Origin of the sequence: Corynebacterium sp. 045007, assembly GCF_040743205.1 — a bacterium.
Taxonomy (GTDB): Bacteria; Actinomycetota; Actinomycetes; order Mycobacteriales; family Mycobacteriaceae; genus Corynebacterium; species Corynebacterium jeikeium_D.
Window position 1 is genome coordinate 1 of sequence record NZ_JBFLKW010000006.1, and the last position, 57,671, is coordinate 57,671.

Genomic DNA, 57,671 nt, shown 5'->3' on the forward strand with positions numbered 1-57,671 from the left:
GACACCAGCTACCAACACAACCTCGGCATCCAAAAAGGCTGGATCAAATAACCGCAACACGCCCGGAAAAGACACACTTTTCTTTACTTAACCCAAAAAGGCCCACCCCGGCGACGCGCCGGGCGGAAACACAAAAACCCTCGGCCCGGAAAAACCTGGCCGAGGGTTCTACTTGGGGTGACTGACGGGACTCGAACCCGCGACACCCAGGATCACAACCTGGTGCTCTACCAACTGAACTACAGTCACCATTACCGCATTAAAGGAGCTGTATTCTCAGCTCATCTCTGCAGCGAACTATATGGTAGCCCACAGTGGGCTGGAAACAAAAACAGCAGGTCAACCCGGATAAATTTGGGAAAGGGTGGGGTTTGGGTCGTCGTAAAGCGAGCTAGCCGCGAATCTCACCGTACTTTTCCGTCGATTCCTTGCTTGCGGCAGAAATAGCGTCGCCTTCGGGGCCGGGGTGGGGCAGAAGCATGGCGCGGCGGTAGTAGTCCAGCTCGCGGATCGACTCCTTGATATCTGCAAGAGCTCGGTGAGCGAGACCCTTTTCTGGAGCGCCCTTGAGGACCTGGGGGTACCAGCGGCGGGCAAGTTCCTTGAAGGAAGAGACATCAATCATGCGGTAGTGCAGGTGCTGGTCGAGCTCTGGCATGTAGCGGTGGATGAACTTGCGGTCGGAGGCAATCGAGTTGCCTGCCAGTGGGGCGGTGCGCGGCTCGGGAACCCACTGACGGATGTAGTCCAAAACAGCCTGTTCGGCGTCGGCGACATTAGTCTTGCTGTCGCGAATTTCCTGATCCAGGCCGGACTTCGCATGCATCTTGGTGACGAAATCATCCATCTGCGCCAATTCGGTCTCGGACGCGTGCACGACGATGTCCACGCCTTCCCCGAGGACGTTGAGGTTGGCATCGGTGACGAGAGCCGCGATTTCGACAATGACGTGGCGCTCGGGTTCGAGGCCCGTCATCTCACAGTCAATCCACACGATGCGGTCGAGCTCAGGGGAGAGCTGGAGGTCGGGATCGGGCTGAGCCATGATTTCACCTTTCGCTGAGATTCGGCATGATTCTGCAGTGCGCCTTATTTTGTGCCCGGACTGGGCTGTGGGGCACACGCTGACTACGCCCAGCTTAGCGATGTGGATTGTGCTGTGGTCGGGCGTGTGGATTGCCGTGTGGTTTGTGGAGCGAATTGTGGGGGAAACGAAATTAACTGGAAAGTAAGATCTTAGAATTGGACAACGGGGCATGAACTAAATCGACCTATTTGCCTGATAAAATTACTTCTGAGTTCGGATTCCAACGGGAGAAATAGTTACATGGATGAGACGAGGCGTGTTGGCGACGCTGCTCAAAGCACCACCGCGGCACAGAAACCATCCGTCGATGATGTCATCATTGCCGCTGCGCGCGAAAGCGTAATGACTGTGGGCTTGCGTAGGACTTCGATTGCAGAAATTGCTCGCAAGGCAGGAGTTTCGCGTCCGACCGTATATCGTCGATACGCTGACATTGGTGAGCTTCTGGGGGAAGTGACCAACCGCGAAATCCTGCACATGCTTGAGGGGCTCCGCTATGTCCCTGGCGATTCGCGCGCTCGCATGTTGCTGCGTATTCGAATCGTCGTTCAACGCATCATCGAAAGTGACTTTTTCCCTGGCCTGGTCAAGACAGATCCCGACCGTGTCTTAGAAGCGCTCACTGGAGAGATGAGCGATACACAGCTGGAAATTGTGGAGAAATTCATTCTCCCCGGTGTCCGTCACGGGCAGGAAGACGGCACTATTCGCGAGCACGATCCATATCTGCTGGCGCGCAACATTTACCGTCTGATTCAGACGATGGTGCTGGTGTGGCGCCCGGATGGCAAGGATGCGACGCTAGACAAGGAATCTGTCGAAGAGGTCGTCGACATGGTTGACCGCTACTTGCGCCCGGATCCTGCGGATAACAAGAAGAACTAAGAAGTAAAAACCCGCCTGACACTGGTATAGAACCAGGCCAGGCGGGTTAATTTTGCGCCCCCAGAAGGATTCGAACCCTCGACCAATCGGGTAGAAGCCGACTGCTCTGTCCACTGAGCTATGGAGGCTAGCTAAGAAAAGCATTGTAGCGTCTCTAATGTAGCCAATCACAACCGGTTCTGTTCTAGGGACTTTGGTCGCTAAGCTTAGGGCTATGACTGCCACGACCAAGGCCGAGACCTCTCCGCCTGTTAGCAAGGATAAGAAAGTCCGTAAATCTGCTAGTTGGTACGTTGTTTTTGTGCTTATCGGCGGCGTTCTAGCTGGTTTGCTCTCGATGGCGTTCAACATGGATTCGCGCGCCACGTTGGGTATTCCCGATCCCGGCACAATTACCACCTTCGGGTTCCCGTTCGCGAAGGCGGCCGGTGAGCTGCTCGCTTGCCTCGGTGTCGGTTCGTTTATGCTCGCCGCTTTCGGTACGAAGCAGCGTGCCGACGGCACTTTGGGCCTCGACGGCTACACGGCATCCCGCACGGGTATGTGGGCCATGCTCGGCTGGGGCCTCATGGCGCTGATGGAGATTCCGCTGGTGCTCTCCGATGTGTCGGGCCAGCCGCTGTCGACGACGATTCAGCTGAGCAACTGGGCTGTGTCCTTGGAGCAGACCAAGGAGGGCTTGGCGTGGCTGTGGGTAGCTATTTTTGCGGGCATTGTGGCGCTTGGTTCATCACTGACTCGTAAGTGGATTTGGCAGCCGGTGTTCTTCGCCATCAGCTTGGTGTCGATGATGCCGCTGGCTGTTGTAAGCCACAACGCCTCCGGTGGTGCCCATGACTACGGCACTAACTCCTACATCTGGCACTTGACCTTCACTGTGTTTTGGGTCGGCGGTTTGATGGCGCTGGTTGGCCACGCGCGTCGTCGTGGTGAATGGATGCCAGAAGTAGTGAAGCGCTATTCTTTCGTGGCGTTGGTGGCTTTCATCGCCATGTCTGCCTCCGGCTTCATTAACGCAGCCATCAACATTGACTGGTCTGACCTGGTCAGCAACAACTACGGCATCATGGTGCTGGTCAAGGCTGTGCTTACCATCTTCCTGGGGCTATGTGGCTATGTGCACCGCAAGATCACCATTCCGGAGATTGAGCGCGCTCAGTCGAATCGTCCATTCTGGCGTCTGGCCATTGTCGAGGTCATCATCATGGCGCTGACGATCGGCGTTGCCGTGGCTCTGGGCCGTACTCCGCCGCCACCGAATTTCTCTGAGCAGGCCGGTGGTGAGGGTCTGCCGTCGATTACGCAGATGCAGGTCAAGCTCGGTTACAACCTGGAAATCCCATTCGGTTGGGAGGCCATGTTCACGCAGTGGCGCTTTGACATCTTCTTCGGCTCTGCCGCCATCATTGCCGCGTGGATTTACCTGTACTGGCTCTACCTGCTGAAGAAGCGCGGCGGTACCTGGCCACTGTCCAACACCCTGTGGTGGCTCGCCGGCTGTGCCACGTTGCTGTTTACTTCGTGCAGCGCGCTGGGCGTGTACATGCCGGCTCTGTTCTCGGTTCACATGATCGCCCACATGCTTTACTCCATGGGCATTCCGGTCATGCTGGTGCTGGGTGGTCCGGTCACGCTTGCGTTGCGTGCGCTGAAGCCGGCCGGCCGCGATGGTCTGCCTGGTATTCGTGAGTGGCTGGTGGTCTTCATCAATAACCCGGTGTCGCGTTTCCTCACGCACCCGGTTGTGGCAACGGTGCAGTTCGTCGCAGGTTTCTACCTGCTCTACATGACACCGATTTACGACTTCCTGGCTGATGAGCACGCGGGCCACGTGTTCATGAACATCCACTTCTTGATTTCCGGTTACATCTTCTACTGGGTCATTATCGGTGTCGATGCTGCACCACAGCAGATTGAGCCGTCGGTCAAGCTGGTCACGCTGATGGGTTCGTTGCCGTTCCACGCTTGGTTCGGTATTTCGCTGATGCAGTCGCAGCAGGTGCTTGCCGAGGCCTATTACGCCAGCCTGGATCTCCCTTGGGCAGTGAATCTCCTGGAAGATCAGAACGTTGGTGGTGCCGTCGCGTGGGCTGCCGGTGAGGTTCCGCTCTACATCGTCACCGTTGCGCTGTTTGTACAGTGGCGGCGTTCCGATGAAAAGGATGCAGCCCGCTACGACCGCGTCGCAGACCGCAACAATGATGAGGAGTTGGCCGCTTACAACGAAATGCTCGCTCGCATGAGCCAGCAGGTCGGTGTTGGTGGCGAGGATGAGCGCGATTACTACACCTCGGAGGTTGACGCGCAGCATCCGGTGCACATGGATAATCCGATCGATGCCTCGAAGAGGCGCGGAAGGTAGCGTCGTTAAGCTGATTTTGCATGCTTGACGACGAGGATTGCCGCGACTTCGCCCCTCAACTTCATACGTAGCCTGTGGATAGTTGTCTTTTCGACAAACTTATCCACAGGCTTTTTATGTACCTCTTTCATTTGTTTCTCGAAGCCGGAAAAGTAAATGGCACGGCACGAATGAGACACCTTCGAATTATTCGGCCGCAGTAGGTAAACGCTTTCTTTGGGGGAGGAGCCCGATGTCTGAGGCAGTTATTACCGTGGTGGGCAATGTGGTCCATCATGTGGAAAATCGAAATACCAATTCTGGGGCAAAGGTCTGCAAGTTTTCTGTGGCATCCAGCAAGTCATGGAAGGGGGAGAATGGTTGGGAGCAGTCGGAGACGTCATATTTTGATGTTGAATGCTGGGGCAAGCTCGCCGAGAACGTGAATAACACGGTGTGGAAGGGCCAAGCCGTCATTGTCCACGGTCACGTCCGCACGGACCGTTGGGAGGGCGATGATGGTACGAAGCATCAGCGCCAGAAGATCATTGCCAAGGCGGTGGGGCCGAATCTGCGCCGTCACCTGGCAACGGTGAAGACTATGACTGAGAAGCCGCATGAGTCGCCGACTGGTCTTGGTGAGGCATCGACTGGGGATTCGGAAGCTTCGGTTACTGAGACAGTTGCGTCTCAGGCCGGGGCCGTGCGCACCTTCGCTGCTGGTGCGGGCGGAGCTGGTGAGGCTGGGGACACCGGTGCAGCCAATTCTGAACAGCAAGAAATGGCTGGTGCAGGAGTCAGCGCGCCGTTCTAACCCAGCAGCCAGTACATCGTTGCAGAGCGGAATGAGGGGGGAGCCGCTGAAAGAGCGGAAAGAGGGGAGGGGTAATTACTGCACGTGAGGTGACGCTGCTGAGAAAGGGGAGGGATCGCATACGATTCGGCAGCGTTATCTCGCAGCTAGTTTTGCTAGCAGCCTGGCAGAGATTTTGGTGGGAAAGGATTGCGGGTACGCCCATGTAGATTGTGCCTTTTGGTTCCTATGCGTAACCTCTACAGGGATTGCTTATTTCCTTTCTACGAGGGGACGAAATTCCACCATGGGTGAGTTCATCTACCAGATGAAAAACGTGCGCAAGGCGCACGGCGATAAGGTTATTCTCGACAACGTCACCATGGCGTTTTACCCGGGCGCAAAGATCGGCGTGGTCGGTCCGAACGGCGCAGGTAAGTCGTCGATTCTGAAGATTATGGCTGGCCTGGATCAGCCGAGTAACGGTGAAGCTTTCCTGGAGCCGGGCGCCACTGTCGGCATCCTCCTGCAGGAGCCTCCGCTGAATGAGGAGAAGACCGTTCGCGGCAACGTCGAGGAGGGCCTTGGCGACATCTTCGAGAAGAAGGCTCGTTTTGAAGCCATCGCCGAGGAGATGGCCACCAATTACACCGACGAGCTCATGGAAGAAATGGGCAAGCTCCAGGAGGAGCTCGATGCCGCTGATGCTTGGGAGCTGGATTCCAAGATTGAGCAGGCAATGGATGCGCTTCGCTGCCCGCCGGCGGACGAGCCGGTGACTCACCTCTCCGGTGGTGAGCGTCGTCGTGTAGCACTGGCGAAGCTGCTGCTCTCCGAGCCGGACCTGCTGCTTCTCGACGAGCCGACTAACCACCTGGACGCCGAGTCCGTGCTGTGGCTCGAGCAGCACCTGGCTAAGTACCCGGGTGCCGTCCTGGCCGTGACCCACGACCGTTACTTCCTGGATCACGTCGCTGGCTGGATCTGTGAGGTCGACCGCGGCAAGCTCTACCCGTACGAGGGCAATTACTCGACTTACCTGGAGAAGAAGGCTGAGCGCCTCGAGGTTGCAGGTAAGAAGGACGCCAAGCTGCAGAAGCGCCTGAAGGACGAGCTGGCGTGGGTCCGCTCGGGTCAGAAGGCTCGCCAGGCCAAGAACAAGGCTCGCCTCGAGCGCTACGAGCAGATGGTGGAAGAAGCCGAGCAGTACAAGAAGCTCGACTTCGAAGAAATCCAGATTCCTACCCCGCCGCGCCTGGGTAACCAGGTTGTCGAGGTCAAGGACCTGGAGAAGGGCTTCGATGGCCGCGTCCTGATTAAGGACCTGTCGTTCACCCTGCCGCGTAACGGCATCGTCGGTGTGATTGGCCCGAACGGTGTGGGTAAGTCCACCCTGTTCAAGACAATCGTGGGTCTGGAGCAGCCGGATTCCGGTGAGGTCAAGGTCGGTCAGACTGTTCAGCTCAGCTACGTTGACCAGGGTCGTGAAAACATCGATCCGGAAAAGACCGTCTGGGAGGTCGTCTCTGATGGTCTCGACTACATCGTGGTCGGCCAGAACGAGATGCCGTCTCGTGCGTACCTGTCTGCATTCGGTTTCAAGGGTGCGGACCAGCAGAAGCCGTCGAAGGTTCTTTCCGGTGGTGAGCGCAACCGTCTGAACCTCGCGCTGACCCTGAAGCAGGGCGGTAACCTGATCCTCCTGGATGAGCCGACTAACGACCTTGACGTCGAAACCCTGTCTTCGCTGGAAAACGCACTGCAGAACTTCCCGGGCTGTGCCGTGGTCATTTCCCACGACCGTTGGTTCCTGGACCGCACCTGTACCCACATCCTCGCATGGGAAGGCAACTTCGAAGAGGGCAAGTGGTTCTGGTTCGAGGGCAACTTCGAGGGCTACGAGAAGAACAAGATTGAGCGTTACGGCGAGGAGGCTGCACGCCCGTCGCGCGTCACTCACCGTCGCCTGACTCGCTAATCTGTTTCTCGCGAATCTGATTTTTGCCAACGGCAAAGTCCGGAACCTTGTGGACTGGCTCGCACCAGTGCACAGGTTCCGGGCTTTCGCGTTTTTCGCAGGATCGTAGCTCCAGAAAACGCCTATAGTTCTGGGTATGACTGAATCAGCACCATTTCGTACCAACGTCGCTATCCGCTGGTCTGATTTCGATCAGTATGGCCACGCCAACAACACCGCTTTCCTGGAATACGCCCAGCAGGCTCGTCTGGACTTTGTGATGCGCGGTCTCGGCGGCGGGGCAGGGATGCCTGCGGCAGTGGTGCGTCGCCTGGAGATTGACTACGTCCGCGCTATTTTGCCGGACACCCAGGAAGTTGTGGTTGAGACCGAGATTATCAACTTCGGTCGCACCTCTTTCACACTTCGCCAGACAATCTCCGACCAGCATGATCACATCGTTGCTGTGCTCGAAACCGTGATGGTGATGTTTGATCTCAAGACTGCGAAGGCAGTCGAGCTCTCCCCGTCTGCCCGCCGTGAACTGGAGCGTTTTGCAGCTCCCGCAATCGAAGACAACAAGGAAGACCAGGACAAGTAATTCGCCGTGACCACTTTTCATCCCGCTGCCGAGCTGACCTTCGGCACTCCCGATGCCCTGAAGAACCTGGGCGTCCTGGCCCATAAGGCCTACGCCCTCGACGAGAGCACGTTGCTACGCATCCGAGCACGTAAGACCGCCGCCGCTGGTATCAGTTCCTCGTCGGCACCTAACGCTGCGCCCGCAATGTCGCAGGTATGGGTGAAGACCCCAATCGGCCCGCTCGCCATGCGCACGATTGCGCTGCACGCGCTTCCCGACGACATCATCGTCACCGCCGCGGAGATTAAAGACATCGCAGTGCGTGCCTTTGCGCAGGCAAAAACTGCTGAGGACGAAGAGGAGAAAGAAGCTTCGCTCACCGCGATGCCATACCGCGTGCATGCGCAGTCGGCGTCCTCCTGGCCGGGATTCCTGCCAGTGCCGGAAGGATGGCAGGTTGTCGACTATGTTCCAGCGACTGCTTTCCGGACTCTCGAGAAGCAGGGGCGCGCGGTCGCCGTCGAATCTTCCGGCCCGATGGGCATGCCACCGTCTCTGCTGGACCAAAAGGTTCTCACTGTCAGCGGCGGTACCGGTGAAGCCACTGTTGATACAGGGGAGGGGCAGTCGCAGGCGACGTCGAAAAGCGTCGTGGACGTGACCATGCGGGACGTGTTTGCGCTGTGCACGATGGGCTTCATCCCCGAGCAACCGGATGAAAAAGAGCCGGTGCGCGTGTCCACAAAGGGACGGTGGCACCGGCTGGATGGGCGGTTTGGCTCGATCTTTACGCTCGAGTCCTTTGGCGTGCTGCCGCTGCTGAACTAGCGGCGCAGGGCCTAATTCCTACTGCGCGTCGAAGCGGTTGATGAGCATGTCAGCAACCTGCACCATGTGGTTCCACATGGCTTCGCGCTGGGGGCGGGGGAGCTCGTCATCGGAAATATCTGCGAGTGAGGCGCTCATGATTTCCAGCCAGCGGTCGCGTTCGGCCTCGCCGATGGAAAACGGCATGTGGCGCATGCGCAGGCGCGGATGACCACGCTGTTCGCTGTAGGTGTGCGGCCCGCCCCAGTACTGGACGAGAAACATACGTAGTCGATCCTCGGCGCCCTCCCAGTCATCGCTGGGGTACATCGGGCCGATGAGGTCATCGGAACGCATGCGCGTGTAAAAACCATGGACGATGCGATTGAAGACATCCTCGCCGCCGACGGAGTCAAAGAGCGTCTGAGAAGTTGTCATGGCACCAAGTCTATCGACTTGATGCCACGAAAACGATAACGGCCAAAGTGCCGGCCGAAATCACTTGTTACTTCGCGTCGAACTCGCGGGCGCGGAGAGCGAGCTTCACCAGGAACTGCTGCTCAGAAATGATGCGCTTGACCGGCGACGCAGTCTCCTCGCTGTCGAGCAGGCGCTGAGCGGCCGCGATTGCCGACTCGCTGATCTCCCAAGTGGGGTAGAAGCCCTCGAGGAGAGTCTGGGCCGTCTCGGAGGAGAACTGCTTCCACCAGCTGTTGGCAACAGCGAAGAAGTGCTCCGACAGCGAGGTTGCCGACTGCACCGCGTTGATGGTGACACGGGAGTCGTCGTCAAGCGCCTGCGCGAGCACCGCACCCGAGCCCGGCGCGTTGAAGCCGGCCAGCAGGTGGCGAATGACAAGGTTCGACGGGGCGTCGTCGCCGGAGACAGTCGCCTCAGCCCAGACGCGGGCCTTGTTGGCGAGCGTCGGCACGGAGGCGCGGCAGGCGATGGCGGCCTGCGCGCCGAGTGCTGAATTGTCGGTCTTTTCAAGCTCTGCGATGGCCTCCTCGCCTTCGAGACCAGCGGAAACCAGAGCCTTCAAGGCGCGCCACTGCATGTCGGTGTCGACAGTGACAGCGGGGAAGCCAGCCTTGTCGGCGTCGCCGGCGTAGATGGCGCGCAGTGCGTCGGCGACGTCGCTATTCGACGAGCCCACGGTAGCCAGAGCGTTAACGAAAACCAGGGCGCGGTCGGCGTCGGTTTCCTTCTTCGCGTAGTCCAACAGACCCTGAGCCAGCAGATCGCGGCCGGTGGACTCGGCCCACTGAGGATCGGCGTAGACGTTGACGGCGCTGACCGCCTGAGCGATGACGCGCTCCAAGACGGAGAGCTTATCCTCGCCCGGGATGCCGCGAAGCACCAGGTTGACGAAGTCGCGAGCGCGCATCTGGCCTGCGCGAACCATCTGCCAGGTGGCGGACCAGCACAGTGTGCGCGCCATCGAATCGGTGAAAGCGCCGATGTTGTCGATGACGGTGGCAAGCGAGCCTTCGTCCAGGCGAATCATGCTGTAGGTGAGGTCGTCGTCGTTAACCAGCACGACGTCGCCAACTGGTGTGTCGACCAGATCTGGGACATCGGTGCGGGCACCGCGGACGTCGATTTCCACGCGCTTGGTGCGCTCAAGTACAGCGTCCGCGCCGGTGCCGCGCAGGTTGTAGATGCCCACTGCGATTCGGTGATCACGGAGTTCACCGGCACCCGGCTCGGCGCCTTCCTGCGTGACTGCGAAGGAGGTGTACTTGCCGTCCTCTTGATGGAACTCTGGCGCCAGGGTGGTGATGCCGGTGGTGGTCAGCCACTGATCGGCCCAGCCAGACAGATCGCGACCGGAGGCCTCGGAGAGCGCCTCCAACAGATCCGCGAAGGTGGCGTTGCCAAAGCGGTGGCGGGAAAAGTGAAGACGAGCACCGGCGAGGAAGGCGTCCTGACCAACGTAGGCGGCCAGCTGCTTGAGGGTGGACGCGCCCTTGGCGTAGGTGATGCCGTCGAAGTTCTGCTCGACGGTGTCAATGTCGCTGGCATCGGCGGCAATCGGGTGCGTCGACGGCAGCTGATCCTGCTTGTAGGCCCAGGCCTTCTCTACGTTGGCGAAGGTGGTCCAGGCGTGGCTGTAATCGGAAACCTCAACCTGTGCGGCGGCAGCCGACCAGGTAGCGAAGGACTCGTTGAGCCAGAGATCATCCCACCACTGCATGGTGACCAAATCGCCGAACCACATGTGAGCCATCTCGTGCAGGATGGTGTCGTTGCGGCGCTCGTAGAGGTAATGGGTGGGCTTGGAACGAAAGACGTACTCGTCGCGGATGGTCACGCAGCCGGCGTTTTCCATCGCACCCATGTTGTATTCCGGGCAGAAGATCTGGTCGTACTTGCCGAACGGGTAGGGCTCGCCGAAGTGCTTGGCGTAGAAGTCGAAGCCTTCCTTGGTCTCCTTGAACAGAGTGTCGGCATCGAGGTACTCGGCGATGGACTGGCGGCAGTAGATTCCTAGCGGAATGGTCAGCTCGCCGTCCGGCTGGTGCTCGGCAGGGGTTTCCGGGTGCGGTGCGACAGTGCCGGTCAACGAGTCAGTGACCTCGTGCCACGGGCCCGCACAGACTGCGACGAGATACGTCGACAGCGGAACATCCACCGAGAAGTCGAAGGTATCGGCCTCATTGCCGTGGACATCGGTGGTGGCGCCGGTCTTGGCCACCGAGTTGGAAACAACCTTCCAACCCTTCGGTGCCACGACGTGGATTGAGTACGTCGCCTTCAAATCCGGCTGGTCAAAGCAGGCGAACACGCGCTTGGCATCGGCAGTTTCAAACTGCGAGTACAGGTATGTTTCGCCGTCGGCAGGATCCTGGAACCGGTGAATGCCCTGGCCGTTGTTGGTGTAACGGCAGTCCGCGTCGATAACGACGGTGTGGTCACCTTCGGTCAGGTCCACGTTAATGCCGGTCTCGCTGGCATAACGAGCGGCCTCCGTGGCATCGACGCCGTCGATGGTCACACTCTTAACAACCGCATCACGCAGGTCAATAAAGGTGGAACCAGCGCGCTTCGCCGTCAGAGAAATTGTGGTCTTGGAAGCGAATGTTGGTGCGCTGTGCGGCCCGCCGACTGGTGCGGTCGTGAGGTCAAGAGAGATGTCGTAGTGGGACACCTTGAGCATGGCCGCACGGTCGGCGGCCTCGGTCCTGGTTAGGTTCGTGGAAGTCATGCGACAAGTGTAACCACGACCCCGGATTGGGAATCGGGCGGTAGCGGGGTGAGCGGGGCGACCTCGGCTTCCTCGCTCATTCCGCGTCGATTGGGGGGCGGTCGCATTGGCGATCGATTGGCGGTCGAAGGGACGAGATTTTGGCTTCTTCGGCATGCGAGCAAAACCGATTGTGAATACACTTCGTTTCATGTACGAACTCAGTGATGATGCAAGCAAGGTTGAACGGGTCAACGCGGCGTGGGATCGCATTGAGGCGAAGCTTGGCGACGATGCCCTGGAGGCTCCGGCGACAGAAGCGGAACTGGATCAGCTTGAGGCTGACCTCGGAGTAAAACTGCCAGACTACGTGCGAGCTTCGTGGCTGCGGCACGCGTCTGTAGACGGTGAGCCGTGGGACGGTGGCTGGATTGCGCCGCCGAAGTCGATTCTGAACGACTACAAGCTGTGGACTCAGCTGCAGGCAGACGGCGACTTTGATGATTTTGAAGCCGAAAGCATGGACAGCGCCGACTCGGATGGCAAGTGGTATCACGAGGCATGGATTCCACTGGTCATGGACTTCGGCGGAAACAACTACTGTCTGGACATGCGCTCGGGGAAGATGGTCTCCATGGACCACGAGGTGGGCTCGGAGTTCCTGGACTACGCCGACTGGCCTGCCTACCTGGAGGCTGCTGCTGATTCCCTGGAGGCTACGGGCTTGCCCTGGAACGGCTAGGTAAGCAATCTGGACGGCGTCCGATGGGGGGGGGGGAGCCAGTTAACGCCGGGGCCGGTAGAACTTCGGACCCATCCGAATTCATGAATGCGAACCGAAAAATTCCGCCCTATAGTCGTTGATAAGTCAATCAATGCTTTAGGAGGACTTTCACATGAGCAATCGAGACAAGGTCACTTTTTACTTCGACGTTTCCTGCCCGTTTTGCTGGGTGACATCCCGCTGGATTAAGGAAGTCGAAAAGGTCCGCGACATCGAGGTCGAGTGGAAGCCGATGAGCCTGTCAGTACTCAATGAAGGCCGCGACGAGCTGCCGGAAGAGTACAAGTTCATGATGCAGTGCAACTGGACCCCGGCACGCCTGTTTAATGCAGTGTTCTCCCAGGATGGTCAGGAGGCCGTCGACAAGCTTTATACCGCGCTGGGCACGAAGATTCACAACGAAAACCGCATCGATCGCCATGCGCATGTCGACGAGCCGGAGCACGCATTCGACGAGCTGATTAAGGAAGCCCTCGCAGAGGTTGGACTGCCGGAAGAGCGCCTGGCACAGGCCCTGACTACCGAGTTCGATGAGCTCATGCGTGAAAACCACGCAGAGGCCATGAAGGAGGTCGGCAACGACGTCGGCACTCCGGTGGTCAAGCTCAACGACGTTGCCTTCTTCGGTCCGGTGCTTACCCGTATCCCACGCGGCGAAGAAGCCGGCAAGATTTTCGACGGCTCGGTTGCCGTCGCCAGCTACCCGTACTTCTTCGAAATTAAGCGCTCCCGGACTGAGGACCCGCGCTTCGACTAAGAAAGCAGTAGCAGCTGGGGCGCGCAGTTAGGAGAGCTGACCCGCTCCGGCTCCAGCATTCTGCCCGGTAGAGGCCTGCCGTTCTTCTTCGCTCATGGCAGCCCACCGTGGCGGGATGTAGATGCAGGTCGGGTCGGATGCGGTGTAATCCCCGGTCAACGCGTACGCTGTCGACCGGGACCCACCGCATACGCTGTGGTATTCACAGACGCTGCACTTTCCATGCCAATTGTCCGGATCGCGAAGGGCCTTGAACGCCGGCGAGTTCGAATAGATTTCCTGGAATGGCGTGGCCTTCACATTTCCGCAGTGAAGCGGCAGGAAGCCATTGGGGTAGACGTCGCCGATGTGGTCAATGAAGGCAAAACCTGACCCGGAATTGACGGCCATGGGGGAGCGCGGGCGACGTGGCTTTTCCGGCACAGCACCGAGCAGCTTTGTCGTTTCCTCGGTCAAGTAACGGTAGAGCTCGCCGCCCTCATAGGGTGGCAGCCCCTTTTCCTTCGCTTCCTCCTGCTGCATGACGACGCGCCGATACTGCGGCGCCTCCGTCGTCTTAATGGCAATTCGGTTGGACACATCAGACAACCAGTGCAGAACATCCTCGCGTTCCTCCGGTGACAATGCGCCCAAATCCGCACCGCGACCAGTGGGAACGAGGAAAAAGACGTACCACATCTTGGCCTGCATCTCCATGACGGTCTTCAGCAGCGCTGGCGCCTCATGAATATTTCCCTTGGTCAGGGTCGAGTTAATCTGCAGCCGGTAACCGGCCTCGTTGATGTGCGGAGCCATTTCGAGCGTCTTTTCAAAAGTGCCCGAAAATCCACGGAACTTGTCATGGGTCTGGGCAGTCGCGCCATCGAGCGACATGGACATCGCCTTGCCACCGGCCTCACGCAGTGACTGAATCCGCTCTGGCGTGAGCCGCGGCGTCACCGATGGAGATAGCGACATATTCAGGCCCTGCTCCGTGCCGAATCGCACCAATTCTTCCAGGTCATCACGCTCAAAAGGATCACCGCCGGTGAGCACTACAAGCGGCTTCGGCTTGCTATACGACGCCAAGGTCTCCAGCAGCATCTTGCCCTCGGTGGTCGAAAGCTGGTGAGGATGCGGCTCGTGCTGCGCATCTGCACGGCAGTGCTTGCAGACTAAGCCACAAGCCCGCGTGACCTCCCAAATGACAATAAATGGTTTCTTGTTGATATCATGCCGAACCGTTCGCACCACCGGTGCGTGATGATTCCCATGGGAGCCATGGGCTTCAGGATCGACTTGGAAGTGAGCTTGCGGCGCAGGAGACACGGTAAAAGCACCCAATTTCCGGTTTCGAAGGCGTGCTGAAACGCAAATACAGTCACTTTTCACCCTATTCGGCTGCGCAGGAGACGTCGTCAAGCAATACCTAAAACGGGTGCAGGCGCCGTGGAATCCGTGGGAACCGCTAAACTTGCTGCCATGCGTATTTACCTTGGTGCAGACCACGCCGGTTTTGAGATGAAGAACCTGATTAAGGCCCACCTGGAGAAGGCTGGCCACGACGTCGTTGATTGCGGCGCTCACACCTACGACCCTGCAGATGATTACCCAGCATTCTGCATTGAGGCGGCTTCCCGTACCGTCGCTGATCCGGGCAGCCTGGGCATCGTGCTCGGCGGTTCCGGCAACGGCGAGCAGATTGCTGCTAACAAGGTCAAGGGCGCTCGTTGTGCGCTGGCTTGGTCGGTGGAGACCGCAAAGCTCGCCCGCGAGCACAACAATGCTCAGCTGATCGGCCTCGGCGGTCGTATGCACTCTGAGGAAGAGGCCCTGGCTATCGTCGATGCTTTCGTCTCCCAGCCGTGGAGCGAGGAGGAGCGTCACCAGCGCCGCATCGACATTCTGGCAGAGTACGAAAAGACTGGCGTTGCCCCGGAGCTGCCAGAAGCTTAAAGGGATTGCTGTTCGCTATCTGTTGATAGGAATAAAAAAGGGGTCTGGTTCCAGAAAACTCTGGGACCAGACCTTTTTTCATGTGTAGACGGAGTAGGAATTGTCGTATGACAAATCAAGAAGCGCATCGCCGAGTAACTGTTGTGCTATTCCCCGGGTTCGAGCTCTTGGACGTATTTGGACCGGTTGGCCTTTTTGGCCATGTCCCAGAGATTGAGGTCGAATATGTCGCCAACATTGCTGGTCCGATAACCAGCGCTCAGGGGGCGCAGGTTATCGCCACACGTTGTGCCACTGACCTCGAAACGGTCGATATTCTTCTAGTTCCTGGTGGAGCCGGGAGTAGAACACTAGTTGACGATGCAGAGTTTTTGGACTGGCTCAACAACCTCGGATCCCGGGCGCGGTTAGTGGCATCGGTTTGCACAGGTTCCGCACTGCTTGCTGCGGCTGGGCTTCTTGAAGGAAAGCGGGCAACTAGTAATAAGTTGGCTTTTGATTGGGCTACCTCGTTCGGAAACGAAGTGACGTGGGTGAAAGCGGCTCGATGGGTTGAAGACGGAGATCGCTGGAGCTCATCAGGAGTCGCAGCAGGTATGGATATGGCTGTTGCTTTAATTAGCAGCATCCTTGGCAAGGAAGCTGGTCGATTCGCCGCCAGAAAAATTGAGTATCGGCCTCAGACAGACGGCACTGTCGATCCTTTTGCGGATTTAGCGAAATAGCGGCGCCGGGCTTTTTCTAAATATCGAAACCGTCGAATCCGCCGTCGAAAAATCCGCCGCCGTCGCCGCCGCCGTCGCCGCCACCGAAGAGGCCGTCGAAGAAGCCTCCGCCGTCGCCTGCGTCACCGGCATCTGCACCGCCGCCACCGAAGTCGCCGCCAAGGTCATCTCCACCGAAATCGTCGCCACCGAAGTCTTCGGCTCCAAAGTCCTCGGTGCCGCCGAAGTCGTCAGCGCCGGTGCCCATGCCGCTGGCGAACTCATCAGCGCCGTAGGCAACACCGGCCATACCGTGGAAGAGGGTAGAGAACAGCAGCATCGAGCCTGCGGTCCAGACACCGGTGCGGAGCGCGGACTTCCACCATGGCTCGGAGTACCAACCGGCCGGAACCGGACGGCCAGCGACACGACCACCGGGGTAGTAGTTCGGAGTTTCCGGGGTGGCGTATGGAGAGGCGGTAACCGAGTGGCCTTCGTGCTCAATGGTGCGAGTTTCGGTCACAGAACCAGCGGCCTTCTGCCCCTCCAGCGGTGGCAGTGTCGGCCCCGCCGGCAGGCCCATAATTTCGCGAGCCGCATTGATGTAGTGCAGGCCCTCCAGCGCCGATTCGCGGGCCATTCGCGCCTGTGCCGGGGTGCGCGCAGTAGAAATCTGCGAGGAAGCGGCATTGTAGCGCTCGGATGCGTCAGCAAGAGCCTGCGTGGAAGCCGAATCGGTGCCAGCCAGGTTCAATACCTGTGAGCCCAGTCGCTCAATCCAGCGGCGGGCGTCTGCGACGGCGTCTTCCAATTGATTGTTCTGGCGAGCATCAAAGGCCCTGTTAGAGCGGTTTTGAGCCATCGACGCGATGATAATTGCGCCGCCGACGGTGATCGCGATCAGGATTAAAGCCCCCATGGGCTAGGCCTCCAAAAAGGAAATTGCGGGTACTGCTTGTAATTACTTGAGATAACGCATGTAGAGCGAAAAAAGTTCCCGAGCTTACATATCTGTCCGACAGATGTAGCTCGGGAACCAGGAAATGATTGGGTATGGGTAGGTATCTATGATTCGGCGGAGTCGGTGCTCTTGGTGCGGCTCTTCCGATTGGCGTGCCATGCGCGAACTTCTTCGGAATCCCACAGGGTCAACCCATGAAGCTTCGCGACGGGTTCAGGAGCCTTCTTGCGGCCAGCGTAGCTGGTGAAAGTGCCACGTGCGGTGTCGGAAAAAGCAGCGCATTCGACCGCGGTCCATAGTTCGTGTCCAGTATCGGCATCGATAATGGTGGGCTTCATGGTGCCCAGAGTACCCGTAGCACTGGATCCTGAACAGAGGTCAGAAGAATTTCTGGTCCCCGGACGTCGGCTCAGAAAGTAAAAACCGGGAGCAATGCGCCCGGTTGCGTGGAGGGGATGACGGGAATCGAACCCGCGTCTTCAGCTTAGAAGGCTGACAAGTGGGGTTCCTAACGTGATTTTTGATTTTTTTTGGGGGGGGGACATCGTCAACAACGGGCCGGGGCTCCGATTCGTTCCAGGGGGAGCGGATTTTTCGCGAACGATCCGGTTGCTCTACTCGGTTGCTTTACGACGACCCCGTCGACGCGCGAAACCCATAACATTTTGTTTGAAAACCAAAAACTAGGCGTGATGTGTGACATAGGATGTCGGCATGTCAACCAATGTGCCTGCCAATGACCGAACTCTCCATCCTCAGCCGCGCACGTCGCCGCTCGCGAAGCCGTTGCATCACGACGTCGATCTGCGGGGTCTGCTGATCGGCACGGCGTCGGCCGCCGGGCAGATCGAGGGCGGTGACGAGAACAACGACTGGTTCGATTGGGCCCGCGAGCCCGGCAACATCGCCGATGGTTCGACCCCGCTGCGCGCCACCGACCACTGGAACCGGTGGCGGGAGGACAACGAGCTCATGGCGTCGCTGGGTCTGCCCATCGCTCGCATCGGCGTGGAGTGGGCGCGTATCGAACCGCGGCCGGGGGAGTTCGACCATGCGGTGCTGGATCGCTACCGTGAGGAGATTGCCGACCTGCGGGACAAGGGGATTCGTCCGCTGGTGACGCTCCATCACTTCGTCAATCCGCTCTGGTTCGCTCGGCGCGGCGGCTTCACCTCCGATGAATCGCCGGCGGCTTTCCTGCGCTATGCGGAGACGACCGTGCGGGCGCTCGACGACCTCGTCGACGAGTGGATCACCGTCAACGAGCCGAACGTGTACGCCACCCAGGCGCACATGTTCCGCTCGGGCCCGCCGGGCAACCGCTCGTGGGGCGACACGATGGCCGTGCTGCGCAACATGGCGGTGTCCCACATCCGCGGTTACGAGGTCATCCACGGCATCCAGGGGGATCGGGCGAAGGTCGGCATCGCCCACCACGCACGGGCGTTCGCGCCGCGCAATCCGCGCAACCCCATCCACCGCGGCCTGGCGCGGATCAATCGGCATCTGTTCCAGGACATCGTCGCCGACGCGCATCTGGCGGGGAAGTTCCATCCGCTGCTGGGCGGGGCGAAGGTCGGCCGCGGGTTGCCGTCGGGCCGCCACCACGACTTCCTGGGCCTGAACTACTACTCGCGCACGGCCGTCGACAAGTTCGACGACGGCACCTTCGTCGGGGCTCCGGTCAACGACCTCGGGTGGGAAATCCACCCCGAGGGCCTGGTCGAATGCGCCCGCGACCTGAACGAGCGTTTCGGCGGACCGGTCTGGATCACCGAAAACGGCACCTGCGATCTCGGCGATCTGGAGCTGTCGGTCGGTGGCGTGGACGCGGGCGTCGAAAAGACGAATCCGGCCGGGGACTACGCCAACCCGGACGCCGGGGCTGCCGACCGCAGGCTGGAGTCGTTCCGGCCGCGGTTCATCCTGGAGCACCTGCGGGCCATCGCCGAGTCGGACGTGCCCATCGAGCGCTGGTACCACTGGTGCTTCGTGGACAACTGGGAATGGGCCGACGGCGAAGAGCCGCGATTCGGTATCGTCCACCTGGACTACGAGACGCAGGAACGGACGATGAAGCCGTCGGGCCGCCTGCTGGCCGAGCTGGCCCGCACCGGGCGGATCACCCCGGAGCTGCACCGGCGCTACACCGCAGGCCGTCGTTACCCCGTCGCGGACGAACACACCGACCCCAACGTGCGGGCGCAGCCGCCGGAGCCGGATGGGGTGCAGGGATGAGCTCCTCCGAACACGCCGGCTCCTCCGAACGCGCCATCTCCGACGTCGGGCGTTTCACCGCCGACCCCGCCCAGCGCACGCCGGTGACCACCGGCTGGATCGTGCGGTACGGCCTGCTGTACCTGGGGCAGAACATCTCGTGGGCAGCGCCGACGCAGCTGTTGTTGGCGCAGCAGATCCTCATCTGGCATCCGGGGGAGAAGGAGGAGAAGTTCGCGCTCCTCATGGCGGTCGGCGGGTTCTTCTCCATCATCGGGCATCCGCTGGCCGGGTGGTTGTCGGACCGCACGGACACGCGCTGGGGCCGCCGCGCCCCGTGGATCCTCTTCGGCGGGCTGGCGGCGGCCGGGTCGCTGGTGTTCCTGGGCGCCGCGCCGGGCTTCATGGCGTTGACCATCGGGTGGGCGGTGTTCCAGCTGGCCATCGCGGCGTCAATCAACGCGGCCCAGGCGGTGGCGCCGGATACGGTGCCGGACAATCAGTACGGCGTGGTCTCGGGTGTGCTGGGGCTGACGTACACCCTCGGCGTGGTGCTGGGCACCGTCGTGGCCACGGTGTTCGACCTGGGGCTGGCGTACATCGTCACCGCGGCGCTGCTGCTGGTGCTCATCGGCCAGTTCCTGCCGGGCTTCCGCGACGTGTCCCGGGTGCGGTCGCAGGCGGCCGCATCTCCGGTGCTTGACGACGCCGGCGGGGACGCTGACGCCGTGGTGCCCGCCGTCGCCGAGGTGCCCGGAGGGCTCTACCGCGACTTCACGTGGGTGTTCATCGCCCGGTTCCTGGTGACCACGGGCAACTCGGTCGCGTTGTTCTACCTGTTCTATTACCTGCGCGATCACATCGGCCACCCCGATCCGGATGCCGGCGTGCTCGTCCTCACCGGCGCGTATGCCCTGTGCGTCATCGTCACCGCGATCCTGTCGGGCAAAGTGTCCGACAAGATGGGCAAGCGCCGGGTGTTCGTGGCGTTGTCGTCGATGGGCGTCGCCGGGGCCTGCGCGATCATGGCGTTCGCCGGGAGCTTCGCCATGGTCGTCGGCGCGGCGGTGCTGTTGGGTCTGTCGTGGGGCGTGTTCATGGCCGTCGATCAGGCCCTGATCAACCAGGTGCTGCCCAAGGCCGATGAGCGCGGGCGTGACGTGGGCGTCATGAACCTCGCCGTCGCCGGCCCGAACATGGCCGCCCCGGTGCTCGCCGCCTTCGCGTTGGCGAACCTCGGCGGGTACCCCGGCCTGTACGTTTTCGCGGGCGCGCTCACCGCCGTCGGTGCGGTGCTGGTGTACCGGGTGCGGTCCGTGCCCTGATCTCCGTGCGTTGAACAGCGTGCCTCCGGTGCCCTAATCTTCGTGCCTTGAACGGCGTGCGGTCGGCGTTACGGTTTGATACCGTTCGTTGCAGTCGATGAAAGGTGTTTATCCCCGTGCGCCCCACGAAGAAGTTGTCCCCCGCCGCATTCGGCGCAGCGTCCCCCGCCGTCTCCTCTGTGGAGACCGGTGCCGAGGCCCGGTCCGCGAGCCGAGTCTCAGCGGCCCCGTCGTCCCGGACGTCCTTCGTCCGCAGGGCGTTGGCCCCGGTCACGGCGCTCGCGCTGGCGGGAACGTTGCTGTCGGTGCCGCAGGCGTCGGCCGGCGGCTCCGCCGGTCCGGCCGATCTCGGCGGGTTGGACTGGGGCGCGTGCCCGACCGCGGCGATGACCGCGCCGGGCACCGTGTGCGCGGACATCGACGTGCCACGTGATTATTCCGACCCGGAGGGCGCGACGATTTCCCTCACTGTCAGCCGGGTTCCGGCGACGGGGGAGCGCCGTGGCGTCATCGCAGGCAATCCGGGCGGCCCCGGCGGCGACGCGTTGGGAATGTTCTCCGACGAGGCCGTGAGGATGCCGACCGCCGTCCGGGAGCACTTCGACCTCATCGCCGTCGAGCCGCGCGGCCTGGCCTGGGGCACCCCGCTGAACTGCAACGTGGCGGACATCCCGATGACGGGTCTGCTCTCCGGGCAGGTCGGCGCGATGTACGCCTCCTGCGAAGCCAACGAAACGGGATACGCGGCGACCATCACCACGGAGAACACCGCTCGCGATCTCAACCATGTCCGCGACGTGCTCGGCCAGGACGTCATGCACCTCTACGGCCTGTCCTACGGCACGGATCTGATGAGCACGTACGCGACCCTGTTCCCGGACAAGACGGGCCGGATGGTGCTGGATTCCTCGGTCGATCCTGCCGACCGTTACTTTCGGCTCGGAGACTCGCGCGAACCGTGGCGCCGCGAGGCTCTCAACGCGATGTTCCAGTGGATCGCCGACCGTGACGACGAGTACGGCCTGGGCACCACCGCCCTGCAGGTGTACGCGCGCTGGTCGCAGCGCATCAACGAGGAGGTTGGCGCGCCGGGTCAGGTCTACCCGCCGCCGACGCAGGTGGGCGACGTGCCCGCCGCCTTCGCCGACGACCCGGAGGCGTTCATGCAGCTGGCCGACGGCGTTCTGCCCGTCGCGTGGCGCAGCCATTCCTTCGCGGCGAACCTGATGCGCCCCGGCGCCGGCAATCAGTCGGTGCTGCTGCAGCAGACCTTCGTGGCGACGTACTCGGAGAGCATGTGGCCCGACATCGCCGACGCCGTGGTCACCGGCGAGGTGGAGACCCCCGAACTACCCGAGGGCGTGACCCCGGAAGACATGATGGCGCAGACCGAGGCGATGGGAACCATCGAGCGGGCGATCATCTGCAACGACAACGTCACCGCCGCCGACCCGTCCCGCATTCCCCGCACGTACCTCGACCAGTTCACCGGCGGCGACATCTTCCGCCTCAACGCCGATGCGCTGTCGTCGGGGCAGCTATGCCTCGGCTGGCCGGGGCAGGGCGCTGCCGTGGAACTCAGCGGCGACGCCCTCGAGTCGAAGCCGCTGCTGCTCCACTACGACCGCGATGCGGCGGTGACCGGCACGGGCGGCCGCGCGATGCAGGCGGTCATGGGCGGCGAGCTCATCGAGCTGCCGGGCCACGGCCACGGCGTGCTCGTCGCCCACAACGACGCCGACGAGATCGCCAACGTCGTCGCCGCCCACTACTTGGGCTGACCGGTCATGCCGGGCTGACCGGTCCGAGATTGGGCCGGCTACTTGCCCTTCGCCTCGTGGCCTTTCTGCCACTCGCGCACGTCGTCGGAGTTCCGCGGGTTCAGCCCGTGGAGCTTCGCCGCCGGCACCGGCGCTTTGCCACGGCCCGCATAGCTGGCGAACGTGCCGCGCGCGGTACCGGTGAACTCCGCGCATTCGGCGACGGTCCACAGCTCGACGCCGGTGTCCTTGTCGATGATGCGAGGATTCATGCCGCCGGGACTAGTTGTGCGTGACGACGGCAAAAGACCCGACATGACAGTGCCACCGACTTGTTACCGACGCTGTATGAAACCGTGACGCGCGCACGCGGTCGTGACATGCCTGTGGCGGATTTCGGGACGGATCCCGTCAAAAAGAAGAACACCCTCCGACGCTGGCCGGAGGGTGCTTTCACATGGAGGGGATGACGGGAATCGAACCCGCGTCTTCAGCTTGGAAGGCTGAGGTATTAGCCACTATACGACATCCCCATAGACAGAAATCCGGCTTAGATGCGCAATCGCCTCCACCAGACTGTGTCTTGGTACAAGGCATATTAACCCGTTAAAGCGCACATACAAAAATCGATGCCAGGTTTTTCTCGAAGGCTTTAAAGAAAAGTGGCTGTGGCCGGGAAAAACAGAAAATGAAACTAAAGCAACGTGGGGTATGTGAAACAGGCGTATAGCCGTTGATTACACTGTCACACGACTCAACAAAGGGGCAGTCGTTTTAGGCGGCTTCTTTGGAGGGTCGGCCGACGAATGGAGTGTTTGCAGCAAACGAGGCCGCCAAAAGCAGTGCCGAGGAGATGCAAACGCCCGGTGATATGCATGGATTTCATGAAACCAGTAGTAGTTGGCAGGTTGGCTCTCGATGGCGTCGTAAAGCGTTTTCAGACAGAGCATTAGCCTGGTTGAACGCGTGGTTTTGTGATTTCATTAATCGTCAGGTAAATCTATACGGGTCCGTTGTGGAAACGCGATTTCGCGCCTATGAGGGCCCCGGTGCAGATGCTCCAAAGGGGTTTCTGCTAGGTTTCGAATGACGCATACGGGGTATGGCGCAGCTTGGTAGCGCGTCCGCTTTGGGAGCGGAAGGCCGTGGGTTCAAATCCCGCTACCCCGACCAGTATCACGGGCACTCCCGTGGTCTATGAATTAATCATCGAGTTGCAGGAGAGTGCACCAGTGAAGTCTTCCGTTGAGAAGCTCAATGAGACCCGAGTGAAGATTACCGTCGAGGTCCCGTTTGACGAGCTGAAGCCAGAGTTCGACAACGCCTACAAGGCACTGGCTCAGCAGGTCCAGATTCCGGGCTTCCGTAAGGGCAAGGCACCGGCAAAGCTGATTGAGGCCCGCTTCGGCCGCGGCCCGATCCTGGAGCAGGTGCTCAACGACATGGTCCCGTCCCGCTACGACGAGGTCGTTCGCGAGGAGGACCTGAAGGTTATCGGTCAGCCTGAGGTCGACATCACCAAGCTGGAAGACGGCGAGCTCGTTGAGTTCACCGCTGAGGTCGACGTCCGTCCGGAGATTGAGCTGCCGAAGTTCGAGGACATCGCAGTTGAGGTTGACCCGCTGGTCGCCGACGACGAAGCTGTTGAGGCTGAGCTGCAGAACCTGCTCGCTCGTTTCGGCACCCTGACCGGCGTCGAGCGTGCAGTTGAGAAGGACGACTTCGTCTCCATCGACCTGTCCGCCACCATCGACGGCGAAGAGCTGGAAGAGGCCTCCACCGAGGGCCTGTCCTACCAGGTTGGCTCCGATGACCTGATTGACGGCCTGGATGACGCTGTTGTCGGCCTGTCCCAGGGCGAGTCCAAGGAGTTCACCACCAAGCTGGTTGCTGGCGAGCACGAGGGCGAGGACGCTCAGGTCACCGTTACCGTTCAGTCCGTCAAGGTCCGCGAGCTGCCGGAAGCTGACGACGACTTCGCTCAGATGGCTTCCGAGTTCGACACCCTTGATGAGCTGAAGGAAGACCTGGCTCGCCAGGTTGAGAACACCAAGAAGGGTGAGCAGGCTCAGCAGGTTCGCGACAAGGTTCTGGCTGCCGCTATGGAGCAGACCACCATCGCTCTGCCGGAGGGTGTTGTCAAGGAGCAGGTCGAGGGCCAGCTGCAGCAGCTGCTGGGTCAGTTCGGCGGCGACGAGAAGGTTCTGAACTCCATGCTGGAGGCACAGGGCACCACCCGTGAGCAGTTCGACGAGGACTCCAAGAAGTCCGCTGAGGAAGCTGTTCGCACCCAGCTGTTCCTGGATGCACTGGCTGAGGAGATCCAGCCGGACGTTTCCCAGCAGGAACTCACCGACCACATCCTGTTCACTGCTCAGTCCTACGGCATGGACCCGAACCAGTTCATCCAGCAGATTCAGCAGTCCGGCCAGCTCGGCAACCTGTTCGCAGACGTTCGCCGCGGCAAGGCTCTGGCTACCTCGATCCTGAAGGCTTCCGCCAAGGACACCGAGGGCAACGAAATCGACCTGAACGAGTACTTCGGTGAGGTCGAGCCGGAGGCTGAGAAGGCTGAGTCCGACAAGGCTGAGGACACTTCCGCTGAGTAAGCCCCGCAATTAGCGCGGCGCGTTCCTCATGCCGCAACGCTTATAGCGAACAAGGGCCGTTCCCGAAACAAAGGGGCGGCCCTTTTCGTTACCCTCTAATGAACGACAAAACTCGCACACGTACGAAAAAGGAGTACACAGATGAGCGATAACGCCCAGATGTCGACGAACACGGTTTTCGACAAGCTGCTCAAGGAGCGCATTATTTGGCTGGGTGAGCAGGTCGACGACGAGATTGCCAACAAGCTCTGCGGTCAGATGCTGCTCCTGGCAGCCGAGGACCCGGAGGCGGATATCTCGCTGTACATCAACTCCCCGGGCGGCTCCGTCACCGCCGGCATGGCCATTTACGACACCATGCAGTTCGTTCCGTGCGACGTGGCTACCTACGGCATGGGCTTGGCAGCTTCCATGGGCCAGTTCCTGCTCGCCGCAGGTGCTAAGGGCAAGCGTTACGCGCTGCCGCACGCCCGCATCATGATGCACCAGCCGTCTGCAGGTATTGGCGGTACCGCATCCGACATCACCATTCAGGCTGAGCAGTTCGCTGCCACCAAGAAGGAGATGGCTCGTCTGATCGCGCAGCACACCGGTCAGCCGGTCGAGCGCATTGAGGAAGACTCGGACCGCGACCGCTGGTTCACCGCGGCTGAGGCTAAGGAATACGGCCTGGTTGACCACGTCGTAACCGCCCTCAAGGACACCGCACGCTAAAAGCGGACAGTAGCGAATAATTAGAGGCGATTTAATCAACATGGAGATGAACAATATGCAGATGCCGCAGTCGCGCTACGTGCTTCCTTCTTTCGTGGAGCACTCCAGCTTTGGTGCTAAGGAATCCAACCCATACAACAAGCTCTTCGAAGAGCGCATTATCTTCCTCGGCTCCCAGGTCGACGACACCGCCGCTAACGACATCATGGCGCAGCTGCTGGTGCTCGAGGGGCTGGACCCGGATCGTGACATCACGATGTACATCAACTCCCCAGGTGGCTCCTTCACGTCGCTGATGGCCATCTACGACACGATGCAGTACGTGCGTCCCGACGTGCAGACGGTGTGCCTGGGCCAGGCTGCTTCCGCGGCAGCCGTCCTGCTCGCTGCGGGTGCACCGGGTAAGCGCGCAGCTCTGCCGAATGCGCGCGTGCTCATTCACCAGCCGGCCACCCAGGGTATCCAGGGCCAGGTTTCCGACCTGGAGATTCAGGCGAACGAGATCGAGCGCATGCGCAAGCTGATGGAGGAGACTCTGGCTCGCCACTCCGGTCGCACTGCAGAGCAGATCCGCAAGGACACCGATCGTGACAAGATCCTGACCGCTGAAGAGGCCGTCGAGTACGGCATCATCGACCAGGTCTTCGAGTACCGCAAGCACAACGCTTAAAAGGGGACATGGTCTCTCTGGAGTGCTGCGCACTGGCCGTCGTAAAGCGCCGAGCGAGATTGCGTGAAATTCGCCTCGCCCTGGCGTGGAAGCCGGTAATTGCGCACACTCACGGTAGGCTGGTCTGAAGCAATTATTGGCAACGAAGCGGAAAGGCGGCGGCGGGAGCCTCATGGCGCGTATGCAAGAAAGTGCGGATTTGCTGAAGTGCTCTTTCTGTGGAAAGAGTCAGAAGCAGGTCAAGAAGCTGATTGCCGGACCTGGTGTGTACATCTGTAATGAGTGCATCGAGCTCTGCAACGAGATCATCGAAGAGGAGCTCAACACCGGCGGCGAGGCAACTGGCAACGACGACCGCCTGCCGCGGCCGATGGAAATTCGAGACTTCCTCGATGAGTACGTCATCGGCCAGGACATGGCTAAGCGCACCCTAGCGGTAGCGGTCTACAACCACTACAAGCGCCTTCGTGCTGCGGAGACCAAGTCGGACAACGACGTCGAGCTGCAGAAGTCGAACATCCTCTTGCTGGGGCCGACTGGCTGCGGCAAGACCTACCTCGCACAGACGTTGGCCCGCAAGCTGGATGTGCCGTTCGCGATCGCTGACGCCACCAGCCTGACCGAGGCCGGCTATGTCGGCGAGGACGTGGAGAATATCCTGCTGAAGCTGCTGCAGGCTACTGATTTCGACGTCGAGAAGGCACAGCGCGGCATCATTTACGTCGATGAGATTGACAAGATTTCGCGCAAGTCCGAGAACACTTCCATCACTCGCGATGTCTCCGGTGAAGGTGTGCAGCAGGCGCTGCTGAAGATTCTCGAGGGAACCGTAGCCGCCGTGCCCCCGCAGGGTGGGCGCAAGCTGCCGAACCAGGAGTTCATTCAGTTCGACACTTCCAACGTCCTGTTCATCGTCGCTGGTGCGTTTGCCGGTCTGGAAAAGGTCGTTCAGGAGCGCGTCGGCAAGAAGGGCCTGGGCTTCGGAGCAGATGTCACCTCGGCTAACGACGAGGACATGAAGGATCCATTCCGCGACGTGCTGCCGGAGGACCTCGTTCGATTCGGCCTGATTCCCGAGTTCATTGGCCGCCTTCCCGTTATCGCATCGGTCACCAACCTCGATGAGGACGCGCTGGTTCGTGTACTCACCGAGCCGAAGAACTCCCTGGTTCGCCAGTACCAGCACCTGTTCGACATGGACGGTGTGCGCCTTACCATCGACGATGAGGCACTGCGCGCCATTGCTGCCAAGGCGATTAGCCGCAATACCGGCGCCCGTGGTTTGCGCGGCATCATGGAAGAGATCCTGGTTCCCGTGATGTTCGAGGTACCAGAGCGTGACGACGTCGCGGAGGTCATTGTCCACAAGGAATGCATCACGGACGGTGCAGCGCCGGAACTCGTTGAACGCAGCGAGGATAAGAAGACTGCGTAAAGGTAGCTAAAAACCCGGTTAGAGTAGCCGCTCTAACCGGGTTTTTGATGTCTGTATGGAGCCCTAGTCGTCCATGCCGTAGATGTCGCGGTAATCCGGGGCATCGTCAGTAGTCAAGTCTTGAGTCTCTGGGTTGGGCTGATCGCCGTAGACCTCTGCGCCAAGCGCGGACGAGTTGGCGCCATGGGAGGCCAGCAGGGAAGTGTACGAGCTGCCCGGTTCGTTGCGAGGCGAGGACGTCAACAGGCTGGTCACAGTGTCCTGAGCGAACTCACGCAGCTTGTCCGACAACACTGTCGACTGCATTTCAATGCCGTAGAGGTTTTCAAAAGTCCGCTGGTGCAGGGTGGGGAAGGTGGCCAGCGACAGCACGAGAATATAAAGATCAAGTGCGGAAATATCAGTGCGGAATGCACCATAATCGCGACCGAGCAACAAGATGCGGTCAAACTCCAAAACAATTGGGCTCTGACCACCAAGCCCAGTCACGCCTTCTAGCGGCAGGACCGGATGTAGGTTTTCCTGGATGATGAACCGCACGGCGAGCGGGTTCGCCGAGAAGTAGTCATAGATAACACCGACCACATGCTGCAGGGCTTCCACCGGCACATTGGAGTGCGGGCGCAGGTCGTCGTCGTCAGGCCTTACGGTCTCCAGCACATGTGCCCACGTCGCCCTGTAGAGTCCCAACTTGTCACCACAGTGGTAGTGAAGCATGCGCTTGGAGACACCAGAGGCGGCAGCAATGGCATCCAAACGGGCATCTGCATACCCCTTTGCGGTGAATTCTTGAAGTGCTGCCACCAAGACTGCATGGGGGATTGCATCAGAGGAGCCTGGAGACTTCATGAAAATCCTTTGCTTGGACTAGAGGGCGACTACGGGGTTTTGGCTATCTAACGGGGGTGAAATTGCTCGGTCGCGGACTTCTTTCTAGTGAAATGAGTACATGACCGTAAGTCATGCCTAATGCTATCCGTTTTTCAGAATTGGCCTGAGCCCGTCGCCCCCGTCTGCGCCAATTCTGTAGTCGCATTAGAGTGGGCAGCGAATTGATTCTCTCTCGAGAAAGGCCTGAAGTGAACAAGACTCCCGTAAAGGTTGCAGTTACCGGTGCCGCCGGACAGATCGCTTACTCCCTGCTCTTCCGCATTGCCAGCGGTTCGGTTTTCGGCCCTGAGACCCCGGTTGAGTTGAACCTGCTGGAGATCACTCCGGCGCTGCACGCCACCGAAGGCGTCGCCATGGAGCTGTTTGACTCCGCCTTCCCGCTTCTGACTGGCATCAACATCACCGATGATCCGGCAAAGGCATTCGACGGTGCCAACGCCGCCTTCCTGGTCGGTGCAAAGCCGCGCGGCAAGGGCGAGGAGCGCTCCGCACTGCTGGGCGCCAACGGCAAGATCTTCGGCCCGCAGGGTGCCGCACTGAACGATCATGCAGCAGACGACATCAAGGTTCTGGTTGTCGGCAACCCGGCCAACACCAACACCATGATCGCCGCATCCCACGCTAAGGACATCCCGGCAGAGCGCTTCACCGCCATGATGCGCCTGGACCACAACCGCTCCCTGTCTCAGCTGTCGGAAAAGATTGGTGTTCCGACCACTGAGATCAAGAACATGATTGTCTGGGGTAACCACTCCGCAGACCAGTTCCCGGACATCACCTACGCCACCATTGCAGGCGAGAAGGTCTCCGACAAGGTGGACGCTGCATGGGTCGAGCAGGACTTCATTCCGCGTGTCGCCAAGCGTGGCGCAGAAATCATCGAGGTCCGTGGTTCCTCCTCCGCAGCTTCCGCTGCCGCTGCCGCAGTTGACCACATGCGTGACTGGGTCACGGGTACCCCAGAGGGCGAGTGGGTCTCTGTCGCCCTTCCGTCCGATGGCTCCTACGGCATCGACGAGGGCCTGGTCGCTGGTGTTCCGTGCTACGCCAAGGACGGCGAGTGGGTTCGCGTTGAGGGCCTGGATCTTTCCGAGGTTCAGCGCGCTGGCATCGAGCGCAACGTCAAGGCACTGCGCGAAGAGCGCGAGGCAGTTAAGGACCTGCTGGTCTAAGAGCTGTTCAACGGCCGTTTAGAGGCGCTCTCTTGTGATGATTTCACAAGAGAGCGCTTTTATTTTGCGCGGTAATCGCGGTTCGGGTCGGAGCGAGAGTAAGGCTTGAATTAGGCGGTGTATAAGTCGCTGATGGTAGATATGGGTGGGGCGCAAGGGCCGTCGTAAAGCCCCTGGAAAACCAAATCCGGGCAAGGCGCTAAGATGTGACGCGTGACTGAGAACAACGTGGACCTAAACAGAGCAGATAAGTTGCCCAAGTCGTGGAACCCGGCTGACGTGGAGTCGGACCTGTACCAGGGCTGGGTAGACGCTGGTTATTTCAAGGCTGACCCGTCTAGCTCCAAGCCGGCTTACTCTATTGTGCTGCCCCCGCCGAATGTGACGGGTCAGCTGCACATGGGCCACGCACTGGACCACACTTTGATGGATGCGCTGGTGCGCCGTAAGCGCATGCAGGGCTACGAGGTGCTGTGGCTGCCGGGTATGGACCACGCGGGTATCGCAACGCAGACCAAGGTCGAGGCGATGCTGAAGGAGTCCGAAGGTAAGGACCGCTTCGATTATGGCCGCGAGGAATTCGTGGAGAAGGTCTGGGAGTGGAAGCACGATTACGGCGGACGTATCGGCAACCAGATGCGCCAGATTGGTGACTCCCTGGATTGGTCCCGTGAGCGCTTCACTCTGGACGAGGGCCTGTCCCGTGCGGTTCAGACGATTTTTAAGGAATTGTTTGACCGCGGCCTGATTTACCGCGCCAAGCGCATGGTCAACTGGTCGCCAGTGCTGCAGACTGCAATCTCGGATATTGAGGTCAAGTACGAGGACGCTGAAGGCGAGCTCGTGTCCTTCCGCTACGGCGATGGGGAAGACTCCATTGTTGTGGCGACGACTCGTGTGGAGACGATGCTGGGTGACGTGGCAATTGCCGTGCACCCGGAGGATGAGCGCTACACGCACCTGGTGGGTAAGGTTCTGGACCACCCGTTCCGCGAGGACCTGAAGATTCAGGTCATCGCCGATGACTACGTGGACCGCGAGTTCGGTACAGGCGCGGTGAAGATCACGCCGGCGCACGATCCGAATGACTTCGCCATGGGCCAGCGCCACGACCTGGATATGCCGGAGGTCATCGACACCACTGGCCGTATCTTCAACACCGGCACGCGTTTCGACGGCATGGATCGCGCGGAGGCCCGTACCGCGCTGACGGAGGCTCTGCGTGACCAGGGGCGCATTGTCAAGGAGGTCCGCCCGTACGTTCACTCGGTCGGTCATTCGGAGCGCTCGGGTGAGCCGATTGAGCCGCTGCTGAGCCTGCAGTGGTTCGTTAAGGTCGATGAGCTGGCCAAGATGTCCGGCGATGCTGTTCGCGAGGGCGACACGGTTATTCACCCGGCTTCGCAGGAGCCGCGCTGGTTCGACTGGGTCGATGACATGCACGACTGGTGTATTTCGCGCCAGCTGTGGTGGGGCCACCGCATCCCGATCTGGTACGGCCCGAATGGCGAGGTCGTCTGTGTCGGCCCGGATGATGAGGTCCCGACGGGCGAGGGCTGGACGCAGGATCCGGACGTGCTGGATACCTGGTTCTCCTCTGCGCTGTGGCCGTTTTCCACGATGGGTTGGCCGGACGCCACCCCAGAGCTGGAGAAGTTCTACCCAACATCCGTGCTGGTCACCGGCTACGACATTCTGTTCTTCTGGGTCGCGCGCATGATGATGTTCTCGACCTTTGCTGCCACCCTGCCTGATTCACCGTTGGGTAAGGGCCGCGACGGCCGTCCGCAGGTGCCGTTCAAGGATGTCTTCCTGCACGGTCTGGTCCGCGATGAGCAGGGTCGCAAGATGTCGAAGTCTCTCGGCAACGGCATTGACCCGCTGGACTGGGTGCGTGACTACGGTGCGGACGCACTTCGCTTCACGCTGGCTCGTGGTGCTAACCCGGGCTCTGACCTGCCGGTCGGTAACGACGCCGCACAGAGCTCCCGTAACTTCGCTACCAAGCTGTTCAACGCCACCCGCTTTGCACTGATGAACGGTGCCCACGTGGGCGAGCTGCCGGACCGTGACCAGCTCACCGACACCGACCGCTGGATCCTGGACCGCCTGGAACAGGTCCGCGCCGAAGTCGACGCTGCGCTGGATAAGTACGAGTTCTCCAAGGCCAACGAGGCCCTCTACCACTTCGCATGGGACGAGGTCTGTGACTGGTACCTGGAGATGACCAAGGTTGACTTCCCACGCCTGAATGACGGCGAGACCATGACCGAGGAGCAGGCCGCCCGCGCCGCCTCCACGCGTCTGGTTCTCGGCCGCGTGCTGGATACGCTGCTGCGTCTGCTGCACCCGTCCATGCCGTTTGTCACGGAGACGCTGTGGAAGGCGCTTACCGACGGCGCGGAGGGCTTCGAGGACTCTCTGGTTATTTCCGACTGGCCGGATGCAACCATGACCACCGACGGCGCTGCTGTCGACGAGGTTGCCGCACGTCGTATTGCCGATGCCCAGAAGTTGGTCACCGAGCTGCGTCGTTTCCGCAATGACCAGGGTGTGAAGCCGTCGCAGCGCGTGCCGGCACGCATGAACCTGGCGGATGCTGATCTGACTGCTCAGGAAGAGATGATTCGTTCGCTGGCTCGTGCTGAGGCGCCGGAGGATGGATTCACCGCTACCGCTTCCATTGAGGTGCGCCTGTCTCAGGCCACTGTCCTGATCGAGCTGGATACCTCCGGCACCGTCGACGTGGCCGCTGAACGCAAGCGTCTGGAAAAGGACCTGGCCAAGGCAGAGAAGGAACTGGCCGGCACCGAGAAGAAGCTCGGCAACGAGGCCTTCCTGTCCAAGGCTCCGGAGCAGGTCGTGGAGAAGATTAAGACTCGCCACCAGTTCGCACTGGAGGAGATTGACCGTATTAAGGCTCGTTTGGAGGGACTTCCGCAGGCATGACCGATCCACGGGATGCTGAACCACGTGATGAGGCCGCAGGCGAGATTCGTTTGAATCTTGGCGGCGGCGACGATTCGGTGACGCAGGAAGAGTCTGCGCTGCGAGAGGAGTCCACTGCAGCGCCTGAGTTCGAATTCGATCCGGCTGACTCCCAGATCGTCGAGGACCTCGAACCTCGCGAAATTGCCGGTGTGATGGCTGATGGCCGCATGCCCGATGACATGCGCCTCGGTGAGGTTTCCGTGTCCGAGGAGGGCCTGAGCCTGCCGGTGGATGTGGATCGCCCAGTCAACGAGCCGGCTCCGCTGGAGGCCACCGCAGAGGAGCTGCGCGAGCTCGCAGAGGTGGAAGCCGAGCTGGATCAGCGCTGGCCGGAGACCAAGATTGACCCATCGCTCGAGCGGATCGAGATGCTGATGGACATCCTTGGCCATCCCGAGCGTGCCACTCCAGTCATTCACGTTGCCGGCACGAATGGCAAGACTTCCACTGTGCGCATGATTGAGTCGTTGGTGCGCGCTCTCGGTCGTCGCACCGGCCGCACCACCAGTCCGCATCTGCAGCTGGTTACCGAGCGCATCGCCATCGATGGCCAGCCCATTCATCCACGCGATTACGTGCGCATCTGGCGCGAGATTCAGCCCTACGTGGAAATGGTTGATGCCAAGTCCGCCGAAAAGGGCGGCCCGCAGATGAGTAAGTTCGAGGTTCTCACGGCCATGGCCTACGCTGCCTTCGCCGACGCTCCTGTTGATGTCGCCGTGGTGGAAGTCGGCATGGGTGGCACATGGGATGCGACCAACGTGGTGGAGGCCGACGTGGCAGTCATCTGCCCAATCGGTCTCGATCACACGGAGTACCTCGGAGATACCCTGGCTGAAATCGCTTCTGAGAAGGCCGGCATCATCAAGTCGCGGTGGAATAAGGACGACTTGCTTACGCCACCGGACAATGTCGCCATTGTCGGCGAGCAAGAGCCGGAAGCAATGGACGTCGTTTTGCGACGTGCCGTGGAAATGGATGCCTCCGTCGCCCGCGCTGGAGTTGAGTACGGCGTCGTCAGTCATCAGCTGGCGGTCGGCGGACAGAACCTGACGCTCAAGGGCCTGGCCGGCGAGTATGACGACATCCATCTGCCGCTGCACGGTCCGCATCAGGCGCGTAACGCAGCCACAGCACTGGCTGCGGTGGAGGCGTTCTTCGGCGCAGGTCCGGGGCGTCCGCTCAACATTGATGCGGTTCGCGAAGGCTTTGCGACGGTCGCATCGCCAGGCCGCCTGGAGCGCGTGCGCTCGACCCCGACGGTGTTCATCGATGCCGCCCACAATCCTCACGGTGCCCGTGCGCTACGCACGGCCCTCTCCGCTGAGTTCGACTTCCGCCGTGTGATTGGTGTGCTGTCGGTGCTGGGGGAGAAGGATGCTCGTGGGCTGCTGGTGGAGCTGGAGCCTTACTTCGAAGAAGTGGTTATTACCCAGAACACATCGCCGCGTGCGCTGCACTACGACGACCTGGCTGACCTCGCGGAGGAGATTTTCGGCGAGGAGCGCGTGCATCGCGTACCGACTCTGCCGTCCGCCGTTGAGCTAGCTGTAGCGCTGGCTGAGGAAACCGACACCGGAGACGGTATTGTCTCTGGTTCCGGTGTGATCGTCACTGGATCTGTTGTCACTGCGGGCGAAGCCCGGACACTATTTGGAAAGGACCCGCAATGAGTGAATCTCAGGCGAGCCAGCCACAGGGCAATGGCGCGGAGGATTACACCGCTGCCGACCGCGAGGCTCTGCGCGCCTACCGCGAGGGGCGTGACCTGAGTGAGGGTGGCAAGTATGGCCCGCTCGGTGCGGGACACGATCCGGCTAAGGACCCGCTGAAGGGTCTGCGCGGTGTTATGTCCGGAACGCTGATAATGCAGGCTATCTCGGTGCTGCTTGGTCTGACTGTGGTCACGCGCATTCCCGACGGCCAGATTAACCAGACCTTCTCGGTTACGTACATCACCATCCTGGGCCTGGCTCTGATTGCGATGGCCTTCCTGCAGAAGCAGCCCTGGGCTCTGAAGGCCAACATTGTGCTGCAGGTCTTTGGTGTGCTGGCTATCTTCACGCACGTGTCTATGGGCGTGGTGGGTATCTTCTTCGCACTAGTGTGGGCCTACATTCTGCACCTGCGGAAGAACCTCATCCAGCGTATGGAGCGCGGTCTGTTGACCACCCAGCACTCGTAAGTCTCCCGCGCTCGTAGTCGCGACTTTCACCCCGCTGCACCACCACTCCGGTGCAGCGGGGTTTGTCATAGTATGATGCTCACCATGACTGAACGTACTCTTATTCTGATCAAGCCGGACGGCGTTTCCCGCGGTCTGGTCGGCGAAGTTATCTCCCGCATCGAGCGCAAGGGCCTGAAGCTGGTCGCGCTTGACCTCCGTGTTGCTGACGAGGCAACTGCGAAGGAGCACTACGCAGAGCACGTCGATAAGCCGTTCTTTGGTGAGCTGGTTGATTTCATCACCTCTGCACCGCTGGTCGCTGGTGTTATCGAGGGCCCGAACGCAATCGCTGCTTGGCGTCAGCTCGCTGGCGGCACCAACCCGGTTGAGGCCGCAACCCCGGGCTCCATCCGCGGTGACTTCGCACTTGAGGTTGCTAACAACGTTGTTCACGGTTCCGATTCTCCGGAGTCCGCTGAGCGCGAGATTGGTATTTGGTTCCCGAACCTCTAAACGTTGACGGTTCAGCATTGACCCGTGAGCGTTGAACTGGCGCCGAACTGAGCAAGCAAATTGTTTGCCGGTTCGGCGCTTTTTGCTTGTCGACGACCGTGGGGCGGCCCTTCAGCGGGCTGCACGTGGGAATGCGGGCACGGGCTGCAAATGTGAAACTGTAGGAGTTTATGACACTTTCCGGCAATTTTTCAGGCCATTTCTGTCATAAACGCAGTCAGTAACTCGGATTGGCCCGCCGCCACCAATGTCGGTGCGCGCCACCTGCTCGATATGTGCGACAATGGACAGCAGCAGTAGTGCCCGGGAGTTCGCTCCGGTGGATGAGATATTCCGCATGTGATCGCTGAATCCCTGAGTCAGCCGGTAGGCCTGCCAATAAGACTTTCATAATTGTTCATCGTTTTCGGCCCTCTATCTGCGCATTTGGCGCAAATGAAGTGGCTGTCGCAACATCGTTGCTCCGCCTGGTTTCCAAGGCCACAACGGATGTAGGCGCACATGGAATGACAAAGAGTGTGCTTCCTGTTGTCGGGTTTTGCGTGGTGGGGTGTCAAGGAGAAACAAATACAGTGGCAAATTTCAGCCAGGATGTTGTCGCTAAGGCACGCGAATTTGATCGTGAGTCAGCGGCTCTGAAAACCCGAGTCCACCACCTGGCCAAGAGCTTGGGGTTGACCTCGAAGGAAACCATCGAAGCACTGGGGCACGCGGGGATCGTCGTAAAGTCCGCTGCGTCCACCATTAATCAAAATCAGCTCGACGCAGTGCTGAATTTCATCGGCGATCATCCAGAGGATGCCTCGCTTGACGACGGATCCGCTGCGACCAAGCCAACCGGCGAAAAGCCAGCCGCGAAGGAAAAACAGTCGGCAGGTAAGCCGAACGCGGCAGATGAGAAGTCGGACGAGCAAACCGCAGCTAAGTCCGAGAAGAAGCCAGCTGCGAAGAAGAGCAGCAAGAAGTCGGCTGCGAAGAAGGCCACAAAGAAGGCTGCGCCGAAGGCAGAAAAGAAGGCCGACCAGAAGGCAGCTCAGAGCGAAGCTAAGTTGGACGCAGCACCTGCTGAGGAAGTGACCGAGAAGAAGGACACCAAGAAGTCCTCGGCTAAGAAATCCTCGGCAAACCAGAGCGCAGAGAAGCAGGCTGAAGAGAAGCAGAGCGCAGAGAAGAAGAGCACGACTAAGAAGCGAGCAACGCGTAAGCGGGCTGTGAAGAAGACCGCTGGCGCTCCGGAAGAAACCGCTGCGAAGGACGAGCAGAAGGACTCGAACTCGGTCGTCGAGGAAGCTGTTGAGGCTGTCGTTCAGTCGTCGCCGAAGAAGGCGTCCGATAAGAAGGCTGCCGACAAAAAGGCTGCCGACACCGTAGCCGAGACCGCTGAGAAAACCTCCGCTGAGGAAGCGTCCGCCGAAGCACCTGCTGCAAAGAGCGCTGCAGTGACCACACGTCGTGGTCGCCGAGTTCGCCGTGCGGTCCGCACGACCAGCGCTCCAGCAGCAGAGGAAATTCAGGAAGCGCAAGAGCCGCAGAAAACGCAAGAGCCGCAGGATACGCAGGCAACTCAGAGCGAAGCCCTGCAGGACATCGAGCCGCCGGTAGTCCCGGAGCCGCCGGTTGCGGAAGAGCAGACCGCGTTTGCGCCTATCTTCCTGGCGCCGCAGGCTGTCCCGGCTACGGCCAAGAATTCGGCCACCGAGGATGCAGCTTCAGCTGACAACGGGGCCTCCAACCAGGGCACCGATGACAACGCGGGGGAGGGGCAGGACGGCTCGTCGTCAAGCGAAACGGAGCGTCAGCCGCGCCCGCGTCGTCGCCGTCGTGGACGTGGGCGTCGTAATGATGACGCGCAACAGGCGGAGAAGACCACCGAAAACACAGAGCGCGAGGAAGAGGAAACCCGCGATGAGGTCGAGGAACCGCAGGCGATTAAGGGATCGACTCGCCTGGAGGCGCAGCGACGTCGCCGTATCGAGCGTCGTGAGGAATCGCGCAAGCGCCACGTAATCTCGGAGGCGGAATTCCTGGCTCGTCGTGAGTCGGTGGAGCGCACGATGGTGGTGCGTGAGCGCAAGCGCCATGACCACGCGGGCATTGTCACTGAGGTGGGTGTGCTGGAAGATGACCTGCTGGTCGAGCACTTCGTTACCTCTGACACGCAGACCACGCAGATCGGCAATATCTACCTCGGTCGCGTGCAGAACGTCCTGCCCAGCATGGAAGCGGCGTTCATCGATATCGGAACCGACCGCAACGGTGTCATTTACGTAGGTGACCTGAACTGGAAGCTGCTGGGCACGAAGTCGCGTTCGCGCAAGATTGAACATGCGCTGAAGGCCGGCGACCAGATTCTGGTCCAGGTGTCCAAGGACCCGATTGGTCACAAGGGTGCGCGTCTGACCACCCACATTTCGATGGCTGGTCGATTCCTGGTGTACGTGCCGGGCGGCCGTAGCGCGGGTATTTCCCGCAAGCTGCCGGAGCCGGAGCGCAAGCGCCTGAAGTCGATTCTGAGCGAGGTTACGCCGGAGGGCTCGGGCACGATTATCCGTACCGCCGCCGAGGGTGTATCCAAGGAGGCCATCGAGGCCGACATTAAGCGCTTGGAGACGCAGTGGCAGGAGATCTGGGAAGCCTCCGAGGCGGCGAAGGCGAAGCGTGGAGCAAAGCCGATTGCGCTGTACGAAGAGCCAGACATGCTGGTCAAGGTCGTCCGCGACGTCTTCAACGAGGACTTCTCGCGTCTCGTGGTGGAGGGCGATCGCCCGTGGAACACAGTGACGGACTACATCGGCGACCTGGCGCCGGAGCTGGAGCCGCGACTGCAGTGCTACTTCGCCAAGGAGCACGGCGGCGCCGATGTCTTCGAGCACTTCCGCATCGATGAGCAGCTGGCCAAGGCACTCGACCGCAAGGTCTGGCTGCCTTCGGGCGGCACGCTGGTCATCGACCGCACCGAGGCCATGACGGTCATCGACGTCAACACCGGTAAGTTCACCGGCGCTGGCGGAAACCTGGAAGAGACGGTCACTCGCAACAACCTGGAGGCCGCTGAGGAAATCGTCCGCCAGATGCGTCTGCGCGATCTGGGCGGCATGATTGTCGTCGATTTTATCGACATGGTGCTGCCGGAAAACCAGGATTTGGTGCTGCGCCGTCTGAAGGAGGCTCTCGGCCGCGACCGCTCGCGTCACGAGGTCTCCGAGGTCACCTCGCTCGGCCTCGTCCAGATGACGCGCAAGCGTCTGGGCACAGGCCTGTTGGAGACCTTCTCCACGCCGTGTAGCTGCTGTAATGGCCGCGGTCTGATTATCCACATCGATCCGGTCGAGCAGGACAATCAGAGCCGTGGCCACAAGAATGGCCGTCGCAACGACGAGCAGGGCAAGTCCAAGCGCCGCAACAAGTCGCGCTCGGAGCATAATCCGGCCAACCACCCGGCCGCGCTGGCCATGCACCGCGATCAGGGCGACCAGGCAGGCTCTTCCACGGCAACGCGTGACGACGACGCGGAGACCAACCAGCGCGATAAGGACGCAGCTGACAAGCGTGTCGCAGCTGCTGTCGAAGCTGTCATCGTCTCTTCTGAGAACGATGAGCCGAAGCCGCCGCGTCGTCGCCGGGTTCGTAAGAGCCAGGGCCGAAACGATGAGCAGCGACAGAACGGCCGTGGCCGTCAGGAGCGCCGCGAGCGTACCGAGCAATCGGAGAACTCCAATGACCTGGCTGCTCTGGCGGCCGCAGCTGTTGCGGAAGCCCGTGAGAAGGACCCAGAGGAGCCGTCGGATGACCGTTACATGCCGCAGGAGGGGCAGCGCCGCCGCCGTCGGGCTACGCGTCGCCGGGTAGCGGAGCATGTTGCCGTTGATTCGGCTGCACGCGACGCTGATGACCGCGACGAAGAATATGGTGATCGTCGTAAGCGTTCGGAGCGCCCGACCCGTGCTGAGCGTGCCGAGCGCACCGATAACGGTGGCTCCGGTGGAGGCCGTGGCGAGGCTGAACGCTCCAGCAGCGCTAGTGCTCGACGTCGCCGTCGTCGCGCTGTGCGTCGTACTGCTGTGGATGAAACCACTGCGCCTCAGGCTGAGTCTCAGGCAGCTTCCACCATAGACGTGAGGGAGCCAGCCAAGGATGGCAAGAGCGGCAACGCTAACAAGACCGGTAAGGCTGTGGCCGAGGAGTCCCAGACCTATGAGGAGGCGAAGGAGGCGTTCGAGCGTTCTCCACGCCGTCGTCGTCCGACGCGCGGTAACTCCCGCTCGGATCGCGCACCGCGTCGCGAGGACTTCGAGTCCACTAAGCCAAAGGCCGACGCTGAAGGCAGCAAGGGTGGAGATCGTGCGAAAGACAACCGCGATGACAGCAACCGCAGCACCAACCGCAGCGCCAACCGCAGTGGCGGTGGACGCCGCTCGGGCAAGTCACGGGTTGAGGTCGTAGCGGTCCAGGGCACGGGAGCTCGCCGTAATCGCCGTCGGGCGGTGCGCAGGGTCTCGTCGCAAAGCGATGCCGAAGCGACTGCGCCGAAGCAGCGACAGGGCGCTTCAAACCGCGCTACTAAGCCAGAGCAGAAGCAGGCTAATCGCGGTGCTGCGGCGCCGGAGACGAAACCGGCCAATCGTCGTCGCCGCGTGCGTCGTGCGGTGCGCCGAAGTGGCCAGAACTAGAGATTGGAAATCTGAAATAAGGCCAGATAGAAGGTTGTTTTCCGTTCCCTAAAGCAGGGGGTGGAAAGTGGCTTCGGAAACTGCCCGGGAAGACCGTGAAAACCGATGGGGGACAGGGTCTTACTCGGGCAGTTTGTAATTTAGGGGGATTTTTCGCTACTCTTGACCAGTCGCTGATTAGTAGGCGTATCTGGTCATGCCCACTGGTGCTTGAGGCGCTGGTGGTAAGGAAACGGCCAGAGCGGGGAAATCTACTCGGATTTGGCTTTCGGGTATGTCCCTGAAGTGTTCTGCACACGCAACTAATCGCAATTCCATTGTCCAGTCAAGGAATTACAAAGATTCCTTGAGTCGAGTTTCTCAGATAAAGGGGTAGCCCTCCTATGTACGCGATCGTCAAGACCGGCGGCAAGCAGTACAAGGTTGCCGAAGGTGACCTCGTCAAGGTCGAGAAGATCGAGGGTGAGCCGGGTTCGTCCGTGGCTCTCACCCCGGTTCTGCTCGTCGATGGCGCAGATGTCATTGCGGATGCCGACAAGCTTGCCAACGTTACCGTTAACGCAGAGATCGTCGAGGCCGCTAAGGGCCCGAAGATCCGCGGCATGCACTACAAGAACAAGACTGGCTACAAGCGCCGCTACGGCCACCGTCAGCCGCTCACTGTTCTGAAGATTACCGGCGTCTCCAAGTAAACCGCCGAAATTCCAATTAGCTTTTCCCTAGGAGAAAATCATGGCTACTAAGAAGGGTGCATCCAGCACCAGCAACGGCCGCGACTCCGAAGCTAAGCGCCTCGGCGTGAAGCGCTTCGGCGGCCAGCAGGTTAAGGCAGGCGAGATTCTCGTTCGTCAGCGCGGTACCTCGTTCCACCCGGGTGAGAACGTTGGCCGTGGCGGCGACGACACTCTCTTCGCTCTGAAGGCAGGCGCAGTCGAGTTCGGTACCCGCCGTAACCGCCGCATTGTCAGCATCGTTGAGAATAACTCCTAAGAACAACCCTCGGTTGTCCACATAGGATTACTGCAACGTTGAATTTGAGGCAGGTTTAACTGCCTTGCAGAAGAGCCGATTCCTTTCCCACTGCGAAAGGTAATCGGCTCTTTTGTTGTTTATGTACTGTTTCGCGCTTTTAGGTTGCGAGGCAGCGTTTTGTTACCGCCTAGACTTCTGCCCGTCGGCTCGCTTAAATTAGGGCATTACTCCAGGCACTAGATGATGGCTCTCCGCTCGGAAGTGTGTGTGATTTTATGTCTCGTTTTGTAGATCGTGTCGTACTGCATTTGCAGGCCGGCGACGGTGGTCACGGCTGTAACTCGGTGCTGCGTGAAAAGTTCAAGCCACTCGGCGGTCCCGATGGCGGTAACGGCGGCCACGGTGGCGACATTGTGCTGGTCGTCGACCCGCAGATTCACACTCTGATGGACTTCCACTTCCACCCCCATATCAAGGCTGCCAACGGTAAGCCGGGCGCGGGCGATCACCGCAACGGTGCTCGTGGTGAGGACCTGGTTCTCGGAGTGCCGGAGGGCACGGTTGTCATGACCGAGGATGGGGAAGTGCTCGCGGACATGACAGGTAAGGGTGCCCGCTTCATTGCCGCTGAGGGCGGTTACGGTGGCCTGGGCAACGCAGCGCTGGCGAACAAGAACCGCCGTGCGCCGGGCTTCGCTCTCCTCGGTGAGCCGGGTGAGGCCAAGGATCTTGTCTTGGAGCTCAAATCCATGGCAGACGTTGGACTGGTGGGCTTCCCGTCATCCGGAAAGTCCTCGCTGGTCAGCACCATGAGCGCTGCTAAGCCGAAGATTGGTGACTACCCATTTACCACGCTGCAGCCGAACCTGGGTGTAGTCAACGTTGGCTACGAGTCCTTCACCATCGCAGATGTGCCGGGTCTTATCCCGGGGGCATCTGAAGGCCGAGGTCTTGGGTTGGACTTCCTGCGTCACATTGAGCGCTGCGCTGTGCTGGTTCATGTGGTTGACGCTGCTGCGCTGGAGGGCGACCGCGATCCGGTCTCTGACATCAAGGCGTTGGAGACGGAACTCGCCAACTACCAGTCGGTGCTGAAGGCCGACGTGGGGCTTGGGGATCTCGCAGAGCGTCCGCGCGTCATCGTGCTGAACAAGATTGACCTGCCCGATGCTCGCGAAATGATTGACATGCAGCGCGAGGAGCTGGAGAAGTTCGGCTGGCCGATTTATGAGATCTCTACGGTGACGCACGAGGGGCTCAAGGAGCTGACCTACGGCCTGAAGGATCAGATTGCCGCCTACCGCAAGGCGCATCCGTTGCCAACAGAGCAGGAGCCCCGTGCGGTCATCCGTCCGGAAGGTGTGCGTGGCAAGAAGCACGAAGGCGCGGACTTCACCATCGAGCGCGATCCGAATACCCCAGATGGGTTCATTGTGCGTGGCCGTAAGCCGGAACGCTGGATTAACCAGACGGACTTCGAAAACGACGAGGCAGTCGGCTACTTGGCTGACCGCCTGGCCAAGCTTGGTGTAGAAGATGCCCTGGCAAAGGCTGGGGCAACGGTTGGCTGCCCGGTGACGATTTCCTATCTCACCTTCGAGTGGTACCCGCAGCAGGTCGCGGGCACCGATGACTTCGTTCCGAGTGGCCGTGGTACCGACGATCGTCTCTACGTCAACGAGCGCACTAGCGCCGAGCAGCGTAAGCGTGCATCGCAGGCCCGCCGTGGTCTGATTGACGAGTACGATTTCGGAGATGGCGAAGAGGCTATTCGCGACCGGTACTCATAGTCGCGGGCGCCAGCGTCGTCGGCAAGCGAAGACTTCAAACTTGCATTTTGCCATTAATTGTTTAAACAATTATATAGTCAGAATTACATTAGACCGTCATGTTTTCCATTAGTGAAATGAGTGAGTCAGTTATCCCTTCCGACACCGTTGCCAACGATGTTGACGTCACTGGAGCAGATGCATTAGATGCCCCGGTAGCTACCGCGCCGAAGTCTGAATCGGACGCGCCGATTTCCCGTGAGGAGGTCGACGAGCTGCTTCACAACAATCCTGAGTCCACCGTCGCTGAGATTGAAAAGGCGACTGAGAATTTATCTCCGGGAACCAAAGGCGGTTTCGATTCCGAGACTCGTGAGGCAATTCGGACCGCGAAGCGTGTCGTGGTGAAGATTGGTTCTTCCTCGTTGACCGGATCTGACGGTCGTACCGATCCCGAACGCATCGACTTCATTGCCGATGCCCTGGAAAAGCGTATGGGCTTTAGCGATGTCATTGTCGTGTCCTCCGGCGCGGTGGCATCCGGAATGGGGCCGCTGGGGCTGACTTCGCGTCCCACTGATTTGGCGACCAAGCAGGCGGCTGCAGCGGTGGGGCAGGTGCGCCTGGCACAGGAGTGGGGACGCTCCTTCCTGCGCTATGGCCGCACTTCTGCGCAGGTGCTTTTGACCTCGGACGATGCAGGTGTGCGTTCGCGTGCCCGCAACGCTCAGCGCACTATCGACCGCCTGCGCCAGCTGGGTGCAGTGCCAATTGTCAACGAAAATGACACGGTCGCGACCTCGGAGTTCCGCTTCGGCGACAACGACCGCCTGGCCGCCCTGGTCAGTCACCTGGCGTACTGCGATGCACTGATTCTGCTTTCCGACGTCGACGGCCTCTACGACCGCAACCCGGCCGATCCAGGTGCAACCTTTGTGCCAGAGGTGCGCAGCGGTAACGACTTGCGTGGTGTTATCGCCGGTGACGGTGGGGCATTGGGCACCGGTGGAATGGCCTCGAAGGTGTCTGCCGCACGCCTGGCTTCGCGTGCTGGGGTGCCGGTGCTGCTGACTTCGGCGTCCAACATTGAGCGAGCACTGGACCAGGCAGATGTGGGAACCGCTTTCGCCGCGAAGGACAACCGCTTGAGCGCCTGGAAGTTCTGGATGCTCTACGCAGCGGATAGCTCGGGCCTGCTTCGCCTGGATGCCGGCGCGGTCGACGCTGTGACCCGCATGCGCAAGTCGCTGCTCCCGGTCGGTATCACCTCGGTTGACGGTGAGTTCTCCGCTGGTGACATCGTCGACCTGATTGGCCCGAGCGGTGAGGTCATCGGCCGCGGCGAGGTCAACTATGACTCTGAAGAACTGCTGGGCATGATCGGCTACCACACCGAGGAATTGCCGAATGACATGCAGAAGCCTGTCGTCCATGCCGACTACCTGTCGGATTTCGCCTCCCGCGCTTAGGAGAGCGTTGCGCTGAGAGCTGCAGCGCTTAAAGACGCGCACCTGGGCGCGCCCGGACAGAGGTGCCTCGGCAAAGACCGGCTGAGTGGGGACTAGCTGAGTGCGGACTGGCTGGGGGAGGAGTGCCTGAGCGCGGACTGCCTGGATGAGGAACTTTCGGGCATAATCCTAAGTGTGTTATCGAAAATTATTGGCGTCATCGGCGAGTTGCTCTTGACCGCTGGAGTGATGGTGGCGCTCTTCGCCTTTTATCTGCTGTACTGGTCTGGTCTTGAAACCGGGAAAGCTCAGCAGCAGGCTCGTGATGAGCTGCAGCAGGCATGGTCCGCACCGGCATCGGCCTCAGCTCAGGCGCCAGAAGGCACGGAGCCAGCTGTTGAGGGCTCTTGGGTGCCTGGCTCTGCGGTGGCGATGATTTCCGCTCCAAAGGCCGGTTTTAGCGATTTGGTCGTATTCGAAGGTGTCTCTCAGGAAGTTTTGCGCGGTGGCCCCGGCCATTATCCGAGCACAGCCCTTCCGGGGCAGGTGGGCAACAGTTCTTATGCCGCCCATCGTGACGGCCACGGAGCTCCCTTTGACAACATTGACCGCCTGCAGACGTGCGATGACATCACTGTAGAGACGCGTGATGCTATTTACCGCTACAAGGTATTACCGGTCGACGGTATGGCTGGCGCAGGGGAAAGCTTCGACTGCGTGCCAGAAGGAACTAACGTCCCCGAGATTCCCGGCCAGCACATTGTCACTCCAGACCGCGCCGATGTCCTCAATCCGGTCGGTAACGCGACTCTACTTACGCTGACTACCTGCCATCCGCAGTGGGACAACACTCATCGGCTCATTATTCACGCGGTTCTCGCCGGTGTTGAGACCAAGGAGGTCAACTAGATGTACGCAGCTTTTTGGCGATCCCTGCCGGGTCCGTGGTGGGTGAAAGCGATCATCACCATCGTGATTGCCGTCATCGTGTTCCTGCTGTTGATGAATTACATCTTTCCTTGGGTTGCTGAGCTAATTCCCTCAAATGATGTCTCACTCTAGTTATGCTGGTAGGCATGACTGCTCAAACGAACGAAACTGCTAACACCAATCAACAGGGCATTGCCGAGGATTCGGCTCTTAGTCCGGAGCGTGCTGCTGAGCGCGCCGAGGTTTTAGATAAGGCACAGCGTGCCAAGGCTGTCGCGGGAGAGCTGGCTCGCTTTACGTCGGCACGCAAGAACGAGCTCCTGCTGGCCGCAGCAGATGCGCTGGTCGCCCGTACTGAAGAGATTCTGGTAGCCAACGCCAAGGACATCGAGGCCGGTAAGGCCCGTGGTTTTAGTGACTCCCTGCTGGATCGCCTGCGTCTTGACTCCGATCGTGTTGAGGGTATTGCCGGTGGGCTGCGCCAGGTTGCGGCCCTGCCGGATCCGGTAGGCGAGGTGCTGCGGGGCAGCACTCTTCCTAACGGCATTAAGCTTTCCCAGGTCAGCGTTCCGCTGGGCGTGATGGGCATGGTCTACGAGGCTCGCCCGAACGTTACTGTCGATGCCTTTGGTCTGGCGCTGAAGTCGGGCAACGTGGCCTTGCTGCGCGGCTCCAAGTCGGCCGTCCACTCCAACACGCAGCTGGTCGCGGTTTTGCGTGAGGTGCTGGCCAACCACGATGCACCGGAGGACCTTGTTCAGCTGCTGCCGTGTGAGACCCACGATTCCGTGCAAGATCTCATCACTGCCCGCGGCCTGGTTGACGTAGTGATTCCGCGCGGCGGTGCCGGTCTGATTGAGGCCGTCGTGACGAAGGCAACGGTGCCGACCATTGAGACCGGTACCGGTAACTGCCACATCTACATCGATGCTTCCGCCGATATCGACGAGGCGATTGCGCTGATGATTAACGGCAAGACCCGCCGTCCGAGCGTCTGTAACGCCACTGAAACGGTTCTCATTGACTCGGCGCTGTCCGCGCAGGATCAGGTCCGCATTTTGGACGCGCTTGCCGACGCTGGCGTTGCGGTCCACGGCGATGTCGATAATCTGGCGGCCTCTGGGTGGACTGGTGAGGTCATTCCTGCGACGGAAGAAGACTGGTCGGATGAGTACCTCTCGCTAGACATTGCAGCGCGCATCGTCGACGGTGTGGTGGCCGCGACGAATCACATCACTGAGTACTCCTCGGGCCACACGGAAGCTATCTCTGCACGTGACTGGGGCGTGTGCCAGGAGTTCGTCGACCGTGTTGATGCTGCTGCCGTCAGCGTCAATGCCTCCACTGCATTCACCGATGGTGAGCAGTACGGTTTCGGCGCAGAGATTGGTATTTCCACTCAGAAACTGCACGCCCGTGGGCCCATGGGGCTGCCGGAGCTGACCAGCAGCAAGTGGGTTCTGGCTGGTCGTGGACAGACTCGTCCGTAGTGCCCAGGTAAAGTGCCAGTCATGATTAAGCGCAAGAAAAGTGTGCGGTCGCGAGTACACGCCGCGTTGACAGCGAAGTCGGCGGACGCGCCCCGGCAGCGCATTGGCGTAATGGGTGGCACTTTTGATCCCATCCACAATGGTCACCTGGTTGCCGCCAGCGAGGTGGCAGACCGTTTCGACCTTGACTTTGTGCTTTTCGTGCCCACGGGTGAACCGTGGCAAAAGCGCGGCCGGAAGGTCTCTCACAGCGAAGACCGCTACCTGATGACGGTCATTGCCACCGCGTCGAACCCACAGTTTTCGGTTTCGCGGGTTGATATTGACCGGCCGGGTGCGACCTATACCGTCGATACGCTGCGGGATTTGAAGGTCATCTATCCCAACGCGGATCTGTTCTTCATTACCGGTGCCGATGCGCTGCAGAAGATTATGACGTGGCGGGACTGGGAGGAGATGTTCGACGCAGCAACGTTCGTCGGTGTCACTCGTCCAGGGGTTCACCTGCGGGCAGAGGACCTGGAAGGAATCGACGCTTCACGGTTGCACCTCATCGAGATTCCCGCGATGGCTATTTCTTCTACCGATTGTCGAAAGCGTGCGGAGGCAGGACGCCCTGTTTGGTACTTGGTGCCGGATGGCGTGGTGCAGTACATCGCTAAGCGTGGTCTGTACCAGTCTGCTGAGGGCACGGTTGGTTCTGTGGGGCCCGCATCGGTGAACTCGACCTCCGAGGGTGCGGCGTCGGTGGATGCGGCATCGGTGGATGCGAAGTCCGATACCGCGGACTGAAAGTTAGCAAAATCCCGCTGAGACGGTAAGTTACAAGTACAAACGCTGTTTTTCACGACTTTTAATCACAAGGAGCTGAAGTCTTTCGTGACTGCACAACCACGCGCCATTGAGCTGGCGACCGCCGCGGCGAAGGCCGCCGATAGCAAAAAGGGTGAGGACGTCGTTGTTCTCGATGTCTCTGGCCCGGTGGTGATTACGGACGCATTCGTCCTGGTCAGTGCTGACAATGAGCGTCTGGTTGCCGCAATCGTCGACGAAATTGAGGACGATCTGCGTGACCTCGGCGCAAAGCCGGTTCGCCGCGAAGGTGTCCGTGAGGGACGTTGGGCGCTGCTGGATTACGGCGACATTGTCGTGCATGTCTTCCGCAGTGAAGAACGCGACTTCTACGGCCTGGATCGACTGTGGCGCGATTGCCCGCGCATCGAGGTCGAGGGCATCGAGCAGCCGAGCAACGAGGACGGCGAAGATTCCGCCCGCAATGCTCGTTCCATCGACGAGATTCCGCTGGCTGCCGAAAACCCGGACACGGACGAGTTTTAATTGTGGCGGGCTCACGCGAGGCACATGTTGCCGCTCGACGTCGCCTGATTATGCTGCGGCACGGGCAGACGTCGTATAACGCTACTGGCCGCATTCAGGGACAGCTGGACACGCAGCTTTCCGACGTTGGTCGCGAGCAAGCCCGTACTGCGGCGCAGTACCTGGCGGAGGCTGAACCGCGAATCACAAAAATCGTGTCCTCCGACCTGACCCGGGCAGCCGACACCGCCCGTGCGCTAGCTGAGGCCACCGGTGCAGAGTTGAGTTTTGATAAGCGCCTGCGTGAGACCAACCTCGGTGAATGGCAAGAGCGTACCTACGACGAGATTGACTCCGCGTTTCCCGGTATGCGTGACCACTGGCGCCATAATCTCAACTGGGCACCCAAGGGTGGCGAGACCCGCTTTGAGGTCTCCAACCGAATGCTGGCGGTCATTGCTGAGCTAGCGGCCAACCCCGATTGGGAGTCGGATACCTTTGTGCTCGTGTCCCACGGTGGTGCCATTGCTGCCGCTACCGCAGCCCTACTGCAGATGCCGCGCGACTACTTCAGCACGTTCAACGGCCTGGGCAACACTGCGTGGGTCGAAATGGAGCAGCGCACGCGCGTCAATGGTGAGACCTCCTGGTACCTGAATGCTTTTAACGCGAAGGTCCGTGAGCGGGAGTCGCAGGTTTCTGATTCTTCAGGAGGCCGCCATGCCCGGTGACGGTCGCGTTCGCATTGTTGTCGATGACACCGCGTGCCTGATGCCTGAGGTTGCCCGCAAGCTCGACATCACCGTGGTTCCCATCGGCCATGACATCAATGAAGACGACGTCACCACGTCGGCAGTCAGTCCACTGAAGCTGTGCGCCGCATATGCGCGTGCGCTGGAACGCTCCAACAAGGATGGTTCTGACGCTGGCGTTGTCGCCCTGCATCTTGGCAAGGGAATGTCCGCTACCTGGTCTAACGCTGTCACCGCTGCTGGTGCGCTGGACCGTGTGACCGTCATCGATACCGACACCGTCGGAGCCGGAGTCGGTGCCGCTGCCATCGCGGCGGCCAAGGCTGCGAGGGCCGGGGCCAGTCGTGATGAGGTTGCCGATGTAGCTCGTGATGTGCTGCAGCGCTATCGACTCTGGTTGTTTGTACCAAAGCTTGATTCGCTGCGCCGTGGCGGTCGCATCTCCGCGGGCCAAGCGATGCTTTCTACGGCTCTCGCTATCAAGCCCATCGTCGGCATCAAAGATGGCTCACTAGCGCTGGTCGCCAAGTGCCGTACAGAGGCGAAGGTCAAGCAGCGCATGGTGGATTTTGCCACGAAGATGGTGCGGACCGCGTCATCGGCGAACCGTCCGCCTGCGGTATTGCTGCATCATTCCGATGCGCTTGACGACGTTCACGAGCTCCAGGCCATGCTTGCCGAAGAGCTACCCGACGATACCCGGTTTAGAATCCTGGATTTGCCGGAGTCTCTTACCGCTCATGTCGGGCAGGGAGCCTATGCAGTTGGCATGGTCTCCGGTGGCTCGATTGATTCGAATGCCATGGATTTTGAAACAGAGATGGGCGTGACAGCGCTGCTCCACAGTGTGGAGGAGAGTGACGCGCCTGCTGTTGATGCTGTGGCTGCAGACGCGGTAGACGACGATTCCGGGAACATAGACAATTCCGGTGACTCTGCTGACACGGACGGTTCGGCTGAAAACGCTGGCACCACAGACCCAGGTGAGCCGATCACCGATCAGGCTGCGGTGAAGGTAGTTGAGAATCCGGCTGCCAGTCGCAACCGCAGTAAACGAATCCATCGCACAGTAGTGACTAATGAACAGGGAATTCCGCTTTTCACCACGGCGGTTTCTAAATTGCCAACGTGGAGTGAGAATCGCCAAGCAGCTCTGGATAAAGCTGAGCGTCTGGCGAAGGCTATCTCTGATTTGGCGCTGCGCGATAAGTCCGATCCCGAGGGAGCTGTATTTGGCACCGAAGGGGAGAAATCGCGGGAGTCGTCGTCAAGCAACAAGCGTGATGATGACGGCGACGAGAAGAAGAAGTAGTTGCTGAACTGCGAAGATGATGTGGCCTGTGGATAACCCCCACAGGCCAATTTTTATCCACAGATGGCGCCTCGATGAGTGCTTTCGTCGAGGTGGCATGTGGGGCGGGGCGCTAGTGTGCGCATCGTGACGAATTTGCGGAATCGGCTGGCGGACTATCTGGAACCGATTGATCAAGACAAGCGCATGGCGGTGGACTTTTCCACGCGCCGGGCGGTGGTGACGCCGCGGGTGGCGATGGCTGCGTGCATTGTGATTGCGGTGTTGGCCTTGGGAGTAATCGCTGCGGTGGTGTGGCCGTCGACGCCGCAGGTGGAGATGCCTGCGGTGCAGGACGCGGCTGTCGCGGGGACGACACCGGAGACGACCGAAAACCCAGCGGAGACGCCAGCCGGTGCGGGAAAGGAGACTAACGCTCAGGCACAGATGGGGCCGTTGATTGTGTCGGTGGTGGGATTGGTTGTGAATCCAGGCGTGGTGGAGGTGCCAGTGGGTGCGCGGGTGGTGGAGGCAATTGAGCGTGCGGGTGGGCTTTTGCCGGAGGCTAATCCTGCCAGCGTGAACCTGGCGGCACCGTTGGTTGATGGTCAACAGATTGTGGTCGGGACAGAGGCGCTGCCAGCAGGAACGGCGGAGGGTGGTTCCGATGTTTCTGGCGGTTCTGGCGCCGGTGCTGCAGGCGGGGCTGGCCCGGGTGACTCTGACGGAAAGATCAACATCAACACCGCCACTGCTACGCAGCTGGAGGAACTGCCCGGGATTGGACCCGCAACAGCGACCAAAATCATTGACTTTCGTGAAAAGAACGGGCCTTTTGCGAGTATCGACGCACTTGAGGAGGTTCCGGGAATCGGCCCGGCGAAGGTAGAGGCTCTGCGCGATGCCGCCACCGTCTGACCTGCGCGCTCGTGCTGGGCTCGATGTGCGGCTAGTGCCAGCAGCGGTGTTGGCGTGGGCGACTGCGGTGGCAGTGATCATGCGCCCAGAATGGGCGATAGTTGTGGCACCGTGCGCGATCGTGACTGCGGTGGTGTTGCCGTGGGCGTGGCAGCGTTGGTCGTGGCGATGGGGAAGAGGTGCGGTGACCTCCTGCTGGCGAGCAATCGCCACTATCGTGGTGCCAGCTGTGGCGGTGGCCAGTGTTGCGGTGGCCACGCGAATCCGCATAGCGCAAGCCCGAGCCCACGAGCTCTATGACGACATTGGCGGGATGTCGAAAGTGCAATTGCGCCTCGTCACCGAGCCGAAAGCTACCGAGTTCGGGGCCAGCGCGAAGGCCCGCATCGAGGGCCTTCCGGGGCAGGTGTCGGTTTTCGGAGACGAGTCACTGTTGGCGGTCACGAGAGACGCCGTAGTTGAATCCACAGCCGGTATACGTGTGGCCAGCAAACCCTGCATTAGTGGTATCCAGCTGAATCTGCGTGGCGATGTTGAGGTCATCGCGCCACCGCAGGGGCTGGCAGCTCAGGTGCGCCAGCAGCTCTTTGACTCGGCGCAGAATCTTCCCGTTGGTCCCGACCGCCTGATTCCCGCCATGGCCATCGGCGATGAGCGCGGCTTTAGCCTCAACGACGGCGACATGATGACTGCCTCTGGGCTTTCACATCTATCAGCAGTCTCTGGAGCGAACGTTGCGCTTGTTATCGGGGCTGTTGTAGCCGTGTTCTCGTGGGCTGGACCGCGGGTGCGAGTCGCAGTCGCCGCATTTGCTCTATATGGCTTTGTAGCAATTGTGGGCACCGAACCGTCAGTGCTACGCGCAGTGGTCACCGGCTGCATTGGGCTGTTGGCGATTCTCGTAGGACGAGCTGGCCAGGCCATCGCGGCGCTGTCGGCTGGCATTATCGGGTTGATTCTCCTGGCACCCGACCTATCGGTATCAGTGGGCTTCGCCCTCTCGGTCGCAGCCACCGCCGGGTTAGTCCTTCTTGCCGAGCCCCTTGCCAGACGCCTGTCCGTCGCCACCGTTATGGGTACCTGGCCCGCCCCAGTAGTCCGCGCCGTCGCCGTGTCGATTGCCGCGCACGTGGTCACCATGCCCGTATTGGCGCTTCTCATCGGCGAAATTAGTCATGTCTCACTGCTTGCCAATCTCCTCGCCGCGCCCGCCGTCGCACCGGTTACTATCGCTGGTTCGCTCGCTGCCGTTGCGGCCGCACTGCATCTCAATTGGCTGGTCAGTGCGTTGCTCTGGTGTGCCGCGCCGTGCGCATGGTGGATTCATCAGGTCGCACGCCTCACTGCAGGAATCGTCGCGTCCGCCACTGGGGCGGTCACGTTGGTCGTTTCCTGCACTCTCACGTTCGTATGCTTGACGACGCTCTGGGCGTGGCCCCGTTTTGCGCTCCGCGCTGGGGCCTGTGCTGCTGTCTTGGCAGCCGGTAGTTATGCCGTTATTTGGGTGTTCGGCCTCGACATTGCGCGTGCCCCACAGGGGTGGAAGCTTGCAGCCTGTGCTGAGAAGAACCAGATCGTTCTTATTCACGCGGGCGCTGTCGGAGATCCCGTCACCCATGTGGCATCGGTTGGTTACCCTGCACCGACCTCGCTCAGCCGGCAGTGCCGAATTGCGCTCGGACTCACCGAGGGAGAGGCGGAGTACGTCCAGGTGCTCGATGACACCACCAATAACCCCACGACAGAAACCGTGGCGGTGGAGGCCCCGTCGTATGTCGCGCAAGCCATGAGCGGCCAACCGCTCCAATCGCACCACTCACCCCAGTGGTTTATCGCCCGCGAGTGTGGTCCGCACGTGCGAGAAATCGTAATGACACCCGACCACATTCCCGTGGTGTGCCCGCAGCGAGATGGCCCACAAGCCCTGTATTCCAATGGTGAAGTCTGGCGAGGAAGGTGAAATCCGGGCTGTCCCGTAGGCTAGAAACAACAGTCGCAGGAATCAACGCGGAAAAGAGGTCGGGATTGAGCGCCGTCGCACCCGTGAATTTGATTGTGGGCAAAGAGGAGCTGCTGAAAGACCGCGCCCGCCTCGCCATTGTCGCTGCCGTCCGCGCGCAGGCAGCAACGGAGTCCGATCCGGGTGGACGCTCGGTGCCTGTGACCACTATCCGTGCAGGGGACATGACCACTGTTGACGCGGTGGAGCTCTTCAGCCCCTCATTGTTTGGGGATGACCGGATCGTGGTTGTCACCGACTGCCAAGACGCCGGCAAAGAGCCTGCCAAGCTGTTGATGGATTCGGTTAAGGATCCCGCGCCGGGCATCACGTTGATTCTCCTTCACAGCGGTGAGGGACGTCAGAAAAAAATGGTCGCTGACCTGCGCAAATTGGGAGTCCGCTTCTTCGAGGCACAACCGCTCAAGAGAAACGACTTGCCCGGTTTCGTTGGTGAAGAGTTCGCCTCACACGGGGTCAAGGTGCGTCGCGACGTCATCGATACCGTCCTGGATGCGGTCGGTTCAGACCTCCGCGAACTGGCGACTGCCATTTCCCAGCTCTGCGCAGATACCGCGGGCAAGGTCACCTCGGAAGCAGTGCGCACTTACTACGGTGCTTCGGCGGAGGTTTCAGGCTTTGAGATTGCCGAGCTCGCACTGCGCGGTCGGGGTGGGGAAGCGTTGGCGAAGATGCGCCGTGCTTTGCAGCTGGGAATGGCACCGGCACTGCTGTCGGCTGCAATCACGGGAATGGTCGGTGATGTAGCTCGGCTCCACGGCGCACGTGGCGTTAATGCTCGCAGGGATGCCCACCGCTATGGCATGCCGCCGTGGAAGTTGGAGAAAACTCAGCGGTTGGCATCTGCCTGGTCAACCCCGGCGGTTGCTCGCGCTGTGGTTGTCGCGGCACAGCTGGATGCGGACACCAAGGGAGCCTCGTCGACTCCCGAGCTGTCGCTGGAACAGTCGGTGCTTCGTATCGCGGAGCTGGCCCATTCGTCCCATAGGCGTTAAAATTTCCGGGCTGCAAATGTGAAACTGTGCGAGTTTATGACACTTTCAAGCCATTTTTCAGGCCATTTTTGTCATAAACGTAGTCAGTAACTCGCATCGCCCCACCGCCGCCAGCCATAAACGCAGCCACTAACTCGCGTTGGGGTTAAATAATAAAAACCGCCTCCCGCCACATCCGAAATGAAATCGGAAAATAGCAGGAAGCGGTTAATTTCACGGCACAAGCGCCACAAGAACGGCACAGCGCCAAAAGGGAATTAGCCCTCCAGCTTGTTGAAAGCCTTAGCCATACCGGACTTCTTGTTAGCCGCAGTGTTGCGGTGGAAGACGCCCTTGGTGACAGCCTTGTCCAGCTTGCGGGAAGCAACGCGCAGCTGAGCCTCAGCAGCAGCCTTGTCGCCAGCCTCAACAGCAGCCTGGAACTTGCGGATCTCGGTGCGGACTGCAGAGCGGATAGCCTGGTTACGCAGGCGAGCCTTCTCGTTGGTCTTGTTGCGCTTGATCTGGGACTTGATGTTTGCCATCGTGAATACCTCTTGTATCCGTAGTAGTTGGAATTGCTACCGCCCGCCACCAAGAAAACTCCTGATCACAGTGCAAATTTCGGGGTCGAACCTCTGCTGGTCAAAACTCTTTAACCAGCGAGTTAAAACCACGCACTGCGCTTATACGACGATGAAAACGCGAACCCAAGGTCCTGCCCGCGCTCGCCGCAAAGGAACGCAACGGTAAACAACTTGCAGAATTCTAGCAAACAGCGCTGCCTAATACCAGCCACGTCCCAGTTACAGTCGCCGCCTAATTCCAGCCGTAGTCCCCGCGCAGCCGAGCAGCGATGAGTTCAAAGCGTCTACGGGGCATCATCGCACCTGCACGGCGAATGCCGGATTCCGGGATGAGCAAGATACGGTCCATGCGCACCCACGATGGCTTGGGGTTGTCATTCCAGAACCCGCTACCGATAAATAGCCACTCCGGATGCTCACTGTGCTCGGTGCGTGTGGAAATCAGCATGCCCAGAAGATACTGGTCGTGGCGGCCAACCACGACCACAGCGCGCTCACGCAAAGCGGCATTTTCACCTTCGAGCTGCAGCGGAATCCACACCACTTCGCCGGGGTCGGCCTGACCATCCATGTCGGGGCTGTAGACGATTGTGCGGGCCAGCTCCGCGGTCGGCCGTGCGATGGTCACCGAATCTCGCAGTCGAAGTAGGGCCTCCTTGGACTCGTCGGAAAGCGAGGTGTCCTGGGCGAGGCCTAGCTGCATGTTGAGCTTAGACAGCGCCTCGTCGAGTGTGTCGGGGCCGCGGAACCACTCGGTACCGGCGAAAAGACGCGCGCTGATGCGATTACGCAGGCGGCGCGGCCAGCTTTCGCGTTCATTTTGATCGGTGGACGAAGTGGAGCTCATGGAAACTAAGTCTAGAGGTTTAGTGCGGAGGGAATCGATAGGTAAGATTGTGCGTGATTGTATTTAAGCCCGGCTGGTCGGTTTTCGAGGCCGGCGCATATGGGTCGGCCAACGCCGCGCCCCAATGCCCATAACGTCTTTATTTTTCGGAGTAGACCCAACGTGACCAAGAATTTTGCGGAGCAGACTTTTACGGACCCCTCACGGATTCGAAATTTCTGCATTATTGCGCACATTGACCACGGTAAGTCCACCCTGGCGGACCGAATTCTGCAGCTCTCGGGCGTTGTTGAAGCACGCGATATGCGCGATCAGTACCTCGACAACATGGATATTGAGCGCGAGCGCGGCATCACCATTAAGGCTCAGAACGTGCGCCTGCCGTGGGTTCCGCGCACCGGCGAGCACGCGGGCGAAGAGATTGTCCTGCATCTGATTGATACGCCTGGTCACGTCGACTTCACCTACGAAGTCTCGCGTGCGCTAGAGGCGTGTGAAGGCGCGATTCTGCTTGTCGACGCTGCTCAGGGCATCGAAGCGCAGACGCTGGCCAACCTGTACCTGGCCATGGAAAACGACCTGGAGATCATTCCGGTTCTGAACAAGATTGACCTGCCGGCCGCGGATCCGGATAAGTACGCGGAGGAAATCGCGCACATCATCGGCTGTGAGCCGGAGGATGTCATGCGTGTGTCGGGCAAGACCGGTGAGGGCGTTGCGGAAATGCTCGACCGAGTCTGTGAGCTCGTCCCGGCACCGGTCGGCGATCCGGAGGCACCTGCTCGTGCGCTGATTTTTGACTCGGTCTACGACACCTACCGTGGTGTGGTCACGTACATCCGTGTTGTTGATGGGCAGCTCAAGCCGCGTGAAGTCATTCAGATGATGTCCACCGGAACTAAGCACGAGCTGTTGGAAATCGGCATCGTCTCGCCGCAGCCGAAGAAGTGTAAGGGCCTCGGCGTCGGCGAGGTCGGTTACCTCATCACCGGTGTGAAGGACGTCCGTCAGTCCAAGGTCGGTGACACCGTCACGCTGAACGCCACACCGGCGGAGGAGCCGCTGGAAGGCTACGCAGAGCCAAAGCCGATGGTCTACTCCGGTCTGTTCCCAATCTCTCAGCAGGACTATCCTGACCTGCGTGATGCGTTGGAAAAGCTCCAGCTTAACGACGCTTCGTTGACATTCGAACCTGAGACTTCGGTGGCCCTCGGATTCGGTTTCCGCGGGGGCTTCCTGGGCCTGTTGCACATGGAGATCACCCGCGCCCGACTGGAGCGCGAGTTCGACCTGGATCTCATTTCGACGGCCCCGAACGTTGTCTACCGCGTGGTCACTGAGGATGGCACCGAGGTCACTGTTCACAATCCGAGTGACTGGCCGGAGGGGAAGCTCCGCGAGATTTACGAGCCGATGGTTAAGTGCACCATCGTCGTGCCAAGCGAGTTCGTTGGCCCCACCATGGAGCTGTGCCAGCAGAAGCGCGGTGAGATGGGTGGTATGGACTACCTGTCTGAGGACCGCGTGGAACTGCGCTACAAGATGCCGCTGGGCGAGATTATCTTCGACTTCTTCGACATGCTGAAGTCCCGCACCAGGGGTTATGCTTCGCTGAACTACGAAGACGCCGGCGAGCAGATTGCGGATCTGGTCAAGGTGGACATCCTCTTGCAGGGCGAGGCCGTCGATGCGTTCTCCGCTATCGTCCACCGCGACAACGCGCAGTGGTACGGCAACAAGATGACCAAGAAGCTGCGTGAGCTAATCCCTCGCCAGCAGTTCGAGGTCCCAGTTCAGGCCGCAATCGGTTCGAAGATTATCGCCCGCGAGAACATCCGTGCACTGCGCAAGGACGTCCTTGCTAAGTGCTACGGCGGTGACATCTCCCGTAAGCGCAAGCTGCTGGAGAAGCAGAAGGCCGGTAAGAAGCGCATGAAGAACATCGGTTCGGTCTCGGTGCCGCAGGAGGCATTCGTGGCTGCGCTGTCCACCGATGAGGGCGGTAAGTAAAGGGGAAACTGCATGCCACGGAAGCGGAAGAAACTGGTCGAGGACTTCGAAGAGCTGCTCGAAGCCGGTGACATGGATGCGCTGAAGGCCGTCTATGACGCTTGCGCACTCAACGCAGTTTTCGGATACAGCAAGGACACTGCACTAGCGCTCCGTGGCACCCCGCCGGAGCTCATGCGCTGGCTAATCGACCAGGGAATCGACGTCAACACCGAGAACCGCTTCGGTAAAACCGCCCTGGCAGAGCACGCAAGCCGGGGCGATACCGACAAGATGAAAGTCCTGCTCGAATGCGGTGCTGACATCGAAGCTGGCAAACACTGGCCTCTATTCCAGGCAGCGAAGAGCCATCAGCCCAAGGCCATTGCGTTGCTGTTGGAAAATGGCGCTGACCTTCACCGCGAGAACCGCCTCGGTCACGGCCGGACAGC

At 60.3% G+C, this 57,671-nt stretch carries 50 protein-coding genes and 4 tRNA genes (1 of these 54 running past the window's edge); 41 read left to right on the forward strand and 13 right to left on the reverse strand.

The window, feature by feature from the left end; translation table 11 throughout:
* Positions 1-173 precede the first annotated feature (173 nt).
* Positions 174-249, reverse strand: a tRNA-His gene (locus AB1Z34_RS04545).
* 142 nt (positions 250-391) lie between these two features.
* On the reverse strand, positions 392-1,045 hold the full coding sequence (gene orn, locus AB1Z34_RS04550) for an oligoribonuclease (protein ID WP_016422281.1): 654 nt from the start codon (positions 1,043-1,045) through the stop codon (positions 392-394).
* Between orn and AB1Z34_RS04555 the strand changes: the two genes are divergently transcribed.
* A complete protein-coding gene (locus AB1Z34_RS04555) occupies positions 1,044-1,232 on the forward strand; it encodes a hypothetical protein (RefSeq protein WP_042388509.1) in 189 nt (62 codons plus the stop codon). The genes orn and AB1Z34_RS04555 overlap by 2 nt on opposite strands.
* A 95-nt stretch (positions 1,233-1,327) precedes the next feature.
* Complete coding sequence (locus AB1Z34_RS04560; RefSeq protein WP_016422282.1) at positions 1,328-1,972, forward strand: TetR/AcrR family transcriptional regulator; 645 nt, start codon at positions 1,328-1,330, stop codon at positions 1,970-1,972.
* Positions 1,973-2,027: 55 nt separating this feature from the next.
* Here the strand turns inward: AB1Z34_RS04560 and AB1Z34_RS04565 are convergent.
* Positions 2,028-2,100, reverse strand: a tRNA-Arg gene (locus AB1Z34_RS04565).
* 86 nt (positions 2,101-2,186) lie between these two features.
* Between AB1Z34_RS04565 and AB1Z34_RS04570 the strand changes: the two genes are divergently transcribed.
* From AB1Z34_RS04570 to AB1Z34_RS04590, 5 genes are all read left to right on the forward strand, one after another.
* A complete protein-coding gene (locus tag AB1Z34_RS04570) occupies positions 2,187-4,334 on the forward strand; it encodes a cytochrome c oxidase assembly protein (RefSeq protein ID WP_016422283.1) in 2,148 nt (715 codons plus the stop codon).
* 232 nt (positions 4,335-4,566) lie between these two features.
* Positions 4,567-5,127: a single-stranded DNA-binding protein gene (locus AB1Z34_RS04575; protein WP_016422284.1), complete on the forward strand. Its 561-nt coding sequence runs from the start codon at positions 4,567-4,569 to the stop codon at positions 5,125-5,127.
* 286 nt (positions 5,128-5,413) lie between these two features.
* Positions 5,414-7,084, forward strand: a complete 1,671-nt coding sequence (gene ettA / locus AB1Z34_RS04580) for an energy-dependent translational throttle protein EttA (protein ID WP_016422285.1) — start codon at positions 5,414-5,416, stop codon at positions 7,082-7,084.
* A gap of 136 nt (positions 7,085-7,220) precedes the next feature.
* Positions 7,221-7,664 carry a thioesterase family protein gene (locus tag AB1Z34_RS04585; RefSeq protein WP_016422286.1) on the forward strand — a complete coding sequence of 148 codons (444 nt, stop codon included), beginning with the start codon at positions 7,221-7,223 and terminating at the stop codon, positions 7,662-7,664.
* Between the two features lie 6 nt (positions 7,665-7,670).
* Positions 7,671-8,474 (forward strand): hypothetical protein, encoded by an 804-nt coding sequence (locus AB1Z34_RS04590; RefSeq protein ID WP_016422287.1) that lies wholly within the window; start codon positions 7,671-7,673, stop codon positions 8,472-8,474.
* An 18-nt stretch (positions 8,475-8,492) separates the two neighbouring features.
* Here AB1Z34_RS04590 and AB1Z34_RS04595 read toward each other — a convergent pair whose 3' ends face one another.
* Positions 8,493-8,891 carry a globin gene (locus tag AB1Z34_RS04595; RefSeq protein WP_016422288.1) on the reverse strand — a complete coding sequence of 133 codons (399 nt, stop codon included), beginning with the start codon at positions 8,889-8,891 and terminating at the stop codon, positions 8,493-8,495.
* Positions 8,892-8,958: 67 nt separating this feature from the next.
* Complete coding sequence (gene pepN, locus AB1Z34_RS04600) at positions 8,959-11,661, reverse strand: aminopeptidase N (RefSeq protein WP_367157981.1); 2,703 nt, start codon at positions 11,659-11,661, stop codon at positions 8,959-8,961.
* A gap of 190 nt (positions 11,662-11,851) precedes the next feature.
* Here pepN and AB1Z34_RS04605 point away from each other — a divergent pair, with 190 nt between their 5' ends.
* Both AB1Z34_RS04605 and AB1Z34_RS04610 read left to right on the forward strand, forming a co-directional pair.
* Entirely contained in the window at positions 11,852-12,382 is a 531-nt protein-coding gene (locus AB1Z34_RS04605) for an SMI1/KNR4 family protein (RefSeq protein WP_367157982.1), read from the forward strand.
* A 154-nt stretch (positions 12,383-12,536) separates the two neighbouring features.
* Positions 12,537-13,181, forward strand: coding sequence for a DsbA family protein (locus AB1Z34_RS04610; RefSeq protein ID WP_016422291.1), 645 nt, complete (start codon positions 12,537-12,539; stop codon positions 13,179-13,181).
* A gap of 27 nt (positions 13,182-13,208) precedes the next feature.
* Here the strand turns inward: AB1Z34_RS04610 and AB1Z34_RS04615 are convergent, their stop codons facing one another.
* Positions 13,209-14,414 carry a TIGR04053 family radical SAM/SPASM domain-containing protein gene (locus AB1Z34_RS04615; protein ID WP_042388514.1) on the reverse strand — a complete coding sequence of 402 codons (1,206 nt, stop codon included), beginning with the start codon at positions 14,412-14,414 and terminating at the stop codon, positions 13,209-13,211.
* A 228-nt stretch (positions 14,415-14,642) separates the two neighbouring features.
* Between AB1Z34_RS04615 and AB1Z34_RS04620 the strand changes: the two genes are divergently transcribed.
* Both AB1Z34_RS04620 and AB1Z34_RS04625 read left to right on the forward strand, forming a co-directional pair.
* Entirely contained in the window at positions 14,643-15,116 is a 474-nt protein-coding gene (locus AB1Z34_RS04620; protein WP_005511109.1) for a ribose-5-phosphate isomerase, read from the forward strand.
* Positions 15,117-15,223: 107 nt separating this feature from the next.
* Positions 15,224-15,841 carry a DJ-1/PfpI family protein gene (locus AB1Z34_RS04625; protein ID WP_016422294.1) on the forward strand — a complete coding sequence of 206 codons (618 nt, stop codon included), beginning with the start codon at positions 15,224-15,226 and terminating at the stop codon, positions 15,839-15,841.
* 16 nt (positions 15,842-15,857) lie between these two features.
* On the opposite strand, the gene AB1Z34_RS04630 is transcribed toward AB1Z34_RS04625, so the two are convergent.
* Both AB1Z34_RS04630 and AB1Z34_RS04635 read right to left on the reverse strand, forming a co-directional pair.
* The gene (locus AB1Z34_RS04630) at positions 15,858-16,739 is read right to left on the reverse strand and encodes a hypothetical protein (protein ID WP_016422295.1); all 882 of its coding nucleotides are present in this window, start codon (positions 16,737-16,739) and stop codon (positions 15,858-15,860) included.
* Between the two features lie 146 nt (positions 16,740-16,885).
* A complete protein-coding gene (locus tag AB1Z34_RS04635) occupies positions 16,886-17,119 on the reverse strand; it encodes a hypothetical protein (RefSeq protein ID WP_016422296.1) in 234 nt (77 codons plus the stop codon).
* Between the two features lie 376 nt (positions 17,120-17,495).
* On the opposite strand from AB1Z34_RS04635, the gene AB1Z34_RS04640 reads away from it, so the two are divergent.
* From AB1Z34_RS04640 to AB1Z34_RS04650, 3 genes are all read left to right on the forward strand, one after another.
* Positions 17,496-19,019 (forward strand): glycoside hydrolase family 1 protein, encoded by a 1,524-nt coding sequence (locus AB1Z34_RS04640; RefSeq protein ID WP_016422297.1) that lies wholly within the window; start codon positions 17,496-17,498, stop codon positions 19,017-19,019.
* Complete coding sequence (locus tag AB1Z34_RS04645) at positions 19,016-20,323, forward strand: MFS transporter (RefSeq protein ID WP_016422298.1); 1,308 nt, start codon at positions 19,016-19,018, stop codon at positions 20,321-20,323. The genes AB1Z34_RS04640 and AB1Z34_RS04645 overlap by 4 nt, the downstream gene beginning before the upstream one ends.
* 260 nt (positions 20,324-20,583) lie before the next feature.
* Positions 20,584-22,104, forward strand: coding sequence for an alpha/beta fold hydrolase (locus tag AB1Z34_RS04650; RefSeq protein WP_147580935.1), 1,521 nt, complete (start codon positions 20,584-20,586; stop codon positions 22,102-22,104).
* Positions 22,105-22,142: 38 nt separating this feature from the next.
* On the opposite strand, the gene AB1Z34_RS04655 is transcribed toward AB1Z34_RS04650, so the two are convergent.
* Together AB1Z34_RS04655 and AB1Z34_RS04660 are read right to left on the reverse strand one after the other, a co-directional pair.
* A complete protein-coding gene (locus AB1Z34_RS04655) occupies positions 22,143-22,355 on the reverse strand; it encodes a hypothetical protein (protein WP_042388516.1) in 213 nt (70 codons plus the stop codon).
* Positions 22,356-22,541: 186 nt separating this feature from the next.
* Positions 22,542-22,616: transfer RNA gene (locus tag AB1Z34_RS04660), tRNA-Gly, on the reverse strand.
* A gap of 563 nt (positions 22,617-23,179) precedes the next feature.
* Between AB1Z34_RS04660 and AB1Z34_RS04665 the strand changes: the two genes are divergently transcribed.
* The 5 genes from AB1Z34_RS04665 to clpX all read left to right on the forward strand — a co-directional run bounded on the left by AB1Z34_RS04665 (position 23,180) and on the right by clpX (position 27,511).
* Positions 23,180-23,256, forward strand: a tRNA-Pro gene (locus tag AB1Z34_RS04665).
* Positions 23,229-24,692 (forward strand): trigger factor, encoded by a 1,464-nt coding sequence (gene tig / locus AB1Z34_RS04670; RefSeq protein ID WP_147580936.1) that lies wholly within the window; start codon positions 23,229-23,231, stop codon positions 24,690-24,692. The genes AB1Z34_RS04665 and tig overlap by 28 nt, the downstream gene beginning before the upstream one ends.
* Positions 24,693-24,833: 141 nt before the next feature.
* Positions 24,834-25,406, forward strand: a complete 573-nt coding sequence (locus AB1Z34_RS04675) for an ATP-dependent Clp protease proteolytic subunit (RefSeq protein ID WP_016422302.1) — start codon at positions 24,834-24,836, stop codon at positions 25,404-25,406.
* 40 nt (positions 25,407-25,446) lie between these two features.
* Positions 25,447-26,076, forward strand: coding sequence for an ATP-dependent Clp protease proteolytic subunit (locus tag AB1Z34_RS04680; RefSeq protein ID WP_005511517.1), 630 nt, complete (start codon positions 25,447-25,449; stop codon positions 26,074-26,076).
* Positions 26,077-26,248: 172 nt separating this feature from the next.
* The gene (gene clpX, locus AB1Z34_RS04685; protein ID WP_042388518.1) at positions 26,249-27,511 is read left to right on the forward strand and encodes an ATP-dependent Clp protease ATP-binding subunit ClpX; all 1,263 of its coding nucleotides are present in this window, start codon (positions 26,249-26,251) and stop codon (positions 27,509-27,511) included.
* Between the two features lie 63 nt (positions 27,512-27,574).
* On the opposite strand, the gene AB1Z34_RS04690 is transcribed toward clpX, so the two are convergent.
* Positions 27,575-28,360, reverse strand: coding sequence for a TetR/AcrR family transcriptional regulator (locus AB1Z34_RS04690; protein WP_016422305.1), 786 nt, complete (start codon positions 28,358-28,360; stop codon positions 27,575-27,577).
* A gap of 230 nt (positions 28,361-28,590) precedes the next feature.
* On the opposite strand from AB1Z34_RS04690, the gene AB1Z34_RS04695 reads away from it, so the two are divergent.
* From AB1Z34_RS04695 to holA, 20 genes are all read left to right on the forward strand, one after another.
* Positions 28,591-29,574, forward strand: coding sequence for a malate dehydrogenase (locus AB1Z34_RS04695; protein ID WP_016422306.1), 984 nt, complete (start codon positions 28,591-28,593; stop codon positions 29,572-29,574).
* A gap of 213 nt (positions 29,575-29,787) precedes the next feature.
* Positions 29,788-32,523 carry a valine--tRNA ligase gene (locus tag AB1Z34_RS04700; RefSeq protein ID WP_367157983.1) on the forward strand — a complete coding sequence of 912 codons (2,736 nt, stop codon included), beginning with the start codon at positions 29,788-29,790 and terminating at the stop codon, positions 32,521-32,523.
* 209 nt (positions 32,524-32,732) lie between these two features.
* Entirely contained in the window at positions 32,733-34,238 is a 1,506-nt protein-coding gene (locus AB1Z34_RS04705) for a folylpolyglutamate synthase/dihydrofolate synthase family protein (protein WP_231367219.1), read from the forward strand.
* The gene (locus tag AB1Z34_RS04710; protein ID WP_016422309.1) at positions 34,235-34,750 is read left to right on the forward strand and encodes a DUF4233 domain-containing protein; all 516 of its coding nucleotides are present in this window, start codon (positions 34,235-34,237) and stop codon (positions 34,748-34,750) included. The genes AB1Z34_RS04705 and AB1Z34_RS04710 overlap by 4 nt, the downstream gene beginning before the upstream one ends.
* An 84-nt stretch (positions 34,751-34,834) precedes the next feature.
* Positions 34,835-35,245, forward strand: a complete 411-nt coding sequence (gene ndk / locus AB1Z34_RS04715; protein ID WP_038629458.1) for a nucleoside-diphosphate kinase — start codon at positions 34,835-34,837, stop codon at positions 35,243-35,245.
* Between the two features lie 572 nt (positions 35,246-35,817).
* On the forward strand, positions 35,818-39,915 hold the full coding sequence (locus tag AB1Z34_RS04720) for a translation initiation factor IF-2 N-terminal domain-containing protein (protein WP_367157984.1): 4,098 nt from the start codon (positions 35,818-35,820) through the stop codon (positions 39,913-39,915).
* Between the two features lie 383 nt (positions 39,916-40,298).
* On the forward strand, positions 40,299-40,607 hold the full coding sequence (rplU, locus tag AB1Z34_RS04725) for a 50S ribosomal protein L21 (protein WP_005511541.1): 309 nt from the start codon (positions 40,299-40,301) through the stop codon (positions 40,605-40,607).
* A 40-nt stretch (positions 40,608-40,647) separates the two neighbouring features.
* A complete protein-coding gene (gene rpmA, locus AB1Z34_RS04730) occupies positions 40,648-40,905 on the forward strand; it encodes a 50S ribosomal protein L27 (RefSeq protein ID WP_016422312.1) in 258 nt (85 codons plus the stop codon).
* 257 nt (positions 40,906-41,162) lie between these two features.
* Positions 41,163-42,677 carry a GTPase ObgE gene (gene obgE / locus AB1Z34_RS04735; protein ID WP_367157985.1) on the forward strand — a complete coding sequence of 505 codons (1,515 nt, stop codon included), beginning with the start codon at positions 41,163-41,165 and terminating at the stop codon, positions 42,675-42,677.
* 98 nt (positions 42,678-42,775) lie between these two features.
* Positions 42,776-44,125, forward strand: a complete 1,350-nt coding sequence (gene proB / locus AB1Z34_RS04740) for a glutamate 5-kinase (protein ID WP_016422314.1) — start codon at positions 42,776-42,778, stop codon at positions 44,123-44,125.
* A gap of 174 nt (positions 44,126-44,299) precedes the next feature.
* Positions 44,300-45,013 carry a class E sortase gene (locus AB1Z34_RS04745; protein WP_016422315.1) on the forward strand — a complete coding sequence of 238 codons (714 nt, stop codon included), beginning with the start codon at positions 44,300-44,302 and terminating at the stop codon, positions 45,011-45,013.
* Positions 45,014-45,166, forward strand: a complete 153-nt coding sequence (locus AB1Z34_RS04750) for a hypothetical protein (RefSeq protein ID WP_016422316.1) — start codon at positions 45,014-45,016, stop codon at positions 45,164-45,166.
* A 14-nt stretch (positions 45,167-45,180) separates the two neighbouring features.
* A complete protein-coding gene (locus tag AB1Z34_RS04755) occupies positions 45,181-46,524 on the forward strand; it encodes a glutamate-5-semialdehyde dehydrogenase (protein ID WP_231367179.1) in 1,344 nt (447 codons plus the stop codon).
* 21 nt (positions 46,525-46,545) lie between these two features.
* Positions 46,546-47,316 (forward strand): nicotinate-nucleotide adenylyltransferase, encoded by a 771-nt coding sequence (gene nadD / locus AB1Z34_RS04760; protein WP_016422318.1) that lies wholly within the window; start codon positions 46,546-46,548, stop codon positions 47,314-47,316.
* A gap of 87 nt (positions 47,317-47,403) precedes the next feature.
* A complete protein-coding gene (gene rsfS, locus AB1Z34_RS04765; protein ID WP_005511538.1) occupies positions 47,404-47,862 on the forward strand; it encodes a ribosome silencing factor in 459 nt (152 codons plus the stop codon).
* A gap of 2 nt (positions 47,863-47,864) precedes the next feature.
* A complete protein-coding gene (locus tag AB1Z34_RS04770; protein WP_069359622.1) occupies positions 47,865-48,572 on the forward strand; it encodes a histidine phosphatase family protein in 708 nt (235 codons plus the stop codon).
* Positions 48,562-49,905: a DegV family protein gene (locus tag AB1Z34_RS04775; RefSeq protein ID WP_016422320.1), complete on the forward strand. Its 1,344-nt coding sequence runs from the start codon at positions 48,562-48,564 to the stop codon at positions 49,903-49,905. The genes AB1Z34_RS04770 and AB1Z34_RS04775 overlap by 11 nt, the downstream gene beginning before the upstream one ends.
* A 126-nt stretch (positions 49,906-50,031) precedes the next feature.
* Positions 50,032-50,802, forward strand: coding sequence for a ComEA family DNA-binding protein (locus tag AB1Z34_RS04780; RefSeq protein WP_246819673.1), 771 nt, complete (start codon positions 50,032-50,034; stop codon positions 50,800-50,802).
* Complete coding sequence (locus AB1Z34_RS04785; protein ID WP_187400557.1) at positions 50,786-52,762, forward strand: ComEC/Rec2 family competence protein; 1,977 nt, start codon at positions 50,786-50,788, stop codon at positions 52,760-52,762. The genes AB1Z34_RS04780 and AB1Z34_RS04785 overlap by 17 nt, the downstream gene beginning before the upstream one ends.
* Positions 52,759-53,817: a DNA polymerase III subunit delta gene (gene holA / locus AB1Z34_RS04790; protein ID WP_005511539.1), complete on the forward strand. Its 1,059-nt coding sequence runs from the start codon at positions 52,759-52,761 to the stop codon at positions 53,815-53,817. Before AB1Z34_RS04785 ends, holA begins: the two co-directional genes overlap by 4 nt.
* A gap of 257 nt (positions 53,818-54,074) precedes the next feature.
* Here the strand turns inward: holA and rpsT are convergent, their stop codons facing one another.
* Positions 54,075-54,341 carry a 30S ribosomal protein S20 gene (gene rpsT, locus AB1Z34_RS04795; protein WP_016422323.1) on the reverse strand — a complete coding sequence of 89 codons (267 nt, stop codon included), beginning with the start codon at positions 54,339-54,341 and terminating at the stop codon, positions 54,075-54,077.
* Positions 54,342-54,615: 274 nt separating this feature from the next.
* Complete coding sequence (locus tag AB1Z34_RS04800; RefSeq protein WP_187400556.1) at positions 54,616-55,230, reverse strand: type II toxin-antitoxin system PemK/MazF family toxin; 615 nt, start codon at positions 55,228-55,230, stop codon at positions 54,616-54,618.
* 162 nt (positions 55,231-55,392) lie between these two features.
* Here AB1Z34_RS04800 and lepA point away from each other — a divergent pair, with 162 nt between their 5' ends.
* Together lepA and AB1Z34_RS04810 are read left to right on the forward strand one after the other, a co-directional pair.
* The gene (lepA, locus tag AB1Z34_RS04805; RefSeq protein WP_070429490.1) at positions 55,393-57,240 is read left to right on the forward strand and encodes a translation elongation factor 4; all 1,848 of its coding nucleotides are present in this window, start codon (positions 55,393-55,395) and stop codon (positions 57,238-57,240) included.
* A 12-nt stretch (positions 57,241-57,252) separates the two neighbouring features.
* Positions 57,253-57,671 carry the beginning of an ankyrin repeat domain-containing protein gene (locus AB1Z34_RS04810; protein ID WP_038628151.1) on the forward strand. Its footprint extends 598 nt past the window's final position, so the window shows 419 of its 1,017 coding nt (coding positions 1-419); the start codon lies at positions 57,253-57,255; its stop codon lies off the right edge, out of view.

What these genes read in the sequence shown, in the direction of transcription:
- AB1Z34_RS04785 (WP_187400557.1), top strand. Translation starts at nt 50,786, where the DNA reads ATGCCGCCACCGTCTGACCTGCGCGCTCGTGCTGGGCTCGATGTGCGG.
- AB1Z34_RS04775 (WP_016422320.1), top strand. Translation starts at nt 48,562, where the DNA reads ATGCCCGGTGACGGTCGCGTTCGCATTGTTGTCGATGACACCGCGTGC.
- orn (WP_016422281.1), bottom strand. Translation starts at nt 1,045, where the DNA reads ATGGCTCAGCCCGATCCCGACCTCCAGCTCTCCCCTGAGCTCGACCGC.
- pepN (WP_367157981.1), bottom strand. Translation starts at nt 11,661, where the DNA reads ATGACTTCCACGAACCTAACCAGGACCGAGGCCGCCGACCGTGCGGCC.
- AB1Z34_RS04705 (WP_231367219.1), top strand. Translation starts at nt 32,733, where the DNA reads ATGCCCGATGACATGCGCCTCGGTGAGGTTTCCGTGTCCGAGGAGGGC.
- ettA (WP_016422285.1), top strand. Translation starts at nt 5,414, where the DNA reads ATGGGTGAGTTCATCTACCAGATGAAAAACGTGCGCAAGGCGCACGGC.
- rplU (WP_005511541.1), top strand. Translation starts at nt 40,299, where the DNA reads ATGTACGCGATCGTCAAGACCGGCGGCAAGCAGTACAAGGTTGCCGAA.
- AB1Z34_RS04605 (WP_367157982.1), top strand. Translation starts at nt 11,852, where the DNA reads ATGTACGAACTCAGTGATGATGCAAGCAAGGTTGAACGGGTCAACGCG.
- AB1Z34_RS04570 (WP_016422283.1), top strand. Translation starts at nt 2,187, where the DNA reads ATGACTGCCACGACCAAGGCCGAGACCTCTCCGCCTGTTAGCAAGGAT.
- clpX (WP_042388518.1), top strand. Translation starts at nt 26,249, where the DNA reads ATGGCGCGTATGCAAGAAAGTGCGGATTTGCTGAAGTGCTCTTTCTGT.
- AB1Z34_RS04620 (WP_005511109.1), top strand. Translation starts at nt 14,643, where the DNA reads ATGCGTATTTACCTTGGTGCAGACCACGCCGGTTTTGAGATGAAGAAC.
- AB1Z34_RS04625 (WP_016422294.1), top strand. Translation starts at nt 15,224, where the DNA reads ATGACAAATCAAGAAGCGCATCGCCGAGTAACTGTTGTGCTATTCCCC.
- AB1Z34_RS04675 (WP_016422302.1), top strand. Translation starts at nt 24,834, where the DNA reads ATGAGCGATAACGCCCAGATGTCGACGAACACGGTTTTCGACAAGCTG.
- AB1Z34_RS04575 (WP_016422284.1), top strand. Translation starts at nt 4,567, where the DNA reads ATGTCTGAGGCAGTTATTACCGTGGTGGGCAATGTGGTCCATCATGTG.
- nadD (WP_016422318.1), top strand. Translation starts at nt 46,546, where the DNA reads ATGATTAAGCGCAAGAAAAGTGTGCGGTCGCGAGTACACGCCGCGTTG.
- AB1Z34_RS04640 (WP_016422297.1), top strand. Translation starts at nt 17,496, where the DNA reads ATGTCAACCAATGTGCCTGCCAATGACCGAACTCTCCATCCTCAGCCG.
- AB1Z34_RS04595 (WP_016422288.1), bottom strand. Translation starts at nt 8,891, where the DNA reads ATGACAACTTCTCAGACGCTCTTTGACTCCGTCGGCGGCGAGGATGTC.
- AB1Z34_RS04585 (WP_016422286.1), top strand. Translation starts at nt 7,221, where the DNA reads ATGACTGAATCAGCACCATTTCGTACCAACGTCGCTATCCGCTGGTCT.
- AB1Z34_RS04635 (WP_016422296.1), bottom strand. Translation starts at nt 17,119, where the DNA reads ATGAAGCCCACCATTATCGATGCCGATACTGGACACGAACTATGGACC.
- AB1Z34_RS04560 (WP_016422282.1), top strand. Translation starts at nt 1,328, where the DNA reads ATGGATGAGACGAGGCGTGTTGGCGACGCTGCTCAAAGCACCACCGCG.
- proB (WP_016422314.1), top strand. Translation starts at nt 42,776, where the DNA reads ATGTTTTCCATTAGTGAAATGAGTGAGTCAGTTATCCCTTCCGACACC.
- AB1Z34_RS04800 (WP_187400556.1), bottom strand. Translation starts at nt 55,230, where the DNA reads ATGAGCTCCACTTCGTCCACCGATCAAAATGAACGCGAAAGCTGGCCG.
- AB1Z34_RS04555 (WP_042388509.1), top strand. Translation starts at nt 1,044, where the DNA reads ATGATTTCACCTTTCGCTGAGATTCGGCATGATTCTGCAGTGCGCCTT.
- AB1Z34_RS04655 (WP_042388516.1), bottom strand. Translation starts at nt 22,355, where the DNA reads ATGAATCCTCGCATCATCGACAAGGACACCGGCGTCGAGCTGTGGACC.
- rpsT (WP_016422323.1), bottom strand. Translation starts at nt 54,341, where the DNA reads ATGGCAAACATCAAGTCCCAGATCAAGCGCAACAAGACCAACGAGAAG.
- AB1Z34_RS04755 (WP_231367179.1), top strand. Translation starts at nt 45,181, where the DNA reads ATGACTGCTCAAACGAACGAAACTGCTAACACCAATCAACAGGGCATT.
- AB1Z34_RS04680 (WP_005511517.1), top strand. Translation starts at nt 25,447, where the DNA reads ATGGAGATGAACAATATGCAGATGCCGCAGTCGCGCTACGTGCTTCCT.
- rpmA (WP_016422312.1), top strand. Translation starts at nt 40,648, where the DNA reads ATGGCTACTAAGAAGGGTGCATCCAGCACCAGCAACGGCCGCGACTCC.
- AB1Z34_RS04645 (WP_016422298.1), top strand. Translation starts at nt 19,016, where the DNA reads ATGAGCTCCTCCGAACACGCCGGCTCCTCCGAACGCGCCATCTCCGAC.
- obgE (WP_367157985.1), top strand. Translation starts at nt 41,163, where the DNA reads ATGTCTCGTTTTGTAGATCGTGTCGTACTGCATTTGCAGGCCGGCGAC.
- AB1Z34_RS04610 (WP_016422291.1), top strand. Translation starts at nt 12,537, where the DNA reads ATGAGCAATCGAGACAAGGTCACTTTTTACTTCGACGTTTCCTGCCCG.
- AB1Z34_RS04630 (WP_016422295.1), bottom strand. Translation starts at nt 16,739, where the DNA reads ATGGGGGCTTTAATCCTGATCGCGATCACCGTCGGCGGCGCAATTATC.
- AB1Z34_RS04750 (WP_016422316.1), top strand. Translation starts at nt 45,014, where the DNA reads ATGTACGCAGCTTTTTGGCGATCCCTGCCGGGTCCGTGGTGGGTGAAA.
- AB1Z34_RS04690 (WP_016422305.1), bottom strand. Translation starts at nt 28,360, where the DNA reads ATGAAGTCTCCAGGCTCCTCTGATGCAATCCCCCATGCAGTCTTGGTG.
- ndk (WP_038629458.1), top strand. Translation starts at nt 34,835, where the DNA reads ATGACTGAACGTACTCTTATTCTGATCAAGCCGGACGGCGTTTCCCGC.
- AB1Z34_RS04710 (WP_016422309.1), top strand. Translation starts at nt 34,235, where the DNA reads ATGAGTGAATCTCAGGCGAGCCAGCCACAGGGCAATGGCGCGGAGGAT.